The sequence below is a fragment of the Paenirhodobacter sp. YD-8 genome (assembly GCF_056590935.1).
Genome location: NZ_CM152649.1, coordinates 2,817,294 through 2,874,397 on the forward strand (window position 1 = coordinate 2,817,294; position 57,104 = coordinate 2,874,397).

Sequence of the window (57,104 nt, forward strand, 5' to 3'; positions counted from 1 at the left end):
TGCCATTGACGAAGCCGCTCGCCGAGATGAACTCGACCACCGGGCGGGAATGCTTGGTCAGATAGCTCTGGCTCAGCTCGCCCGCCTCGGCGTCATAGCTCCAGATGAAGGGCGCGACCGAATTCACCGCCACCGCCTGCACCGGATCGTGGCGCGCATAGCCGCGCCCGCACCAATAGTCGATCATCCCCGGATCAAGATTGCGCACCACCATCACCGAGGGCGGCATCACCGCCCCGTCCGCCTCGTGCCGCGCGGGGGTGTAATCATAGATCAGCGCCGCCGCACCGAAGCCGCGCGCGACCTCGAAGAAGCGGTCCACCCCGCCCTCGAGCGTCTCCGCCCCGAGCCCGGGCCCGAAGCCTCCGACCAGATGCGAGGCAACCGTCAGCATCGCCGTCCCCCTGAACCGCTCCGGTCGCCGGACCGGGCCACTATCATTTTTGATAGGTTACGCGGGACCGAGCCTTGCCACAATATCGACAGGCAGAGCGCCCGGTGCGCCCGAAACGTGAGAAACGATGCCGACCCGTGGCGAATGGCCTGAAATTCGAGCAGTCTTCTTGTGCGATCCGTCCTGCCCCGCGGACGGTCCGACCTGCTCCGGCCGCCGCCGCGACTCGGGAAAAAACACCGTGCAGCGCAGGGGCCTTCCCCGCCCTGCCCGGACAAAACAATCCAACAAGGAGTTGACCATGATCACGAAGCTCACCCCCGCGCGCCCCGGACGCTGGGCGGCGACGGTCGCGACGATCGCCCTTCTGGCCGGGCTCGCGCCCGGCTTCGCCACGGCTCAGGACGCGCATCGCGGCGGCACGCTCAGGCTGGTGTCGGTGTCCTCGCAGGGCACGCTCGACCCGCATGTGAACTACACCTCGCAGTTCTGGCAGCTGTATGCCTTCCTCTATGACGGGCTCGTCGGTTTCAAGAAGGTCGGCGGCCCGGAAAGCAAGGAGGTCGTCGCCGATCTCGCCGCGGCCCTGCCCGAGGTGTCGAACGATGGCAAGACCTATACCTTCACCCTGCGCAAGGGGGTGAAGTTCTCAAACGGCAAGGAGATGACCACCGACGACGTGGTGGCCTCGTTCCAGCGCATCTTCAAGGTGCTGGGCCCGACCGCGGGCACCTTCTACAACGGCATCGTCGGCGCCGATCAGTGCCTTGCCGCGCCCGCCGACTGCACGCTTGCGGGCGGCATCGTGGCCGACAAGGCCGCCGGCACGGTGACGATCAACCTCGTCGCGCCCGATCCGGAATTCCTGTTCAAGCTGAGCGCGCCGCATGCCTCGATCCTGCCGGCCGAGACGACGGCCAAGGACAACGGCAACGCGCCGATCCCGGGCACCGGCGCCTACATGGTGAAAAGCTACGATCCGAACAACTCGATGGTGATCGTGCGCAACCCGGCCTTCAGCGAATGGAGCAAGGACGCGCAGCCCGAGGGCCATGTCGACGAGATCGACTATACCTTCGGCGGCACCGAGGAAGCCGCGGTGAACGCGATCCTGAACGGCCAGGCCGACTGGATGTTCGACCAGCCGCCGGCCGACCGTCTGGCCGAACTGAGCACCGCCGCCCCCGACCAGATCCACCTCGCGCCGCTGTCGGCGTGGTGGTACGCGCCGATGAACGTGAACCTCGCGCCCTTCAACGACGTGCGCGTGCGCCAGGCGCTGAACTATGCCATCGACCGCGACGCGCTCGTCTCGCTCTTCGGCGGCCCGGCGCTCGCGCAGCCCGTCTGTCAGGTGCTGCCGCCCGAGTTCCCGGGCCATGTCGATCAGTGCCAATACACGCTCGATCCCGGCGACAGCTGGAGCGCGCCCGACATGGACAAGGCGATGCAGCTGGTCGAGGAAAGCGGCACCAAGGGCGAGAAGGTCACCATCGTGACCGAGGACAACGCCGCCTCGCGCGGGATCGGCACCTATCTGCAGTCGGTGCTGAGCGATCTGGGCTACGAGGCCGCGGTGCAGACGATCTCGGGTGACATCCAGTTCACCTATATCCAGAACACCAACAACAAGGTGCAGCTGTCGATCAGCCAGTGGTATGCCGACTATCCGGCCGCCTCGAACTTCCTCAACGTGCTCTTCGGCTGTGACTCGTTCCACCCCGGTTCGGATGCCTCGATCAACATCGCGGGCTTCTGCGACAAGGGCATCGACGACCGGATGAAGGCTGCGATCGCGCTTGGCGCGACCGATCAGGCCGCCGCCGATGCGGAATGGGCGAAGATCGACGGCGCGGTGATGGAGGCCGCGCCGGCGCTGCCGCTCTTCACCCCGAAGCAGGTCGACCTGCTCAGCACCCGGGTCGGCAACTATGCCTTCTCGAACCAGTATCACTGGCTGATCGCGAACGCCTGGGTGCAGTGAGCCGCGACAAGAACAGGGGCCCGAGATGACGACCGACCAACCCGAAACGGGCTCCATGCCTCCGGCCGATGCGGCCGGGGGCGCGCTGCCGCCGCCCGCCGGCCCCTGGCGCCGTGCGCTTCAGGGCCTTGCCTCGAGCCGCACCGCGGTGCTCTCGGGGCTCGGTCTTGTGCTCATCGTGCTGGCGACGGTGCTGGCGCCGGTCTATGCGAAACATGTCGCGCAGACCGATCCCTTCCGCTCGGGGCTAAGCGCCAAGATCATGATCGACGGCAAGCGCAGCCCGGTGATGGAGCGCTCGACCGAGGGGCTTGGCCTTGGCGTCACGCCGATCGGGCCGACCTGGGGGCCGCAATACTTCCTCGGCGCCGACAACCAGGGCCGCGACGTCGCGGCGCGGCTGCTCTATGGCGGGCAGAATTCGCTGATCATCGCCGGGGCGGCAACGCTGCTGTGCCTGGTCTGCGCCGCGGTGATCGGCATCGTCGCGGGCTATGCCGGCGGCAGGGTCGATACCGTGCTGTCGAACCTGATCGACATGATCTGGGCCTTTCCGGTCTATCTGCTGGCGATCTCGCTCTCGATCGTGATGCTCGGCAAGACCTTCGAGATCGGACCGATCCACATCAGTTCCTCGAGCCTCGTGGTGCCGATCATCATCATCGGGCTGGTCTATGTGCCCTATGTCGCGCGGCCGGTGCGCGGCCGGGTGATCGCCATCACCAACAGCGACTTCGTGCTGGCCGCGCGCGGGCTTGGCATCCGCCCCTCGCGCATCCTGTGGCGCCACATCCTGCCCAATGTCGCGACCACGCTGATCGTCTTTGCGCCGATGCTGATGGCGCTGAACATCGTCACCGAAAGCTCGCTGTCCTTCCTGTCGGTCGGCGTGCAGGCGCCGAATGCCAGCTGGGGCACGATCTTGCAGGACGGTCAGGCGCTGCTCTACTCGCGCCCGGTCGTGTCGATGGCGCCCGGCATCGCGATCATGGTGACGGTGATGCTGCTCAACCTGTTCGGGGACGTGCTGCGCGACATCCTCGACCCGAAATCCGTGCGGGGGCGCTGATGCTGGCCGTGATCCTGTCGCGCCTCGCGCGGATGGTGGTGGTGATGTTCGGCATCAGCGTCATCACCTTCCTGATCTTCTTCGCCACCCCGGGCGCCGACCCGGCGGCGCGCATTGCCGGCCGCAACGCCGCCCCCGAGACGGTGACCGCCGTGCGCCACGACTTCGGCCTCGATCGGCCGATCTGGGTGCAATACGGGGTGATGATGCGCAAGATGTTCGTCACCGGCGACCTGACCTCCTTCGTCAACCGCGGCCAGAAGATCGTGCCGACGCTGACCGCCGCCGCGCCGGTGACGCTGTCGCTCGTCGCGGGGGCCGCGGTGCTGTGGATGGCGCTTGGCGCCGCCACCGGGATCATCGCCGCCGCCTTCAAGGACCGGCTGCCCGACAAGACCCTGATGGGCGTGTCGATGATGGCCGTCGCCATGCCGGTGTTCTGGGTGGGCGAGATGGTGAACCTTGTCACCCAGAGCCGGCTGCATGACACCTGGGCCTTCTCCTGGGTGCCGCCGCTTGGCTATGTGCCGCTGAGCGAAAGCCCGGCGCGCTGGTTCCTCGCCCTCGTCTTCCCGTGGATCACGCTCTCGTTCCTCTACATCGGGCTTTACGGCCGGATGCTGCGCACCGGCATCATCGAGACCTATCAGGAAGATTATATCCGCACCGCCCGCGCCAAGGGGCTGACGGCGCGGCGGGTGCTGCTCAAGCATGCCACCCGCGCCGCGATCATCCCGGTCGTCATCATGTTCGGCATGGATTTCGGCGTGCTCGTCGGCGGCGCCGCGGTGCTGACCGAGGTCGTCTTCGGCCTGAACGGCGTCGGCCGGCTGACCTATCAGGCGCTGAAGGTGCTCGACCTGCCGATGATCATGGCCGCGGTGCTCTACGCCTCCTTCTTCGTCGTGCTCGCGAATGCGGTCGTCGACCTTCTGTGCATCCTGATCGACCCGAGGCTGCGGCGCAAATGACCGAAAGACCGACCTTCCCCCTGCCCGGCGCCGCCACCCCCGGCGCGCCCTCCCCGATCCTGTCGATCCGTGACCTGCGTGTCGCCTTCCAGGGCGCACGCGGCGCCTGGCATGAAGTGGTGCACGGGCTGTCGCTGACCGTCGCGGCGGGCGAGACCGTCGCGCTGGTGGGTGAATCCGGCTCCGGCAAGAGCGTCACCTCGCTTGCGCTGATGCGGCTTCTCGACCCCGCGACCAGCCGCATCACCGGCCAGGTCACGCTGGACGGCGCCGAGGTGCTGTCGCTCTCCGAGGCCGAGATGGTCGCACGGGTGCGCGGCCGCATTGCGGCGATGATCTTCCAGGAGCCGATGACCAGCCTGCACCCGATCTACACGGTCGGCGAGCAGCTGATCGAGGCGCTGTGCTGCCACCGCCCGATGCCGCGCGCCGAGGCGCGCCGCGCCGCCGTCGCGCTGATGGAGCGGGTGCGCATCCCCGATGCCGCGCGCCGGCTCGATGACTATCCGCACGCCTTCTCGGGCGGGATGCGACAGCGGGTGATGATCGCGATGGCGCTGGCCTCGCGGCCGAAGCTGCTGATCGCGGACGAACCGACGACCGCGCTCGATGTCACCGTTCAGGGCGAGATCCTGTCGCTTCTCAAGGAGTTGCAGGAAGACTACGGGATGGCGATGCTGTTCATCACGCATGACATGGGGGTGGTGGCCGAGATGGCCGACCGCACCGTGGTGATGCTGCGCGGCGATGTCGTCGAGGAAGGCCCGACGGCGCAGGTGTTCCACGCGCCGCGCGCGCCCTACACCCGCGCGCTTCTGGCAAGCGTGCCGGCGCTCGGCTCGATGCGGGGCGAACCGGTGCCGCTGCGCTTTCCCGCGATCGATCCGGCGAGCGGGGCCGCGACGCCGGGCCTGCCGCTCGCCCGCCAGCCCGACCTCGGCACGCCGCTTCTCGAGGTGCGCGACCTCGTCACCCGTTTCGACGTGCGCGGCGGGCTGCTGCGGCGCAAGGTGGCGCGGGTGCATGCGGTCGAGAACGTCTCCTTCGCGATCCATCCGGCCGAGACGCTGGCGCTGGTGGGCGAGTCGGGCTGCGGCAAGTCGACCACCGGGCGCTCGATCATCCGGCTTGCGGGGGGCACCTCGTCGGGCTCGGTGCAGCTGGATGCGACCGAACTCTTCACCCTCTCGCCCGGCCGGCTGCGGCTGCAGCGGCGCGAGATCCAGATGATCCCGCAAGACCCGCTCGCCAGTCTCAACCCGCGCATGACGATCGGCGAGGCGCTGGTCGAGCCCTTCCTCGAGCACCGCATGGGCCCCGCCACCGAGGCCCGCGCCAAGGCCGCCCGGCTGATGGATCAGGTCGGGCTGAGCCCCGCCATGCTCGAGCGCTTTCCGCATGAATTCTCGGGCGGGCAGCGGCAGCGGCTGTGCATCGCCCGCGCGCTGATGCTCGACCCGCGGGTGATCATCGCCGACGAAAGCGTCTCGGCGCTCGATGTCTCGGTGAAGGCGCAGGTGGTGAACCTGCTGCTCGACATCCAGGAGCGCACCGGCATCGCCTTCCTCTTCATCTCGCATGACATCGCGGTGGTCGAGCGGATCAGCCATCGCATCGCGGTGATGTATCAGGGCGAGATCGTCGAGATCGGGCCGCGCGCCGCGGTGATGGAGACGCCGCAGCACCCCTATACCCGCCGCCTGATCGAGGCGGTGGCCGTGCCCGACCCGGCCCGGCGTCACCTGCGCCGCACACAGCCGCCGTCCGAGCTGATGAACCCGATCCGCCCGCTCGATTTCGTGCCGCCCGAACGGCGCTACCGCGAGGCCGGCCCCGGCCATTTCGTGCGCGAGGACTGATCCGGGCGGCCCGCCCGGCCGCCCTCCCCCGTTTTTCCCTGAGGTCTTGATCCCATGCCCGTCACCCTGTCCGCCGTTGCCACCACGTCCCGCACGCTTGTCCTGCCGCTCGATGCGACGCTCGCCCTTGGGCCGCGCGCCGCGGCCCTTGATGCCGCGGCGGGCGGCGCGATCACCCGCGCGCTTGCCGCCGCCCGCTTCACTGCCGCCGAGGGCACCTGCCTCGACCTCTTCGCGCTGCCGGGTCTTGATGCCGCGCGAGTCGTGGTGCTGGGCCTCGGCGCGCCCGGCGCCGGGGCGCTGGCCGCCGCGCGCGCGGGGGCCGCGCTTGCCCGCCATCTGGAGACCGCCGGCGAAAGCACCGCGACGCTGATCTTCGACGGCACGGATGCCGCGCAGCTTGCGGCGCTGGTGCATGGCGTCCGGCTGGGGAACTATCGTTTCGGGCTGACCGCGCAGGGAGAAAGCCCCTTCGCGCTGAGCCTGACACTTGCCACCGATCTCGAGCCCGGCGCGGCGCTCTCGCGGATGGAGGCGGTGGCCGAGGGCGTGTGCCTTGCCCGCGACCTGGTGAACTATCCGGCCAGCCACCTGAACCCCGACAGCTTCGCCGATTTCCTTGCCCCGCTTGCCGCCGCCGGCATCGCGATCGAGGTGCTCGATGCCGAGGCGCTGGAGCGGATGGGCATGAACGCCGTGCTCGCCGTCGGCGCGGGCTCGGCCCGCGCGCCGAAGGTGATCGTGCTGCGCTATCGCCCGGCGGGCAGCCCCGCCGCGCCGATCGCGCTGGTCGGCAAGGGGATCTGCTTCGACGCCGGCGGGCTGGCGATCAAGTCAGGGCCGCAGATGTTCGACATGCGCGCCGACATGAGCGGTGCCGCCGCGGTCGCGGGCACCATGCTGGCCCTTGCCCGGCAGGGCAGCCGCGAGCATGTCGTGGGCGTTCTGGGCATCGCCGAGAACCTGCTCTCGGGCAGCTCCTACAAGCCCGGCGACATCGTCACCACCTTCGCCGGCAGGACCGTCGAGGTCTATGACACCGATTGCGAGGGGCGCATGGTCCTGGCCGACATCCTTGCCCTTGCCGCGCGCAGCGAGCCCCGGGTGATCGTCGATCTCGCGACGCTGACCTATTCGGTGATGCAGGGGCTGGGCCATGTCTTCGCCGGGCTCTTCGCCACCGACGACGGGTTGGCCGAGGCACTGCTGCGCGCCGGCGAGACGGTGGGCGAGCGGTTCTGGCGGCTGCCGCTCGATCCGGCCTATCAGGAGGCGCTGCGCTCGCCGGTGGCCGATCTGCGCCAGCACGCCGAGGACCTGCACGACGGCGACGCGCCCCATGCCGCGGCCTTCCTGCACGCGTTCACCGGCGGCTTCCCCTGGGCGCATCTCGACATCGCCGGCAAAGAGCTTGCGGCGAAGGAGATGCCCCTTGCCCGCCGCGGCGGCACCGGCTTCGGCGTGCGCCTGCTCGAGGAATGGATCGCCGGCCTCGCCCCCGCCGAGGGCTGACGCCCCCGACTCCGCCGCGGGCGGGCGCCCCGGACGAGCCCGCCCCGGCACCGAACACGAGACAAATCTCGATTAATTTCTGACCGTTCATCATCCAGAATGATCAGAAATTGCGCCAAAATCCGCGACATCGCCGCGCAGCACCTGTCCATTCGGACCATCGGCCGATTTTACGCTTGTCTCGCGCGGCCGGCCGATGCCAGCTTCAGGGCACATCGGACACTCCCGAACGGCATTCGCGCCTCGCTTCGACACCGCCTCCCGCGGCTCGTCGGCGGGGCGTTTTTGCGTTTCGGACATCGCACAGGCGTCAGGCGGACATGAAGACACAGGTCGAACTCGGATTGCTCTACTCCCGTTCCGGGAGCTATTCGCTGATCTCCGAGGCCTGCCGCACCGGGGCGCTGAGCGCCATCGACCATATCAACGCCGATCCCGCGGTTCCGCTGCGCTTCGTGCCGGTCGAGCGCGACCCGCGCGGCAATATCGACGCCTACGGCCCGCTGTGCGAGGAAATCCTGCGCGACAGCTCGGCGCGGCACGTGATCGGCTGCGTCACCTCCTGGAGCCGCAAGGAGGTGATCCCGACCCTCGAGAAGGCCGGCGGCACGCTGTGGTATCCGGTGCCCTATGAGGGCTTCGAGGCCTCGGACCACGTCGTCTACACCCACGCTTGCCCGAACCAGCACCTGCTGCCGCTGCTGGGCTGGGCCTTCGCCCGGCTCGGCCGGCGCGGCTATTTGACCGGCTCGAACTACATCTGGGGCTGGGAGATGAACCGGCTGGCGCGCGAGGTGATCTCGGGCGCGGGCGGCGAGGTGCTGGGCGAGCGCTATTTGCCGCTCGGCTCGGTCGATATCGGCCGGATGATCGAGGAGATCCGCGCCACCCGTCCCGATTTCATCCTGAACAACCTGATCGGCCCGTCGCAATACGCCTTCCTCGCCGCCTATCGCCGGCTTGGCGAGGAGGTCGCGCATTTCCGCCCCGAGACCTGCCCGATCCTGTCGTGCAACCTCACCGAATGCGAGCTGGCCGCGATCGAGCCCGCCGCGGCCGAGGGGCTGGTCGCCGCCGGCCCCTATTTCCGCGGCGCGACCGGCTGGCCCGGGGCGCAGCGCAGCTTCGGCTCCTCGCACGAGGCGGCGGCCTGGTCGGCGGTGCACCGGCTGGCGCGGCTGCTGTCGGGCCATGCGGGGGCAACGCGCGAAAGCCTCGCGCAGCTGCTCGCCCATGCGCCGGGCGGCACCGAGGGCATCGACCCCGCCACCCATCACACCGAACTGCCGGTGCTGATCGCACAGGTCGAGAACGGCGCCTTCGCGATCCGCGAACGCTTCGCGGCGCGGATGGGCGACCCCTATCTTTCCCATGGGCGCGAGGCGGCGCTGCCCGCCGCGCCGCGGCTGAAGGTGGTGTGATGAAGCGCAAGGTCCGGATCGCGAACCTCGGCGGCGCGCGCGCCTATATCCTGCACCGGCCGCACCCGACGGTGCAGGCGCTCGAGCGCCAGCTGCGCGCCATCGGGCTGACGGTGGTGCAATGCTGGCCCGAGCTGCCGGCCGAGGCGATCGCCGCCGATTTCCTGTTCTTCGACGTCGACCAGGGCTTCGACGAGCAATTCCCCTGGCGCCCGGGCGAAAGCCCGATGCCGATGATCGCGCTGATCGGATCGGAGGCGCCGGGCCGGATCGAATGGTCGCTCGAGGCCGGGGCGCATGCGCAGCTGCTCAAGCCCGTGGGCGACGGCGGCGCCTATTCGGCGCTGCTGATCGCGCGGCTCGCCTTCGAGGCACGGCAGTCGCTCTCGGCACAGATCGCCGATTTGCGCCGGCGCCTCGACGAGCGCCAGACCGTGGTGCGCGCCGTCACCCTGCTGGCCGCGCGCGGCAAGGGCGAGGCCGCGGCCTATGACCAGCTGCGGCAGATGGCGATGGCCTGGCAGGTGAGTTTCGAGGATGCGGCGCGGCGCGTCGTGGCCAGTCATGACAGACAGGAGGACGGCAATGACCGACGTGATCTCGGCTGAGGCCGCCCCGCAACCGCAAGGCGCGCTGCGCCGGCTGCTGCAGCGCAAGCTTGCCCTGATCGGGCTGGCGCTGATCGTGGTGGTGACGGCGGGGGCCATCTTCGCCCCCTGGATCGCCCCCTTCGCGCCCGAGGACCAGATGTTCGACGGGCTCACGCTCGAGGGCGCGCCGATGCCGCCCGGCGACAAGTTCTGGCTCGGCACGGACCTGCTCGGCCGCGACCTGTTCTCGCGCATCCTGTTCGGGGCGCGCACCTCGCTGGTGATCGGCGTGGTGGCGAATGGGCTCGCGCTGCTGATCGGCACGCTGATCGGCGTCACCGCGGGCTATTTCCGCGGCTGGATCGGCGCCGTGCTGATGCGCTTCACCGATCTGATGATGGCCTTCCCGGCGCTCTTGCTGGCGATCTGCCTCGCGGCGATCTTCACCCCCTCGCTGTGGATCGTGGCGATGGTGATCGCGCTGGTGAACTGGGTGCAGACCGCCCGCGTCGTCTATACCGAGACCTCGGCGCTGGCCGAGCGCGAATTCGTCGCGGCCGAGCGCACGCTCGGCGCCGGCACCGCGCGGATCCTGTTTCGCCACATCCTGCCGCATCTGGTGCCGATGATCATCGTCTGGGGCACGCTCGGGATCTCGACCACGGTGCTGCTCGAGGCGACGCTCAGCTATCTGGGCGTGGGGGTGCAGCCGCCGACGCCGAGCTGGGGCAACATCATCTTCGAGAACCAGACCTATTTCCAAGCCGCGCCCTGGCTTGTCTTCATCCCCGGCGCCGCGATCCTTGCGCTCGCGCTGGCCTTCAACCTTGTGGGCGACGCGCTGCGTGACGTGCTCGACCCGACCCAGCGGGGGCGTGACTGATGCTGGCCTATGTGTTCCGCCGCCTCGTGCAATCCGCACTGATCCTGCTTGGCGTGTCCTTCATCACCTTCCTGCTGCTCTATGTGCTGCCCGCCGACCCGGTGCGCCAGATCGCCGGCCGCTCGGCCACCCCCGAGACGGTCGAGAACATCCGCCGCCAGCTGGGCCTCGACCAGCCCTTCGTGGTGCAATACGGCCGCTACCTTGCCGGGCTGTTCCAGGGCGACATGGGGCGCAGCTACCTGCAGAAGACCGAGGTCGCGGCGCTGATCATGGCGCGGCTGCCGGCGACGCTGCTGCTGATGCTGGGCGCGATCCTGGCCGAGCTGGCGATCGGGCTCAGCCTCGGCGTTCTGGCCGCGGTGCGCCGCGGCGGCGCGCTTGACCAGTCGCTGATGATCACCTCCTTCGTCGCGGTCTCGGCGCCGCAATTCGTCGTCGGGCTGCTGCTGCTCTACGTCTTCGCGGTCAAGCTCGGCTGGTTCCCGATCGGCGGCTATGGCCATGCCTCGAACCTCGTGCTGCCGGCGATGACGCTCGGGATCATGGGCTCGGGCTGGTACAGCCGGATGATGCGCTCCTCGATGATCGACGTGCTGCGTTCGGACTACATCCGCACCGCCCGCGCCAAGGGGCTCGGGCGGGCGCAGGTGCTGGCACTGCATGCGATGCCGAACGCGATCCTGCCGATCATCGCGATGATCGGCATCGACATCGGCATCTTCATGTCGGGCATCGTCGTCGTCGAGAGCGTCTTCGGCTGGCCCGGCATCGGCCAGCTCGCCTGGCAGGCGATCCAGCGCGTCGACATCCCGATCATCATGGGCGTCACGCTGGTCTCGGCCTGCGCCATCGTGCTCGGCAACCTTCTGGCCGACCTCGTCACCCCCTTCATCGATCCGCGCATCACGCTGCGCTGAGCCTTTCCCGAAGACCCCGCCTTACGGGGCCCCACTCACGACCACCACCGATCCAACAGACGGAGACCAAGATGAGCCTGATGAACAAGCTGCTGGCGACGAGCGCTCTTGCGGTGTCGCTGTCCTTCGCAAGCCTCGCCGCGGCGCAGGACTATACCCCCGATCCGAACGCCAAACCCGGCGGCAACATCGTCATCACCTACAAGGACGACGTCGCCACGCTCGACCCGGCGATCGGCTATGACTGGCAGAACTGGTCGATGATCAAGTCGATCTTCGACGGGCTGATGGATTACGTGCCGGGCACCACCGAGCTGCGCCCGGGCCTTGCCGAGAGCTACGAGATCTCGCCCGACGGCAAGACCTATACCTTCCACCTGCGCAAGGGCGTGAAGTTCCACAACGGCCGCGAGATGACCGCCGAGGACGTGAAATATTCGCTCGACCGCGTCACCACGCCCGCGACGCAATCGCCCGGCGCGGGATTCTTCGGCTCGATCGCCGGCTATGACGCGATGGCCGACGGCTCGGCCACCAGCCTGTCGGGCGTGACCGTCCTCGACCCCGCCACCGTGAAGATCGAGCTGTCGCGCCCTGACGCCACCTTCCTGCACGTGATGGCGCTGAACTTCTCCTCGGTCGTGCCGAAGGAGGAAGTCGAGAAATGGGGCGCCGATTTCGGCAAGCACCCGGTCGGCACCGGCGCCTTCAAGCTGAGCGACTGGACGATCGGGCAGAAGCTCCTGCTGACGAAGAACGCCGACTACTGGCGCGCCGGCCTGCCCTATCTCGACAGCGTGACCTTCGAGGTCGGCCAGGAGCCGATCGTGGCGCTGCTGCGCCTGCAGAAGGGCGAGGTCGACATCCCCGGCGACGGCATCCCGCCGGCGAAATTCACCGAGGTGATGAACAACCCCGACGAGAAGAAGCAGGTCGTCGTCGGCGGCCAGCTGCAGACCGGCTACATCACGCTGAACGTCGAGATGAAGCCCTTCGACAACGTCGAGGTCCGCCGCGCGATCAACATGGCGATCAACAAGGACCGGATCGTGCAGATGATCAACGGCCGCGCCACCCCCGCGACGCAGCCGCTGCCGCCCTCGATGCCGGGCTACACCAAGGATTACGCGGGCTATGCCTTCGATCCGGCGAAGGCCAAGGCGATGCTGGCCGAGGCGGGCTATCCCGACGGCTTCCAGACCCAGCTCTATGTGATGAACACCGACCCGAACCCGCGCATCGCGCAGGCGATCCAGCAGGATCTGGCGGCGATCGGGGTCAAGGCCGAGATCAAGGCGCTGGCCCAGGCGAACGTGATCGAGGCGGGCGGCACGCCGAAGACCGCACCGATGATCTGGTCGGGCGGCATGGCCTGGATCGCCGACTTCCCCGATCCGTCGAACTTCTACGGCCCGATCCTCGGCTGTGCCGGCGCGGTCGAGGGCGGCTGGAACTGGTCGTGGTACTGCAACAAGGATCTCGATGCCGAAGCCGCCAAGGCTGATTCCATCGTCGATCCGGCAAAGCAGGACGAACGGCTGGCGCTGTGGTCGGACGTCTACATGAAGATCATGCAGGACGCCCCCTGGGTGCCGGTGTTCAACGAGAACCGCTACACGATGAAGTCGGCGCGCATGGGCGGCAGCGATGACCTCTATGTCGATCCGGTCTCGATCCCGGTGAACTATGATTATGTCTATGTGACGGAGTGAACGCATATGTGCAAAGCCTGCGGCTACACGATCCACGGCGCGCAGCACCATTTCGGCTGGGACAACTCGCTTGCCCCGGTCGAGACGGTGGCGCCGGGCGCGACCATCCTCTTCCACTGTCTTGACGCCTCGGCGGGCCAGCTTGGCCCGTCCTCGACGGTCGAGGACGTGAAGACGCTCGATTTCGGCAAGATCAACCCGGTCTCCGGCCCCGTCTATATCGACGGGGCGATGCCCGGCGACGTGCTGAAGGTGACGATCGACAGCTTCGCCCCGCGCGAGGAAGAGGGCACCGCCTGGGGCTGGACGGCGAATATCCCGGGCTTCGGCCTGCTGGCCGACCAGTTCACCGAAGCGGCGCTGAACATCTGGAAATATGACGCCGCCGCACCCGGTCAGGCGCTCTGGGGCCGCCATGGCAAGGTGCCGCTGAAGCCCTTCTGCGGCACCATCGGCGTCGCCCCCGCCGCGCCGGGCCCGCAGTCGATCGTGCCGCCGCGCCGGGTCGGCGGCAACCTCGACATCCGCGATCTGGCGGCGGGCACCACGCTCTACCTGCCGGTCGAGGTCGAGGGCGCGCTGTTCTCGGTGGGCGACACCCATGCCGCGCAGGGCGACGGCGAGGTCTGCGGCACCGCGATCGAAAGCCCGATCGACACCGTGCTGACCTTCGACGTGGTGAAGGGCGAAAGCCTGAAGTTCCCCCGCTTCACCACGCCGGGCCCGGTCACCCGCCATCTCGACACCGCGGGCTACGAGGTCACCACCGGCATCGGTCCCGACCTGATGGTCGCGGCGCGCGATGCGGTCGCGGGCATGGTCGACCTGCTTTCGGCACGGCACGGCATGGCGGCGGTCGACGCCTACATGCTGGTCTCGACCTGCGGCGATCTGCGGATTTCCGAGATCGTCGACATGCCGAACTGGGTGGTCAGCTTCTACTTCCCGCGCAGCGTGTTCGAATGAGCGCCACAGCGGAACTCCGGTCCGGGGCCATCACGGCCCCGGATGCCCCGCCCCGCCCGGTGCTGTCGGTCGAGGGGCTGACGATCTCGGTCCGGGCAGAAGGGCGCGAGCGGGCGCTGGTGCGCGACCTCAGCTTCACCCTTGCACCGGGCGAGACCATCGCCATCGCCGGCGAGAGCGGCTCGGGCAAGTCGCTGACCTCGCTCGCGATCATGGGGCTTCTGCCGCCGCCCGCGCTGCGCGTCAGCGCCGGCGCGATCCGCCTTGACGGCGAGGATCTGACCCGCCTGCCCGAGGGCCGGATGCGGGCCATTCGCGGCAACCGCATCGCGATGATCTTCCAGGAGCCGATGACCTCGCTGAACCCGGTGCTGTCGATCGGGCGCCAGCTTTCCGAGGCGATCCGCGCCCATGCGCCGGTCTCGCGCGCCGAGGCCCGTCGCCGCGCCCTCGAGGCGCTGAAGGCGGTGCGGATCTCGGAACCCGAGCGCCGGCTCGACCAGTTCCCGCACGAGCTGTCGGGCGGCATGCGCCAGCGCGTGATGATCGCGATGGCGCTCGCGCTGCGCCCCGACGTGCTGATCGCCGACGAGCCGACCACCGCGCTTGACGTCACCGTGCAGCGCGAGGTGCTCGACCTGCTGCGCGACCTGCAGCGCGAGATGGGCACCGCGATCATCCTCATCACCCATGACATGGGCGTCGTGGCCGAGATGGCCGAGCGGGTGATCGTGATGAAACAGGGCCAGGTGGTCGAGACCGGCCCGGTCGCGCAGATCTTCGACGCGCCGCAACAGCCCTACACCCGCGACCTGCTGGCCGCGGTGCCGCGGATGGGCGACGGCAGCGGCGCCCCTGCCCCCGCGGCCGAGACAGACCCCGTCGCGCGGCTGCGCGATCTCTGCGTGCGCTTCGACATCCGCGGCGGGTTGCTGTCGCGCGTCACCCACCGTGTCCACGCGGTCGAGGGCGTCAGCTTCGACATCCGCGCCGGCGAGACCTTCTCGCTCGTCGGCGAAAGCGGCTGCGGCAAGTCGACGATCGCCAAGGCGCTGACCGGCCTCGTGCCGCATCAGGGCAGCATCGAAGTGGCGGGCCACCGGCTGGGCGGTCTGTCCCCGCGCGAGATGAAGGCGCTGCGCCGCGACGTGCAGATCGTGTTCCAGGACCCGATGGCGGCGCTTGATCCGCGGATGCGGGTGGGCGATCTGGTGGGCGAGCCGCTTCTCATCCACGGCATCGGCACGCCCGAGACCCGGCGCGCCCGCGTCGCCACGCTGTTCGAGCGGGTCGGGCTCGACCGCGATCAGCTCGACCGCTATCCGCACGAGTTCTCGGGTGGCCAGCGCCAGCGGATCTGCATCGCCCGCGCCCTCGCGCTGCAGCCGAAGCTGATCATCGCCGACGAGAGCGTCTCGGCACTCGACGTCTCGGTGCAGGCGCGGGTGCTCGATCTGCTCGCCGCGCTGAAACGTGAGTTCGGCATCGCCTATCTCTTCATCAGCCATGACATGGCGGTGGTCGAGAACATCTCGGACCGGGTGGCGGTGATGTTCATGGGCCAGATGGTCGAGATGGGCACCCGTGCGCAGATCTTCGGCAACCCGCAGCACCCCTATACCCGGCGGCTGATGGCGGCGGTGCCGGTGCCCGACCCGGGGTTCGAACGGCCGCCGCTGCCGCGTCTGGCGGGCGAGGTGCCAAGCCCGGTCCACCCGCTGGGCGAAGCGCCGCGGCGCCAGATCCTGCGCGACATCGGCGGCGGGCATCTGGTGGCCGGGGCCGACACGGAGGGGCGCTGAGGCGCCCCCCTTGCCCGCCCCTGCGGAACTTGCAAGAAACGCGCATCATGCTGCCCTCCGCCCCCTGCGCCTATACGGTCGACACGCTCGTGCGGATGCACGGTTTCCGGGACTGTCTGACCTCGGCGGCCCATGATCTGCTCGAGACCCATCTGGCGCTGCCGCGCGAGGTCCATTACGTCGCCGACCTGCAGCGCTGGATGCTGAGCCAGATCACCATCGCGCTGCATTTCGAACACCGCCACGACCCGGCCGCCCCGCCGATCTCGCCCGCCAATCTGGTGCGGGCGATCGGCGACAGCGGCATCGCCAGCCGCAACACCGTGCACACCTTCCTGATGGAGATGCGCCGCTATCGCTTCGTCACGCCGCTCGCGCGCGCCGATGGCCGGCAGCGCGCCGTCGAGGCGACCGAGATGAGCGAGGGGCTGATCCGGCGCTATTTCGACATCCACCTGCGCGCGCTCGACCGGCTCGACACCGGCGGGCGCGCGGCGCTTTCCCGGGCGCGGCCCGAGCTGCTGCACGCCGCGCAGCCCCGCTTCGCGCGGCTGCTGGCCGCCCGCCGCGACTGGCACAAGCCGCCCGCCAGCATCGCGAAATTCGTCAGTTCCGATTCCGGCAGCAGCATCCTGCACGACCTGATCGCCGATGTGGCGCCGCTGGCCGAGGACGCGACCGCGCCGGTCTGGGTCGGCACTGTCTCGCCCAAGGTGCTGTCGAGCCGCTACCGGATCTCGCGCACCCATGCGGCACGGCTGTTCGCGCAGGCCCGCGAGGCCGGGCTGATCGGCTGGGCGCGGCCCAGCAACCGCGGGGCGTGCTGGATCGCACCGGCGCTCGTGCGCGACTATCTGCGCTGGCAGGCGATCAAGTTCGCCTGCGCCTCGCAGGCCTTTGCCGAGGCCTGTCTCGGTGCCCCCCCGGCCGCAGCCGGATGAGGAACGCGGAAGGCCCGCGCCCCCCGCCGATCCCTCATTCGTGGATCGTGTACTCACCAAGCTCGCACAGGTTCTGCGTGTCGGTCGTGGTGTCGAGCTCGTCGCCCTGGAATTCGAAGCGCATGTCATAGTCGCAGACGCTGCGGCCATCGGCGATGGTGATCTCCATCGAGTCACCCGGTTCGAGCACCTGATCGCCGAAGACGTCGTCCTCCCAGGCATTGACGCCCACCGGGGAGGTGTAGAAGTTGTTCAGCACCGAATGCGTGCCGTTCGTCAGCGTGAACACCAGATCCTCGGCAAGCACGGGGGTCGACATGCACAGGGCAACAGCCGTCGCGACCAGCGCAACGTTGAACTTTTTCATCTTATTCAACCTTTTAGGGGGTATCGAGGCGAAGCTTCGCGACCAACTGTAGCGCAATGCCCCGGCGAAAAGAAGATCGTGCCGGTTCCATATTTGGGTGCATTTTCCACCTCCACCCGCCCCATCCCCCTTGCGCATGGCTTTTCCCATCGCTCCTCCGGGCCGGTCCTTATTTGAGCAATCTCTCATCCGATGCTGAAAATCATGCAGTCCGGCCCGGCAAAGGCAATCCATTCTTTGCTTGATCCACAATTTTTTTGTTTTTTATGCAAATCGCCTGTAGCGCTCGATGCGGGTGGCGCACCGCCCACCCCAACGACAATTCCACTCGACAGGGATTTTGGACATGGAACAGGACCTTGCAACATTGGCGGCAACCGTCGCCGAGCTGAAGGAGAAGGCCGGCGGCACCGGCACGACCTTCTCCGAAACCTTCTACTTTCTGACGATCCCGCTCATGGTTCTGATCCATGCGGGATTCCTGGCCTATGAAATGGGCGCCTCGCGCTCGAAGAACGCGCTCGCCTCGGGGATCAAGAACATCCTCGCCTTCGCACTGATCGTGCCGTTCTTCTACTTCATCGGCTGGTGGATCTACTGGGCCTTCCCGACCGGGATCGACCTGTCGGCCGGGCCCGCCGGGATCTCGGGCCTCGATTATGCGACTTCGGTCGCCGCGCCCTGGTCGCCGAACATGGGTCCGAACCTCGATGACCGCGCCTCGGGCGTGTTCTGGGGCGCCTTCGTGCTTTTCGCCGCCACCACCGCCTCGATCCTGTCGGGCGCGCTGATCGAGCGGGTGCGGCTGACCGGCTTCGTCGTTCTGGCGACCGTGCTCGGCGCCTTCGTCTGGATCCTTGCCGCCGCCTGGGGCTGGCATGCGGACGGCTGGCTGGTGACGAAATTCGGCTATCACGATTTCGGCGCCGCGGGTGTGGTGCACATGATCGCGGGGTTCTTCACGCTCGGCGTGGTGATCAACCTCGGGCCGCGGATCGGCAAGTTCAACCCGGACGGCACCGCGAACGCCATCCCCGGCCATTCGATGCCGATGACGCTGATCGGGCTGATGCTGATCATCGCCGGGTTCTGGGGCTTCCTGATGGGCTGCGTGATCGTGCCGGGCGAGGCCTGGAGCTGGTCGGGCACGCAGGCGGCCTCGATCTACGGCACGCCGATGACGCTGTCGGGGATGACCTTCAACACGCTGATGGGGATGTCGGGCGGCATCATCGGCGCCTGGATGATCACCCGCGATCCGTTCTGGATGATGTCGGGCGCGCTTGGCGGCATTATCTCCTGCGCCGCGGGGATCGACCTGTGGTATCCGCCGATGGCCTTCGTGATCGGCTTTGCCGGCGCCTCGGTGATGCCCTTCATCTCGTCCTTCCTCGAGCGGCGCGGCATCGACGACGCGGTCGGCGCCTTCGCGCTGCACGGCTGCCTCGGCATGTGGGGGCTTCTGGCCGTCGGGCTTGCCGCGCAGGGCTATCCGGCGCTCTCGGGCGCCAACGTGATCGAGACCTCCTTCACCGGCCAGCTCGTCGGCGCGGTGGTGATGGGGCTTCTGGGCTTCGTGCCGGGCTATGGCATCTCCTGGCTGCTCAAGGTCACCGGCCAGCTGCGCGTGCCCGCCGAGGCCGAGATCCTCGGCCTCGACAAGACCAAGGTGCCGGTCGAGGCCTATCCCGAGGCGCTGCACGCCACCGCCACCCCCGCCGAGTGACCCCGAAACCGAAAGGACATCTGCCATGGAAGCACCGTTCATCGCCAAATCCTGGGACGGCATCACCGGCCCGATCTTCGCCGGCTACGGCAATGCCGAATGGCTCTGGCTTGCCGCCGCCTATGGCTGCGTGCTGGTCGCGGTCGTGCTGGGCTGGCGCCACGAGCGCCACGCCTACGAGGCCGCCCGGAACGCCAAGCTCTGAGTGACACCGCCGCGGGCGATCGCCGCCCGCGGCCCATTCTTGCGACAACGTCTTTCCATTCCCGCGCCATGGCGCCACAATCGTGCATTCGACGAAACAGGAATTCCCGATGCCGAAAGCCGCCAAACCGCGCGCACCCTCCCCCAGCGATCCCGCACCCGAACGCCGCACCGAGCAGGCGCATGTGCCGATCGACCTGCGCATCGGCACCGCGATCCGGCGCAAGCGGCTTTCGCTCAAGCTGACGCTGGCCGATGTCGCGGCGGGGGCGGAGATGTCGGCCGCGATGCTCAGCCGGATCGAGAACGGTCAGGCGAGCGCCAGCCTCGAGGTGCTGGAACGGATCTGCGGCGCGCTTGGCCAGTCGATCTCGGCGCTCTTCTCCGAGGTCGAAAGCAAGAAGGGCGAGGCGCAGCTGATCCGCGCCGAGGACCAGCTCGAGGTGGTGCGCACCGGCACCAAGCACGGTCACACCTACAAGCTGCTGTCCTATCACCGCGGCCCGCAGAAGATCTTCGAGCCGTTCCTGATCGAGATGGACAAGGACAGCGAAAGCTATCCGCGCTTCGCCCATCCGGGCACCGAGTTCATCTTCATGCTCGAGGGTGAGATGGAGTATCAGTTCGGCGAGAAGCGCTTCACGCTGAAGCCAGGCGATGCCTTCACCTTCTCGGGCGAGGTCGAGCATGGCCCGGCCGAGCTGCATTGCGAGAAGGTGAAGTTCATCTCGATGATCATCTACGCCGAGTAACCCCGGCGCAGCCTGTTTCAGCCGCGCCGCTGCGCGGTGAGCTCGATCTCCACCTTCTGCCAGGGCCGCATCATCGCGCTCACCTGCACCAGCGTCGAGGCCGGGCGCACCGTGCCGAAGGTCTCGGCATGGGCGCGGGCGACCTCCTCGGCGTCGAAGATGTCGCGCAGGAAGACGGTGGTGCGCACGGTGTCGCCAAAGCTGCTGCCGGCTTCCGCAAGCGCCCGGCCGATGATCTCGAGCGCGGCCTTCGCCTGGGTGTAGGTGTCGCTTCTCTCGTGCCCCGCGGGCGCGCAGGTGCCCGAGACATGCACCCAGTCCCCCTGGGCGACGGCGCGCGAATAGCCATAGACGGCTTCGAAGGCGCCGCCCGAGGAAATCAGCTGGCGGTCGGTTTGGTCGGTCATCCGGAACTCCCTTGGATGGTCAGAAATCGAAACGGTCGCGCAGGCCATACCAGCGCTCGAAGACCGGCACGGTCAGCGGCGCGACGGCGGCGAAGGGGTGCGAGGGGAAGCGCATCTCGCTGAATTCCGAGGCGCCGGCCGGGTCGCCGATCAGCTGCAACGCGATCTTGCGGCCGAACCAGCTCGCCCGCGACACGCCGGTGCCGCAATAGCCCATGGCGTAATGGATGCCGGCGGGCGTGCGGCCCAGATGCGGGAATTCGTCGAAGGTATAGCCGATCCGGCCCGACCAGGCGTGGCTGACCGGCGCGTCGGCCATCTGCGGGAAGGTTTCCAGCAGGTCGCGCGCGAGGTGGGCATAGGCGCGCGGATCGGTCTGCGCCGCGTTGTGCCCGATCCGCCCGCCCCAGATCAGCCGCGGCGCATCGGGGGCGGCGCGGAAATAGGAAAACACCCGCGCGGTGTTGCCATACATCCGCCCGCCCGGCAGCAGCGCCGCAAGCCGCCCGGGCGGCAGCGCCCCGGTCGCGATCAGCGCCGAGCCGACCGGCACGATGCGGCGCTGCGTGTAGCGGTCGAAATGCTGGGTATAGCCGTTCGTCGCCACGATCACCTCGCGCGCCGCGACCCGCCCGCGCGGTGTGACCAGCGTGAAGCCCGGATGTTCCGAATTGATCGCCACCACCTCGGCCGCCCCCGCGACCACGCCCCCCGCCGCGCGCACCCGCGCCAGCAGCCCGGCGTGATAGAGCCCGGGATGAAGCGCGGCATCGTCAGGCAGGACGGAGCCGCCGAAGAAGCGGTCAGAGGCGATCTCGCGGTGCTGCTCGGCGCGCGGCACCATGAACGAGGCGACGCCCGCATGGCGCTGCAGATCCTCCATGTCGCGCGCCATCGCCTCGTAATGCGCGGGCCGCATCGCGCCGCGGAACCGGCCGCAGCGGGTGAAATGACAGGCGATCCCCTCGTCGCGGATCAGCGCCTCGATATGGTCGAGCATCGCGACGCCCTCGCGCAGCAGCGCCTCGGCCTTCGCCTGCCCCTTCATCGCGATCAGCGTCTTCACCCGGAACTTCTGGTTGCCCGAGCCGATCTGGCCGCCGTTGCGGGTCGAGGCGCCAAAGCCCGGCCGACCGGCCTCGAGCACCACGACCGAGCGCCCGGCCCGCACCAGCGTCAGCGCCGCGACCAGCCCGGTGAAGCCAGACCCCACGATCGCGACATCGACCGGGCCCGCGGGCAGTGCCACCGCCGGCTCGGGCGCGAAGCCCTCCCACCACCACGGGCGCATCGTCAGACCGGCGCGCACCGCGCCCGTCGCAAGATCGGAAAGCGTGGGCGCAGGAACGGCGGGGGGCGCCTCGGGCATGGTGTCGTCTCCATCGGAAATCGCGCGCCGGCCTTGCGGCCTCGCGCTGTTGATTTGCACATAATACAAATTTCTTGCACCATACGCAATCATGATTTATCCCTTGCCGCCATGCGCTGCACTGCGGCGCCAAGAAAAACCCAACCCAGCAAGGAGAGAATCATGGCGGCAATCGCCGAAGGAACGCAGGCGCCCGGGCCCGGGGCGCTGGCCACGCCGGCGGGGCTGACCCCCGCCACGGCCGAGGCCTGGCTGAAGGCACAGGGCGTGCAGCAGGTGCTGGCGCAATTCGTCGACATCCACGGCGTGGCGAAGGCGAAGGCGGTGCCGGTGGGCCATCTGCACGACGTGCTCGAAGACGGCGCGGGCTTTGCCGGGGCGGGCTTCTGGGGCTCGGGGATGAAGCCGCATCATTCCGAATACATGATGCGCGCCGACCTCTCGACGCTGCGGCTGACGCCCTGGATCGCGGGCTATGCCTCGCTGTTCGGCACCGGGCTGGTCGATGATGCCGAGCATGTCTTCGACACCCGCAACGTGCTGGCCGCACAGGTGGCGCGGCTTGCGGAAATGGGGCTGACCCTGAACACCGGGCTCGAACCCGAATTCATGCTGCTCAAGCGCGACGAGACCGGCGCGATCCGGCCCTTCGACGGCACCGACACGCTCGAGAAGGCCGCCTATGACTACCGCGGGCTGATGCGGGCGCGCGGCGTGCTGAACGAGCTGGTCGCCAGCCTCGAGGCGGTGGGGATCGACGTCTACCAGATCGACCACGAGGACGCGAACGGGCAATACGAGATCAACTTCCGCTATGCCGACGCGCTGACCACCGCCGATCAGGTCACCTTCTTCAAGATGGCGGCGAGCGAGATCGCGCATCAGGCCGGGGCGATCTGTTCCTTCATGCCGAAACCCTTCGCCCGCGCCACCGGCAACGGCATGCACATCCATTTCTCGATCGCCGATGCCACGGGGCGCAACCTCTTCGAGGACAAGGCCGATCCCTCGGGCCTCGATCTGAGCGAGATGGCCTATCACTTCCTCGGCGGGGTGCTGGCCCATGCGCCGGCGCTGACCGCGCTCTTGTGCCCGACGGTGAACAGCTACAAGCGGCTGGTGATCGGCAACGACGCCTCGGGCACGAACTGGGCGCCGGTCTTCACCACCTATGGCGACAACAACCGCACCGCGATGGTGCGGGTGCCGGGCGGTCGGCTCGAGCTGCGGGTGGGCGACAGCGCGATGAACCCCTATCTCGCCACCGCCGCGCTGATCGCCGCGGGTCTCGACGGCATCGCGCGCAGGCTCGACCCCGGCGCGCCGCACAACGTCAACTTCTACGAGCTGAGCGCGGAGGAGGTGGCGGCGATGGGGATCGACATCCTGCCGCAATCGCTCGCCGCCGCGCTGCGCGCCCTGCGCGCCGACAGCCTGTTCGCCGAAACCCTCGGCGAGCCGCTGATCGCCGAATTCACCCGGATCAAGCAGGCCGAGTGGGACGCCTACCACCGCCACGTCTCGGACTGGGAACTGAACCGCTATCTGAGCTTCTTCTGAAAGGACTTCCCATGTGTGGAATTGCTGGACTCTTCCTCAAGGACAAGGCGCTTGAGCCGCAATTGGGCGCGCTGCTGGCCAAGATGACCTCGACGCTGTGCGGCCGCGGCCCGGATTCGGCGGGCTTCGCGATCTATGGCGCCGAACGCCCCGGCGCGATCAAGATCACCGTGCAGGGCACCGAGGCCACCGACTTCGCCGCGCTGGCGGCCGAGCTGGGCGCCGCGATCGGCAACGAAGTGCCCGTCGAGCGGCACTGGACCCATGCGGTGCTGTTCGTGCCGCGCGAGAAGGTCGAGATCGCCGAAAGCTGGATCGAGGCGCATCCGGGCGTGGCGCTGGTGTCGAAGGGCGCCCGCCTCGAGATCTTCAAGGAAGTCGGCTATCCCGATGATGTCGCGGAAAAATTCGGCATCCCGGCGATGGCGGGCACGCATGGCATCGCGCATACCCGGATGGCGACCGAAAGCGCGGTGACGACCGACGGCGCGCATCCGTTCTCGACCGGCGCGGATCAGTGCCTCGTGCACAACGGCTCGCTGTCGAACCACGCCTCGCTGCGGCGCGAGTTGCTGGCTGACGGCATCCGCATCCGCACGCAAAACGACAGCGAGGTCGCGGCGGGCTACATCAGCCGGGAATTGCGCGCCGGCAAGTCACTTGGCCAGGCGCTCGAGGACAGCCTCGGCGATCTCGACGGCTTCTTCACCTTCGTGATCGGCACCGAGGACGGGTTCGGCGTGCTGCGCGACCCGATCGCGTGCAAGCCCGCGGTGATGGCCGAGACCGAGCGCTATGTCGCCTTCGCCTCGGAATACAAGAGCCTGACCTGTCTTCCGGGCATCAAGACCGCCCGGGTCTGGGAACCGAAACCTGCCCAATCCTACTTCTGGGAGCATGCCTGATGACCTCTTTCGACCTTGAAACCACACCGCTGCGCGATCTGAACGCGGCGCTGCACCGGCTGCCGCTTGCCGGCACGAACGAGGCCTTCCGCGTGCTGAACCCGAATGGCGAGCATTCGATCGCCGTCGGCGTCGATGCCGATGTCGAGATCACCATCGACGGGCCGGTGGGCTATTTCTGCGGCGGCATGTGCCGGCAGGCGCGCATCACCATCGAGGGCAATGCCGGACAAGGCGTCGGTGAGAACATGGAATCTGGCCTGATCCATGTGAAGGGCGACGCGAGCCAGTCGGCCGGCGCCACCGGCCGCGGCGGGCTTCTTCTGATTGAGGGCAATGCCTCGGCGCGCTGCGGGATCTCGATGAAGGGCATCGACATCGTCGTGAAGGGCGATATCGGGCACCTGTCGGGCTTCATGGCCCAGACCGGGCGCATGGTGGTGTTCGGCGAGGCGGGCGAAAGCCTGGGCGACAGCCTCTACGAGGCGCATCTTTACGTGCGCGGCCCGGTCGCCAGCCTTGGCGCCGACTGCATCGCCAAGGAGATGCGCGACGAGCACCGCGCCGAGCTTTACGACCTGCTCAAGGCCGCGGGCGAGGCCGGCCGGATCGATGTGGGCGAGTTCACCCGCTACGGCTCGGCCCGCTCGCTTTACAACTTCCACGTCGACAACGCCGGAGCCTACTGATGACCGAGCAATCGCCCTTCCACACCCTGCCGCGCAAATCGGCGACCTTCGACGATTACACCTTGTCGGAAATCCGCCGCGCGGCGGCCACCGGCATCTATGACATCCGCGGCGGCGGCACCAAGCGCAAGGTGCCGCATTTCGACGATCTGCTGTTCCTCGGCGCCTCGATGAGCCGCTATCCGCTCGAGGGCTATCGCGAGAAATGCGGCACCGATGTCGTGCTCGGCACGCGTTTCGCGAAGAAGCCCATTGAGCTGAAGATCCCGATCACCATCGCCGGCATGTCCTTCGGCGCGCTCTCGGGCCCGGCGAAGGAGGCCTTGGGTCGCGGCGCCTCGATCGCCGGCACCTCGACCACGACGGGCGACGGGGGCATGACGCCCGAGGAACGCGGCCAGTCGAAGACGCTCGTCTATCAATACCTTCCGAGCCGCTACGGGATGAACCTGCAGGACCTGAAGAAGGCCGATGCGATCGAGATCGTGGTCGGTCAGGGCGCCAAGCCCGGCGGCGGAGGCATGCTGCTTGGCCAGAAGATCTCGGACCGGGTGGCCGAGATGCGCTCGCTGCCGAAGGGGATCGACCAGCGCTCGGCCTGCCGGCATCCGGACTGGACCGGGGCCGATGACCTTGAGCTGAAGATCCTCGAGCTGCGCGAGATCACCGATTGGGAGAAGCCGATCTATCTGAAGATCGGCGCGAGCCGGCCCTATTACGACACCGCGCTGGCGGTGAAGACCGGCGCCGATGTGATCGTGCTCGACGGCATGCAGGGCGGCACCGCGGCGACGCAGGACGTGTTCATCGAACATGTCGGCATCCCGATCCTGTCGGCCATTCGCCCCGCGGTGCAGGCGCTGCAGGATCTGGGCATGCACCGCAAGGTGCAGCTGATCGTCTCGGGCGGCATCCGCAATGGCGCCGATGTGGCCAAGGCCCTCGCCCTTGGTGCCGATGCGGTCTCGATCGGCACCGCGGCAATGGTGGCGCTTGGCGACAACGACCCGCAGTGGGAGGCCGAGTATCAGGCGCTCGGCGCGACTGCCGGCGCCTATGACGACTGGCACGAGGGCCGCGACCCGGCGGGCATCACCACGCAGGATCCGGCGCTTGCGGCGCGGCTCGACCCGGTCGCGGCGGGGCGGCGGCTGGCGAATTACCTCTCGGTGCTGACCCTCGAGGCGCAGACGATCGCGCGCGCCTGCGGCAAGAGCCATGTGCACAACCTCGAGCCCGAGGATCTGTGCGCGCTGACCCTCGAGGCGGCGGCGATGGCGCAGGTGCCGCTGGCCGGCACCGGCTGGATCCCGGGGCGCACAGGCTTCTGAAACCGGCGGGGCGCGGGGGTCATCCCCCGCCCCGTCCGCAATCTCACTTCAGCGCGACGTAGGTCTCGGGATCGAGGCTGGCAAAGCGCACGGCGACCGAAGCGCCCCCCGCCACCGGCCCGATCAGGGCGCGCAACTCGCCGCCAAGGGCGCGCAGCTTCTCGGCCGTGCGCTCGGGCCGCGGCAGGATCATCAGCTCGATGTTCACCGCCGCCTGATCGGCCAGCCCCCAGACCGGCACGATCACCACCTGACAGGCGGCCGGCGGCACGGCAAGATCGCGGCACAGCAGCGCGCGCAGCTCGGGCAGCGCCGCGATCAGCGCCGGCTTGTGCGCGGGCCAGAGCGCCTCGTCGACATAGAGTTTCACATTCGGCATGGGCGTCTCCTGAAAATGCGCCGGGGCCCCGGCCCGCGGTCCGGCCCGGATATCAGACCGGGAACCGCGCGAAGTCAAATGGCGCGCGCCAGAACCTCGGCGCAGAGCGCAAGCTGGCTGCGGGCGATCGACTCGTCGGGCTGGTGGCCGTCGTCCATCGTGCCCGGGCCGCACACGACGGTGGGCAGGCCGAGCGCCGCGAAGAAGCCCGCCTCGGTGCCGTAGGAGACCTTGACCGGCGCGGCCTCGGGCAGAAGCGCGGCAAACCGCGCGATCGCCGGCACGGCCGGGTCGGTGTCGAGCCCGGGATAGGCGCCGGTCTGCGCGATCTCGATGCCCGCGGGCAGGCCCGCGGCGATCCGCGACAGGATCTCTTCGGCGCTTTCGGCGGCCAAGTGACGGATCTCGAACTCGACCTCGGCATGGTCGGGCACGATGTTCAGCGCGACGCCGCCGCGCAGGATACCGGCGTGAACGGTCGAGCTGGCCACGTCATAGGCCGCGTCCTGCGCCCCCTCGCGCGTCAGCCGCGCCTGTTCCGCCCTGATCGCACCGATCAGGTCCGCCGCCAGATGCAGCGCATTGGTGAAGCGCGGCGCCATCGCGGAATGGCCGGCCTCGCCGTGGCAGGTGGCGCGGTAGCTCGCCTTGCCCTTGTGGCCAAGGCCGAGCCGCATCAGGGTCGGCTCGCCCACCACGCACAGATCGGGCCGGCCGAGGGTGGGGATCACCCGGTCGATCATCTGCGGAATGCCGCGACAGCCGAGTTCCTCGTCCCAGCTCAGCGCGATGCGCACCGGGCGCGCGGGCGGCGCGGCGCGCAGGGTCTCGGCCAGCGCCAGCACGCAGGCGATGAAGCCCTTCATGTCGGTCGTGCCGCGGCCGTGCAGGCGATCGCCGCGCTCGGTCAGCGCGAAGGGCTCGACGCTCCAGCGCTGCCCCTCGACCGGGACGACATCGGTATGGGCCGAGAACAGCGTGCCGCCCTCGCCCGCGCCGAAACGGGCGAGCAACCCGGCCTTCGGTTCGTCCCGGGCGGCGATGCGGGTGACGGCGAAACCCGCCCCGGTCAGGAAGGCCTCGACCCAGTCGATCAGCGCAAGGTTCGAGCGCGCCGAGACGGTCGGGAAGGCGACGAGTGTGGCGAGGATTTCCTCGATCCGGGTCAGCATGACGGTTTCTCCTCGTGCACGATCTCGCCCGCGCAGATCGTCAGCGCGGCGCGGCAGGCACCGGCATCCTCGCGCAACGCACGCGGATCGCCCTCGAGAAGGACAAGATCGGCCGCCATCCCGGGCGCGAGCCGGCCGCGGCCCGCCTCGGCGAACAGCGCCTGCGCCCCGCCCGCGGTATAGGCGGCCATCACCGCCTCGAACGACAGGCGCTGATCGGGCACATCCGCGGCCCAGGGCGCGCGCGACAGCGCCGCATGGATCGCGTTGAAGGGCGAGAGCGGCGCCGTCGGCCAGTCGGTGCCGAAGGCAAGCGGCACGCCCGCCCCGGCAATCGCCGCCCAGGGAAAGGTGTCCTTCCACCGCGCACGCCCCATGATCGAGATCGTGGGTTCCAGCGGCAACCCGCTCGAGCCCGGCGGGTGCACCGGCTGCATCGAGGCGATCACGCCGAGGTCGCGCAGCCGCGCCAAGTCGTCGGGGTGCAGCATGTCGATATGCTCGATCCGGTGGCGGGCGTCGCGCGGCCCGTTCGCGGCCCGTGCCGCGGCATAGCCGTCAAGCGCCATGCGCACGGCGCCGTCACCCACGCAATGCACCTGGATCTGCAGGCCGCGCGCATCGGCCGCGATGCAGAGCGCGTTGAAGCGTTCCGGGCTGAACAACGGTTCGCTGCGAAAGCCGGGCCGGCCCGGGTAATCGTCGGTGCGATAGGCGGTCCAGGTGTCGAAGACGCCATCGAGGAACATCTTGATCCGGCCAAAGCCGAGCTTGCCCTGCGCCGGCCGCGCCGCAGCCGCGATCAGTGCGGCGATGCGGGCCTCGTCATGGGCGGGCGAGAGCCGCATCGCGGTCGAGACGCGGATCGGCAGCGCGCCCTCGCCCTCCATCTCGGCCAGCAGATCGGCAAGGTAGAGGTTGCCGTCCATGTTCACCGCGGTGGTGATGCCATGGGCGGCGCAGGCGGCAAGCGCCGCCGCCAGCGTCGCCTTGTCGGCGGCGCGCTCCTCGGGCGTCACCCTGTCGGGTTCGTCGCCCGCCATCGCCAGCCCGTCACGCCCGCCATTCACGGACATCCGCAGCACCAGCGCCATCGCCGCGCCTTCGCGCAGCTCGCCATTCGGCCGGCCATCGGCGCCGCGCACGACCTCGGCCCCCTCGAGCGCGGGCACATCGGTCATCAGCCCGGCGGCCGCGAGCGCCGCGGTGTTCGCCCAGGCGGCATGACCGTCGACGGCCAGCACCAGAAGCGGCCGCGCGGGGCACAGCGCATCGAGCGCATGCCGGTCGGGGCGCGTGCCGGGGCCCAGAAGCTCGTAATTCGCCGAATAGGCGACAAGCAGCGGCACCGCGGGGTTTGCCGCCGCAAAGCCGGCAATCGCCTGCCCCACGGCCGCGGCCCCCTCGATGCCGAGCAGGTTCAGCTGCGACAGCGTCGCGCCGCCCCAGAAAAGATGCAGGTGGCTTTCGCAGAACCCCGGCGCGATCCGCCGCCCGCCGGCCGCGATCCGCCGCGTGGGCGGCGGCCCCCCGGGCACTGTGCCGGGCGCGCCGATCCAGGCGATGCGGCCCCCTTCAAGGCGCAGGGAAAGGGGCGCATCGGTGAAGATGTCGCGCACGTCGTCGATCTCGATCGTCGGGGTCATCGGGTCTGTCCTGAGGGAACCCCCGGCCGGCACGGCGCCGGCCGGGGGGCATGCGTCACTTCAGCAGGTCGCTCCAGACCTTGGTCACCAGATCCTGCGCTGCGGGCGAGCAGGCCTGCGAGAAGGTCACCGGCACCGTCGGGAACAGCTCGGGCGCGTTCTCGGGGGTGTAATCGGCCTTCGCGAGATCGATCTTCACCGGCGAGGAATGGGCGTAGTAGTTATACTGCACCGTCGCGTTCTCCTCTTCCGACATGAAGTCGATGAACGCCTTCGCCGCGTCGACATTGGCCGCGCCCTTCGGCACGACGAAGCTGTCGAGCCAGCCGACAAGCCCTTCCTTCGGCATCGCGTATTCGATGTTCGCACCGTCGCGGCGGGTCTTCAGCGAATTGCCGTCCCACCAGAAATGCGCCGCGACCTCGCCCGAGCCGATGCGGTTCTCGATATTGTCCGAGGAATAGGCGGCGACGTCGGGCTTTTGCGCCTTCAGCAGCTCGTAGACCTTCTTCATCTCGGCCTTGTCCTCCGAGCAGAAGGGCACGCCCAGGAACAGCTCGGCCGCGCCCACCACCTCGTCGGGCGCGGCGAGATCGGCGATCTTGCCCTTCAGCTCGGCGCCCGGGGTGAAGAACACCGACCAGCTGTCGACCGGCCCCTTGTAGAGGTCGCGGTTCACGGTGAAGCCCGCGGTGCCATAGGCGAGCGGGATCGAGTATTCGCTCGTCGGGTCCCACCACTGGTTCTTCCACTTATCGTCGACCTGGGCGAAGGCCGGCATGTCCTTGGCGTCGATGTCCTCGAGCAGCCCCTGCTCGATCATGATCTTCACGAAGTGCTGCGAGGGGGTGACGACGTCATAGCCCGACGAGCCCGCCTGCAGCTTGGTCAGCGCGTCCTCGTTCGAGTTGAAGCCGTCGACATTCACGGTGATGCCGGTCTTTTCCTCGAACTTCTTGATCAGGTCGGGCGAGATCGAGTCGGACCAGGTGTAGAGGTTGAGCGTGCCGCCCGCGAAGGCCGGAGCCGCCAGCACAAGGCCAAGCGCGGCGCCGAGGATCAGTTTCGTTTTCATGAGTGGTCTCTCCTGTTGGGTCTTTTCTTCTGACGATCAGCCGCGCCGCATCGCCCGGGCCGAAAGGGCCAGGGCCAGCGTCGCGATGATGAGGGAGGCGAGGATCAGAAGGGTCGAGATCGCGTTCAGTTCGGGCGTCGTGCCCTTCTTGATCAGGCTGAAGATATAGACGGGCAGCGTCGTGGTGCCGCCGGTGTTGAGCATGTTCGAGGTGATGAAATCATCCATCGAGATCACGAAGGCGAGCATCGCGCCGGCAAAGACGCCGGGAAGGATGAGCGGGAACGTGACCCGGCGAAAGGCGGTGAAGGGCGCGGCGTAGAGGTCCTGCGCCGCCTCCTCGTAATCCGCGCTCATGCCGGCAAGGCGCGCCCGGATCGGCAGGAAGGCGAAGGGCGTGCAGAAGGCCGAATGCGCCACGATCAGCCGCGCCAGCCCGTTGGTGAAGCCGATCTGCGAGAACAGGATCAGCGAGGCGACGGCGATGACAATCTCGGGCAGCAGCAGCGGCAGGTTCACCACCGTCTCGGACAGCCGGCGGAACTTGAGATCCGCATGGCGGGTCAGCACCATCGCAGCCGAGAGCGCGACCAGCGTCGCCACCACCGTCGCGGTGACGGCCACGGTGAGCGAGGTGCGCAGCGCGCCAAGCAGCGCATCGTTTTCCAGCGCCGCGGCATACCATTTCGTCGAGAAGCCGCTCCAGACCGAGACGAGGCGGTTCTCGTTGAAGGAAAACCAGATCACCACCGCGATCGGCGCGTAAAGCCACAGGAAGAAGGCCCAGGTGACGAGCCCCGCCCCGGGGTAATGGCGGACGTCATGCTGCGTGCTCATGCCCGGGCCTCCTTGCGCATCGCGCGCCGTGCATTCGCGATCAGCACCAGCACCACCATCGCCATCAGGACAAGCGCCACCGCCGCGCCGAAGGGCCAGTTGCGCGCGCCGCCGAATTGCGACTGGATCAGCGTGCCCATCATCATCTGCTTGCCACCGCCCAGCAGCATCGGCTCGAGCACGGTGCCAAGTGCCGGCACGAAGACGAGGATCGCCCCCGCGGCAAGTCCGGGCCAGGTCAGCGGCAGGATCACCCGCCGCGCCGTGGTCCAGCGGCTGGCGTAGAGGTCGGCGCCGGCTTCGAGCAGCGCCGGGTCCAGTTTCTCGATCGCGGCAAAGACCGGCAGCACCATCAGCGGGATATAGCTGTAGACCATGCCCACCAGCATCGCGCCCGAGGTGAAGAGCAGCGTCCCCTCCCCGCCAAGCGCCGCCCAGGCCCGGCCGACGACACCGTCATTGCCGAGGATGATGAGCCAGGCATAGACCCGCACGATCATCGACACCCAGAACGGCAGGGTCACCAGATAGATCAGCGCCGCCTTCATCCGCGGCGTGCGGGTGGCGATGACATAGGCGACGGGCAGCGCCAACGTCATGCAGATCACCGTGGTCGCGGCGGCAAGCGCCAGCGTGCGGCCGATAATCGCCAGATATTTCGGATCGAAGACGAGGTTGCCGTCCCAGTCCTCGGAGAACAGGATCTCCTTGTAGGGCTCGAGCGTGAAGGCCCAGGCGAACCCGCCATAGGCGCCGCGCTCGGCCACCGAGACGAGGGCGACGATGACGAGCGGCACCATCAGCGTCGCCACCATCAGCCCCCAGGCGGGGACAAGGCCCCAGAAGCGGAACCCCCTCATTGCGCCAGCACCCGCGCGCTGTCGTCGCGAAAGCCAAGGCGGACCTCGCGACCGATCTCGTAGCTCTGCGCCTGGCTCACCGCGTTGCGCCGCGACACCCGCAGCACGCCCGCCGGCGTGTCGACGGTGTAATGGGTATAGCCGCCCATGTAGTTCTTCGCCGAGACGGTGCCGGTCAGCAGATTGCCCGCCGCCTGGTCCTCCATTCCGATCTTCTCGGGGCGCAGCGACAGCGTCGCCCTGCCCGGCCCGGTCAGCCCCTTCTGGAAGGTGGTGATCTCGAAGCCGAAGGCGGTGCGCACGCGCGCCGTCGCGCCCTCGACCGCGATCACCTCGGCCTCGAGGAAATTCGTCTCGCCGATGAAATCCGCGACGAAGCGGTTTTCGGGTTCCTCGTAGATCTCGGACGGCGTGCCGATCTGCTGGATCTGGCCCTTGCCCAGCACGCAGATCCGGTCGGACATGTCGAGCGCCTCGTCCTGATCATGGGTGACGAAGATGAAGGTGATGCCGGTCATGCGCTGCAACTCGCGCAGCTCGTCGCGCATCGCCTGGCGCAGCTTGAGATCGAGCGCCGAAAGCGGCTCGTCGAGCAGCAGAACCTTGGGTTCGGGCGCGAGCGCACGGGCGAGCGCGATGCGCTGACGCTGCCCCCCCGAAAGCTGCGCCGGGCGGCGGCGCGCGAAGGGCGTCATGTGCACCATCTCGAGCATCTCGGCCACCCGCGCCTGCCGCCGCGCCGTGTCCCAGCCGAGGTTCTCGAGCCCGAAGGCGATGTTCTGCTCGAGCGTCATGTGCGGAAACAGCGCATAGCTCTGGAATACCGTGTTCACATGGCGCTTGTGCGGCGGCAGCGTCGCGATTTCGGTGCCGAACAGGCTGATCGCCCCCTCGCTCGGGGTCTCGAAGCCCGCGATCATCCGCAACAGCGTGGTCTTGCCGCAGCCCGAGGGGCCAAGGAGCGTGAAGAACTCGTTCTCGTGGATCGTGAAGCTGACCTGATCGAGGGCCAGATAATCGCCGAAGCGCTTGGTGACGTTGAAGACTTCGACCGCTTTTCCGCGTGTCATGGCTGAGCTCCCTGTTGCTCTTCGGGGCCGGCGCCGCCCTCCCCCTCGGCGCCGGACGCATTCATGCGAGTTGCGTGACCTCGCGGCGGAACGGCAGCGCATCGCCGATGTCGGGCTGGTCAAGCTCGCGCGCATAGCGGTGCCCGGCATAGGTCGCCCAGGCGATCGGCCCCGGCGCGCAGGCGTCGCCGATCACCTTGACCGAGCGGATGCCGGCATCGGCCCAGTCGCCCTGCCGCGCCAGAAGGTCGTGATAGAGCGCGTCGTCCGAGATCCGCGAGGCGACCATGACGACCGCGTCGCAGCCAAGCCGCGCCGTCGCGCCGGTGTAGACGCATTCGGTCTCGACGCCCTCCGCATGCAGCGCCGCGATGCCGGTGTTCAGCGTGATCTTCACGCCGTTCTCCACCAGCCGGCGATGGATCGCCCCCTGTTCGAGCGTGTTCAGCGTCCAGTCCGAGACATAGGCCGAGGGGGTGACAAGGGTGACGGTGCAGCCGGCCTTCGCCAGCAGCTCGGCCATCACCCCGCCCATGTAGTAGTGGTCATCGTCGAAGACCACGACCGCGCCCTTCGGCAGGCGCCCGGCCATGATGTCATCCGGCGTGAAGACCGGCATCGCCGGATCGGCGGGCATCGGCACGACATGCTGGCGCGCGACGCCATCGGCGCGCCAATGCGCCCCGGCCGCGATGCAGACATTCTCGAAGCCGAAATCGAGGATCTCCTGCGCGCTCAGACGGCTGTCGAAATAGGTCTCGACGTTCGGGCGCTGGCTCAGCTGATAGGCGCGATAATCCGCGACCCGGCCCCAGGCCGAGAGGCCGGGCAGCTTGCGTTCACGCGCGACGCGGCCGCCGAGTTCCGTGCCGGCCTCGGCCAAGGCCACGTCATAGCCGCGCAAGGAAAGCGCGCGGGCCGCCTCGAGCCCCGCCGGCCCGGCGCCGACGATCAGAACGTTCGAGCTTTCGCCCTTGGCGTTCATCTTTTCCGGGTGCCAGCCCTTGCGCCATTCTTCCATGAAGGTCGGGTTCTGCGTGCAGCGGCTGATGCTCATCGTCATGTCGCCGGTGATGCAGATGTTGCAGCCGATGCATTCGCGGATGTCCTCGATCCGGCCTTCCTCGATCTTCTTCGGCAGGAAGGGATCGGCAATCGAGGGCCGCGCGCAGCCGATGAAATCGAGCACGCCCTGCCGCACCAGCCGCGCCATCACGTCGGGCGAGGTGAAACGGCCGACGCCGACGACGGGGCGCGAGGTGAGCTCGCGGATGCCGGTCACCAGCACCTCCTGCGCCGCCTCTTCCTTGAAGCGGGAGGGACCCGAGCAATCCTCCCAGGTGCCCTGCGCCAGATCCCACAGGTCGGGCAGATCGGCGTTCATCTCGATGAATTCGCGCAGCTCGGCGTTCGAGAAGCCGAGCGCGCCGATATGCTCGTCGAGGCTCACCCGCAGGGTGATCCCCATCGTGTCGCCGACCGCGTCGCGCATGTCGGCGATCACCTCGTTGACGAACCGCGCCCGGTTCTCGAGGCTGCCACCGTATTCGTCAGACCGCTGGTTCGTCGCACGCGACAGGAAATGCTGGAAGATGCCGAAGCCATGCGCACCGTAAAGGCAGATCAGATCGAAGCCCGCGAGTTTCGAGCGCTTGGCCGCATTCACGAACCAGCGGCGGAGGTTCCTGATGTCGGTCTTGTCCATCGCGCGCGCCTGCACCGGGTCGTTGGTGAAGGTGCGAATGGGCAGCGCCGAGGGAGCGAGCGGCACTTCCTTGGTATAGAGGTTCGGGCCGTTGATGCCGGAATAGGCAAGCTGGATGCCGGCGAGCGCGCCGCGCGTCTTCATCGCGTCCGACATCCGGTTCAGCGCCGGAATGTCGGCATCGTCCCACAGCCGCAGCTCGATGAAGGGGGTGATTTCCGAGGTGTGGTGCATCTCGGTCTGCTCGGTGAAGATCACGCCCCAGCCGCCCTCGGCCTTGATCCCGCGCATCGCGGCGGCGGCAGAGGGGTCGCGATAGCCGCCGCCATTGCAATGCGGAACCTGATAGAAGCGGTTCTTCGCGGTCAGGGGCCCGATCTTCGCGGGCTCGAACAGGATGTCATAGGCTGGGTTTCGCACGTCGTCTCCTTGCCGGCCGCAGGTCTGGCCGGGCTGAGGCGACGATCCGGCGCCGGGGCGCCCAAGTAAATTACACCTTCCGGAAGCCTGACTTAGGCTGCGCCTAATCACTTAATTCCGTGGCGAAGTGCACGCATAATGTGCAGTTGGCGAAAGCGTCAGAAGTCGCGCCGCACGCCCTTTGCCTGGACCTGCAGCCCCGGCGCGCGCAAGGGCGTGATCTCGGCCCGGGCATGGTCGATGAAGGCGCGCACGGTGCGCGAATTCTGCGCCCCCTCGCTCATCATCAGACCCAGCTTGAGCGTGCGCACGGGCCCCGTCAGCGGGATGAACCGCAGCCGCCGCCCGTCCGGGGCAAGTTCGGTGATCGGGCGCACATTCGCCAGACCGTAGCCGAAGCCGTTCGCCACCATCGAGCGCATCACCGCGATGTCGCGGGTGCGTTCCGCAATCATCGGCGTGATGCCGAGCGCGGTGAAGAAGGACAGGAAGTAATCCGAGCTCATCGGCAGGTCGAGCAGCACCATCGGATAGTCGGACAGCTCGGCCGGCGACACCGCCTCGAGATGGGCAAGCTCGTGCGTCTCGTGCAGAAGCGCGAAGGGCGGCAAGCCGATCAGCGGCACGAAATCGAGGTCCGGAGGCACGTTCAGGTCATAGGTCAGCGCGATATCGAGCTTGGCCGAGCGCAAGGCGTCGAACAGCTCCTGCTGGTCGCGCTCGAACTGGTGGAACTCGACCTCCGGGTAGGTGTCGACGAAGCTGCGGCGCAGTTGCGGCAGCACGATCTGCGCGAAGGACACAAGGCAGCCGATGTTCAGCGGCCCGCGCACCTTGCCGGTGATGTCATTCGCGAGATCGTTGAGAGCGCCAGCCTTTTCAAGCACTTCGCGCGCCAGATCCATGAAGCGCGCACCGCCCTGCGTGAGCGACAGCCCATGTGCATGGCGGCGGATGAACAGCTGCAGCCCGAATTCCGCCTCGAGCTGCGAGATCGCCGAGGAGATCGAGGGCGAAGAGACATTCACCTTCTCGGCGGCGAGCGCGATCGAGCCGCACTCGCCCACGGCGACGAAATATTCGAGCTGTCGCAGCGTGATGCGTAAGGGCACGGCTTATCCCCGGTTGTCTTGCGTCAGGTTTTTCCTAACGCAAGCTGATCCGCCGCGCCCTTGCCGTCAATAGCTGATCCAGACCGTCTTCAGCGCCGAATACTTGTCGAAGGAATGGATCGACAGGTCGCGGCCGAATCCCGACTGCTTCATGCCGCCGAAGGGTGTCATCGCGGAAAGCGCATCGACGGTGTTGACCGAGATGGTGCCCGCGACCAGCGCATCGGAAACCGCCATCGCCCGGCTCAGATCGCGCGTCCAGACCGAGGCGGCCAGCCCATAGACCGTGTCGTTCGCGATCGCGATCGCCTCGGCGTCGTCGCGGAAGGTCTGCACCGCAAGCACCGGGCCGAAGATCTCCTCGCGCGCGATACGGGCGTCGCGCGGCACATCGGCGAAGATCGTCGGCGCGATGAAGGCGTCCGAACCGCCGATCGTCAGCCGCTCCCCGCCGGTCACCAGACGCGCGGATTGCTTGCCCGAGGCCAGGAACCCCGCCACCCGCTCGGCATGGCGCGCATCGACCATTGCGCCCATCGTGGTTTCGGGGTCGAGCGGGTTGCCCGGCCGGATCGCCTCGGCCCGCACCTTCATCCGGTCGATCATCTCCTCGGCGATGCTCTCATGCACCAGCATCCGCGAATTGGCCGAACAGACCTCGCCCTGGTTGAAGAAGATGCCGAAGGCGGCCTTGTCGGCGGCGGCATCCAGATCGGCATCGGCAAAGATCAGGTTCGGGCTCTTGCCGCCGGTCTCGAGCCAGACCTGTTTCATGTTGCTCTCGCCGGCGTAGCGCTGGAACATCTTGCCGACCTCGGTCGAGCCGGTGAAGACGAGGCAGTCGACGTCGGGGTGCCGGCCAAGCGCCTGCCCCGCATCCTCGCCAAACCCCGGCACGACGTTCAGCACGCCACCGGGCAGCCCCGCCTCGGCGGCGAGTTCGGCCAGACGCAACGCCGAAAGCGGCGATTGCTCGGCCGGTTTCAGCACCACCGAATTGCCTGCGGCCAAGGCCGGCGCGAGCTTCCAGGTTGCCATGTCGAGCGGGAAGTTCCACGGCACCACCGCGCCGATCACCCCAAGCGGCACGCGGCGGATGAGCGCGATGTCCCGCCCGCCGGTCGGCGCGACCTCGTCATAGAGCTTGTCGATCGCCTCGGCATGCCACTGGAAGAAATGCGCCGAACCGGGCACATCGACGTTCACCGTCTCGGCAATCGGCTTGCCCATGTCGAGCGTGTCGAGAAGCGCGAATTCCTCGAGGTTCTCGCGCAGCAGGTTCGCCAGACGCAGCAGCACCTCCTTGCGCGCGCCGGGCGTCTGCTTCGACCAGCGGCCATCCTCGAAGGCGCGGCGCGCGGCGCGCACGGCGCGGTCGATATCCTCGGCGCCACCGCGCGCGACATCGGTGAGCACAAGGCCGGTCGCCGGGTTCACGCTCTCGACCCGCGCGCCCGAGGCGGCGGGCACGAAGCGCCCGTCGATCCAGCACTGGTTGCGCATCATCAGCGCGCCCGCGCGGGCGGTGTAATGGGCGAGGCTCTGCATCATTCGTCTCCGGGAACGCCGTAGGAAGGGGCCGCGACCGGGTTCAGCGCGCGGGTCACATAGTCATTCGCCTGCGGCGCATAGACATCCCAGGCGCGGGCGAGCGCCGCAATCGGGCAGCCGTCATCCAGCCAGTCGATGCGCAGCTCGGCCCAGGGCCAGGCCTGGCGGTCGACGATCAGAAGGCCTGCCGAATGCACCGGCCCCGCCTCGCCGCCAAGCGCAAGCCCCGCCTGCATCGCGGCAATCAGCCGGTCGCCAAGGCCCCCGGTCGCGGCCTCGAACCCCGCGACCATCGCCGCGGGCACACCGGCGTCCGCCAGCAGGTTACCACCCGCGGCACAGTCAACGCCCGTGGCCGAGGACCAGAGCCCGAGCGCATGCGGACCGGAATGGATCGCCGGCACCCCGGTTGCCCCGATGGCGAGCAATTGCCGATAGGCGGCAAAGCCGTCCGCCGCCACCGCCGCCGAAACCGCCGCTTCGGCGCTCTCGCCCGCCGCCAGCCGCTCGAGCATCAGCGGCCCGAGCCCCGGGTTCGTCACGTTCTGCGTCGCCACCGCGCCCACGCCCGCCCGGGCAAAGGCACAGCGCGCCGCCACCGCCGGCGAGGAGGACGAAATCGCCATCCCGAATTGCCCGCTCTCGGCGCAGCGCGCCACGATCGAAAAGGTCATCGCAACCCCATCCCTTTCATCTTGCCCGAAATACCTCGGGGGGTCCGGGGGGCGGCGCCCCCCGGCGCTCTCAGTCCGGGATCACCGCCGTCGCGTCGATCTCGACCAGCCACGAGGGCCGCGCGAGGCAGGTCACCACCACCCCGGTCGAGACCGGATGCACGCCCTTGATGTATTCGCCCATCGTCCGATAGACCGCCTCGCGGTGGCGCACGTCGGTCAGATAGACGGTGACCTTGCACAGATGCTCCATCTTGCCGCCGGCCTCCTCGATCAGCTGGCGGATGTTCTGCATCACCTTGTGGGTCTGCTCGACCGGATCCATCGAGCCGATGTCCTCGGCGGTGTCGAGATCCTGCGGGCACTGGCCGCGCAGGAACACCGTCGCGCCGCGCGCGACCACGGCCTGGCACAGGTCGTTGTCGAGCTTCTGCTCGGGATAGGTGTCCTTGGTGTTGAATTTGCGGATGCGGATATGGGCCATGTCGGGTCTCCGGAAATCAGGCGGTCTTGGTGACGGGTTCGGCGGCGGGCGCATAGGCGAGATAGCCGCGCTGCTTGGCGATGTGATCGGCGACGAATTTCGCGTCGTGCCAGCACCCCCAGATGAAGGAGGAGCCGCGGCGCGTCTGCCACGGCAGGCCGAGGAAATAGATCCCCGCCTCGCTCGAGACGCCCCGCGAATGGCGCGGCTTGCCGGCGGCGTCGAGCGCGCCCTCGGGCAGCCAGGAATAATCCGAGCTGAAGCCGGTGGCCCAGAGGATCGTGGTGATCCCGGCCTCGGCCAGATCGAGCGCGAGGATCGGATCGGTCATGCAGGCGGGATCGGCACCGATCACGCGGGCCTGCGGCTCCTCGGGCAGATCGAGGCCGTTGCGCGCGACATAGGCGTCGGCGGCATCGAGCAGCGACAGATAATTCGCGTCCCCGCCCGCGACGTTCTTCGCGAGATCCGGGGCGAAACGCATCGTGCCCGCGTCAAACCCTTCGGTCCGGCCAAGCAGCACCATCCCGCGCGCCGCAAGCTTGCGGAAATCGACGGTCTGGCCGCCATGCGCGCCGCTCACCGCAATCGTCGTGTGCTCGGAGGACGGGTTCGCATCGGCATCCCAGAGGTTCAGCACACCGAGCCACCAGACGAAATCGCGGCCGCGATAGCTGCGCGGCGGGCGGTCATGCGGCCCGACCGACAGATAGACCTTGCGCCCCGCGGCGAGCAGCTCGTCGGCGATCTGCACGCCCGAGGAGCCGGCGCCGACGACCAGAACCGCGCCCGGCGCGATCTGGGCGGGGTTGCGGTAGTCGCTCGAATGGATCTGGGTGATGCCGGTGCTTGCGGGCACCAGCGGCGGGATCGAGGGCGTCTGGAAGGCGCCGGTCGCGGCGATCACGTATTCCGCCTCGATCACGCCGGTCGAGGTCTCGACGCGGAACCCGGGGCGGCCTTCGAGGCGGGCGACCTGCTTCACCTCGACGCCGCAGCGCACCGGCGCGCCGATCTGGCTTGCATAGGCCTCCATGTAATCGGCGACCGCGTCCTTCGCCACGAAGGCATCGGGATCGGCGTCGAACTCAAGCGTCGGGAAGCGGTCGTGCCAGGCGGGGCCATTGGCGACGAGCGAATCCCAGCGTGCGGTGCGCCAGCGCTCGGCGATCCGGCTGCGCTCGAGCACGAGATGCGGAATGCCGGCGCGGCCGAGATGCTCGCTCGCGGCAAGGCCGGCCTGTCCGGCGCCGACGACGAGGGCTTCGATCTTTTCAACTGACATCGTTCAGTCCTTCTGTGAAATTCGGGGGCGCCCGGGGGCGCAGGAAACAAGGGGGGCTCAGGGGCCCGCGCGTTCGGTGGCGAACCAGCGGCTGGCCGGGCTGTCGGCGCAGTTCCGCGTCGCCGCGCCCATGACGCGCTCGCTCAGCCCCGCAGCCTGGCGCACGCAGTCGAGCGGGCCGTCCCAGTCGAAGTTGCGATAGACCGCGGCGAGATGGGCGAAGGGCGGCGATTGCGCGAAAAGCTCGAAGGTCAGCCGGTGGCCGGCATAGTCGGAATTGAGCAGGTCGCGCGCGAAGGCCAGCAGCTTGCGGCGGTCCTCGGCCTGCCATTCGTCATTGATGCCGTAGAATTTCTCGAGCCAGGGCGCGGTTTCGGGCGCGCGGAAGGCGGCCACGTCGGGGGTGAGCCCGATCTGCCCGCCGCAAAGCTCGCGCGCCAGATGCATCATCGCTGCCATCTGCCCCGCCGCAAAGACGCGGCCGGCATAGATCAGCGACTGGTTCGGCATCATCAGCCCGGCCGGGCTCCGTTCGGCCATCGCGATCGCCGAGGTCAGATGCGCGTCGATCCCCTCGCGCCAGCAGGCAAGCTGCGCAAGCTTCTCCTGCACGCCCTGCAACCGGTCGAGCCCGGTCTGGCGCAGGTTGAACAGTGCCGCGCCGATCATCATGTCGGCGAATTTCAGGCTGCGCTGCACGAAGGCGAAGGCGGAATAGCGGTGCAGCGTGGCGCGCATCGCCATCGCCGAGGCCACGTGGCGATGGAAGAGCACGTTCTCCCAGGGGATCAGCACGTCGTCGAAGATCACCAGCGCCTCGATCTCGTCGAAGCGGTTCGAGAGCGGGTAATCCTCGGCGGGCGCGCGGGTCGCGAAACCGGTGCGGCAGATGAACTTCAGCCCCGGCGCGCCCAGATCGCAGATGAAGCCCACGGCATAGGGCGACAGCGCCCCCTCGCCCCAGGTCGCGATCGTCGGCTTGGTGAAGGCCTGGTTCGCATAGGCCGCCGCGGTCTCGAACTTCGCGCCGCGCACAATGAGGCCGGCATCGGTCTCGCGCACGACATGCAGGAGCATGTCCGGGTCCTGCTCGCCGGGCGTCTTCGAGCGGTCGCCCTTCGGGTCGGTATTGGCCGAAACGTGGAACGGGTCGGCGCGCACCACGCGCGCGATATGGGCGGCGATGTTCGGCGCGAATTGCGGGTCGATCTCGTTCAGCGTCGCGGCGCAGTCATGGAGCGACCACATCTCGCCCACGGTCTCGTCGCCCACGCGCGTCACCACGCCGCCGACGGCATCGAGCACCGCCTCGGTCGCGCGCCGCTTCGCCCACCAGTCGGCCTGACTGAAGGGCAGCGCGTTGGCCTGCGCGTTCACCTCGCCCTCGCCGCGCACGGTCATCAGGGCCGCGGTCTCGGGCGCATGCGCCATGTCGAAGATCCGCGCGCGGATGTCGACCAGGGGCTTGAACATCGGGTGGGCGGTCACGTCGGCGACACGCTCGCCGTTGACGTGGATCTCGCGCCCGTCCCGGATCGACTCCCTGTAGTCAGTGCCTGTGCGGATCATCGCGGAAAACTCTGGTTCATCGCCTTGCAGGAAGAGGGTGACGCAGGATTGGCTGAGGAAAAAGAAATTCCTGCGTCACCACGGCTTAGGATCAGCCTAAGCAGAGAGCACCATCCGGGCGCAGCGCTCGCCGATCATCATCGAGGGCACGTTGGTGTTGCCGCCAATCAGCGTCGGCATCACCGAGGCGTCGGCCACACGCAGCCCCTCGATCCCGCGCACCTTCAGCGTCGCCGGATCGGTGACGGCGAGGGCATCGCTGCCCATCTTGCAGGTGCCGACGGGGTGATAGACAGTCAGCGCCTCGGCCCGCAGATAGGCCAGGATCTCGGCGTCGCTTTGCACCTTCGGGCCGGGCAGCATCTCGGGGCCGCGGACCTCGTCAAAGGCGCTGTCGGCAAAGATCGCACGGGCGATCTTGATCCCTTCGACCAGCGTCTTCGCATCCTGCGGATCGGTGAAGAAGCGATGGTCGATCTCGGCGCCGCCATCCTTCGCGAGCCGGATTTCCCCCACCGATTTCGGCCGCAGCACGCAGGTATGGACCGCATAGCCGTGACCGTATTCGACGAGCCGCCCGCGGTGGCTGCGGTAGCCCGGCACGAAGTGGAACTGGATGTCGGGTTCGTCGCCCGCGAATTTCGTGCGCGCGAACCCGCCTGCCTCGACGTAATTCGTGGTCAGCATCCCCTTGCGCGCAAAGAGATATCTGAAGGGCGCCGCGATCATCGCCGGCAGGTTGGCGAGCGACAGGCCCAGCGTCTTCGTCGAGCGCGAGCGCACGGTGATCATGCCGTCGATATGGTCGCGCAGGTTCTGCCCCACCCCCGGCAGGTCATGGGCGACGGCGACGCCCGCCGCCTTCAACATCGCCGCCGGCCCGATGCCCGAGCGCATCAGGATCGCGGGCGAGCCGATCGCGCCCGCGCTGAGGATCACCTCGCGGCGCGCGGTGAGCACCCGCCGCCCGCTGGCGTCGCTGACCTCGACCCCGGTCGCGCGGGTGCCATCCAGCACCACGCGATGCGTCTCGGTGCCGGTCAGAACGGTGAGGTTCTTGCGCTCCCGCACCGGTTTCAGAAAGGCGCGATAGGAAGACCAGCGCGTGCCGTTCTTCTGCGTGACGTTGTAGACGCCCAGCCCCTCCTGCGTGCCGGCGTTGAAATCGGTGTTCTCGCGCAAGCCCACCGCGCGGCCCGCGGCGATGAACATCCGGTCGAGCACGTTCGGATCGCGTGCGGCGCTGACGTAAAGCTCGCCCTCGGTGCCGTGCCACTCGGGCGACTGCCCGATCTGGTTCGCCTCGAGTGACTTGAATACCGGCAGCACGTCGTCCCAGCCCCAGCCCGCGCAGCCAAGATCGCGCCATTCGTCGTAATCGGAACAGGCGCCGCGGATGAACACCATCGAGTTGATGGTGGAGGAGCCGCCAAGCGCCTTGCCGCGGTTCACCGGGATGCGGCGGTTGTTCAGCTCGGGCTGCGGCGTGCCGGTGAAGGCATAATCGTATTTCGGATTGCCGTAGAGCGACAGGATCCCCGCCGGCACGGTGACGTTCGGCGCGCTTTCCGTGCCGCCCCCCTCGATCACGCAGACCGTCGCTCGGCCCCCGGCCGAGAGCCGGTTCGCCAGCACGCAGCCCGCCGATCCTGCGCCCACGATGATGTAATCGAACTCGGTTGCGGTCATGTCCCGGCCTCCTGCTTGCGTCCCGGCGACCATGACCGGCGATCGGCTGAGGCTGCAGAAGCATTTTCCTAGGCTTGGCTTAGGAGAAACCGAAGCTTGGCCCCCTGCCCCGCAAGCCACTGATTTTGCTTGAGACGCCATCCGGCGGGGTTTTCGTCCGCGGCGGGAAGCAGCGCGGGGCGGCGCCGGAATGGGCAAGGCGGCGCGCGAACGGGCGCCGCGCGAACCCGCGTGTCCTACGACCAAGGTCGCAGATCCCGGCCCGCGGAGTTTGCCCACGGCCCGCCCTGGCCGTGCTAGCATGTCCCTCACAGCAGAGCGCGGGGAGGGCGTCATGTTGGAGGAGGCCTTGCTGGTCGATGCGTCCGGCGCAGCGATCCGCCATGACCGGCGGACGCGCTCGACCGACTGGGAGGAGGTGCAGGCGTTCTGCAAGACGGCCTACATGCCCTATCGGGTGCGGCCGCTCGACCGCCTTGCGTTGCCCGATGCGACGATGATCTCGGCGCCCGCCGGCCGCGTGCTGCTGACCCGGTTTTCCTATGGCACCGGGATCCACCTCGACCGGTTCGACCCCGAGGCAGGCAATATCCTCGTGCTGACCACCCTGCGCGGCGCGCTGCGTCACCAGACCGGGTCCACGCCCGCCACCACCGGCGCGGGCGAAAGCTTCGTCGCCGATTGCGCGCGCACCGACTACTGGCTCGATGGCGATGACGACCACATGCAGCTGAACCTGACGCTGCCGCACCGGCTGATGGAGGAGACCGCCGCGCGCTGGTTCGGCTTCGTGCCCGACGACGCGCTCTGGACGCGCCGGGTGAAGATCGGCGGACGGGACTCGGCCTGGCTGCGGCTGCTCGATTACGCCGCGCGCACGCTCGGCGGCACGCTGCCCGGCACCGAGGTGATCGGGCGCCACCTCGAGGAGATGCTCTGCCTCGAGCTGCTGCGCGAATGGGCAGGGCAAACCGGCCTGCGCCTCGAGGACGGCGCCCGCGCCGCCGCCCCCTTCTACGTGCGCCGCGCCGAGGAGATGCTGACCGCCGAGGCCCGCGACCCGCCGACGATCGGCACCGTGGCGGCGCGGCTCGGGGTCTCGGCGCGCACGCTTTCGGAAGGGTTCCGCCGCTTTCGCGGGATCTCGCCGCGCGCGTTTCTGGCCGCGCGCCGGCTGGAAGGACTGCATGCCGAGCTGGCCTCGGCGCCGCCCGAGCGCTCGATCGGCGAGATCGCGAGCGGCTGGGGCTTCGTCAATTTCGGCGCGCTGGCCGGGCAGTATCGCCGCCGCTTCGGCGAGTTGCCATCGCAGACGCGGGCGCGCCGGCGGCTTTGACCGGGCGCCGCATTTGCCTTCCGAAACCGGACAGCGCCTGCGCAAACCGGACAGACCGCGCCCCGGCCTCATGGCAGGCTGAGGGGAGCGAAAGCTCAGGGAGGACGACATGAAGGATCTGAAGACGGCCTGCGATGCGGTGCTGCACGGCGTCACCGCGGGTGCGGCGCGGGTGCCGGGCGTGGTGGCGATGGTCACCGACCGCGACGGCACCCTCTATTCCGGGGCGGCGGGGGAGCGCCGGCTCGGTGGCACGCCGATGGACGAGGAGACGGTCTTCGCCATCTTCTCGACGACCAAGGCGATCACCGGCACCGCGGCGCTGCAATGCGTCGAGGACGGGCTTCTCGACCTGGATGCGCCGGCAAAGACCTATGCCCCGGCGCTTGGCCGGCTGCAGGTGATCGAGGGCTTCGACGCCGACGGCACGCCGCGGCTGCGCGCGCCGAAGACCGATGTCACCACGCGCCAGCTGCTGCTGCACACCGGCGGTTTCGGCTATGACTTCTTCAACGCGACCTATCGGCGGCTCGCCGAGGAGCACGGTCAGCCCTCGGTGGTCACCGCCTCGCGCGGCTGCATCGAGACGCCGCTGCTGTTCGATCCGGGCACGCGGTGGGAATATGGCACCAACATCGACTGGGCGGGCCAGGTGGTCGAGGGAATCCGGGGCAAGAGCCTTGGCGCGGTGATGCGCGAGCGCATCTTCGACCGGCTCGGCATGGAGGAGATCGCCTTCACCCGCACCCCGGCGATGAAGACCCGCACCGCGATCATCCATGCCCGCGGCGCCGATGGCGCGCTGACGCCGATGGACGAGTTCTTCCTGCCCGACGACCCCGAGGTCGAGATGGGCGGGCACGGGCTGTATGCCACGATCCCGGAATACATGAAGTTCATCCGGATGTGGCTGAACGACGGCGACGGCCCGAACGGCCGCGTGCTGCGCCCCGAGACCGTCGGCTGGGCGGTGCAGAACGGGCTGCAGGCGCATCAGAAGGTGGGGATGCTGCCCGGCGTGATCCCCGAGCTGTCGAATGACGCCGAATTCTTCCCGGGGCTGAAGAAGGGGTGGTCCTACACCTTCATGACCAACGAGGAAGAGGCGCCGACGGGCCGGCCCGCGGGGTCGATCGGCTGGGCGGGGCTGGCCAACAGCTTCTACTGGATCGACCGCAAGACCGGCGTCGGCGGCTATTGGGCGACGCAGATCCTGCCCTTCGGCGACCCCGTCTCCTTCACCGGCTACCTCGATTTCGAGAGCGCGGTCTATCGCGCGATGGCCGCCGCCCGCGCCGCCTGAGGCCCGAACGGGCACCGAAGATCGCGGGGAGCGGACACCGCTCCCCGCCCGTTCGCCGTTTGGGAGGAGGGCATGAACGGGCTGATCCCTTTCGAGGAGCTGCCGGACTGGGTGCCGGGGCGGCTGCTGCTGGCAAGCGACACGCTCGGCTGGCGGCATGTGCAGCTGCGCGCCTATCACTACGAGGGACAGGAGGTCATCGTGCCGGCGATGCGCGACTTCCTGCTGGTGGGTTACAGCGCCGGCACCACGCCGATGCGGCGCCGCTTCGACGGGCGCTGGACGAATGACACGCTCGGCCCCGGGGCGGCCTCGCTGCTGACCCGGGCGCAGCGCGCGAACTGGAGCTGGCACGCGCCGATCGACGTCACCCATCTCTATCTCGACGGGAAATTCGTTGCCGAGGTGGCAAGCGAGGTGATGGATTGCTGCGTGAACGAGGTGGCGCTGGCCGATGTGCTGCGTACCGAGGACCCGGTGGTCACCCATGCGATGGCGGCGATCGCGGCCGAGGCGCGCGAGCGCGGCATGGGCGGCGCGCTTTACGTGGAATCGCTTGCCCGCGCGCTCGTCGTGCATCTGCTGCGCCGCTATGCCTCGGTGCAGTCGCGCGACACGGCGGTGCCCGGCGCGCTCGGGCCGCGGCAGCAGCGGGTGATTGCCGATTACGTCGAGACGCATCTGGCCGAGGCGCTGGACCTGAAGGGGATGGCGGCGGTGCTGGGCCTGCCGCCCTGCCTCTTCGCGCGGCAATTCCGCAAGAGCTTCGGCCGGCCGCCCTATGCCTGGGTGATGGCGCGGCGGATCGAGCGCGCGCGCGAGATGCTGGCCCGCTCGGCGCTGCCGATCAAGGCGGTGGCGGCGGAATGCGGCTTTTCCGATCAGGCGCATCTGACGCGGGTGTTCGCGGCCACCACCGGCGAAACGCCCGCCGCCTTCCGGCGACGGGCGGAGTGACCGGGGCCAGCCGGAACGGTGCCACATTCCGCCCCGCCCGTCCGGGTCAGCTCATCGCGAAGCCCTGATAGCCCGCCTCGGCCGCCTCCCGGCATTTCTGCCGATAGGTGCCGACGCCGCCGGTATAGGACAGCACCCGGCGCGGCTTGCCCGGCACGTTCGAGCCCGTGTACCACGAGTTCGTCCGTGCGATCAGCGTCGCGTTCGCCACCTCGTCATGGTGCCGCACCCAGGCCTCCTCGCCCTCGGCGGTGGGTTCGATCACCGTCTTGTTCGAACCGCGCAGCGAGCGGATGCAGTCGGTGATCCATTCCGTCTGCTGCTGCAGGCAGGTGGTCATGTTGCACAGCGCGGCCGAGGGGGCGAGCGGTGCGCCGGTCATGAACAGGTTCGGGAAGCCGTGCTTCTGCATGCCGAGCGTGGTGCGGATCTCGCGGCCCCATTCCTCGGCAAGCTTCATCCCGTCGCGGCCGGTGATGTCGATGCGCGACAGCGCCCCCGAGCCCGCGTCGAAGCCCACCGCCATGATGATGACATCGAGCGGATAGACCGTGCCGTCGGCAAGCTTCACCCCCTCGGGCACGATCTCGGCGATCGGGTTGTCGCGCACCCTCACCGCCTCGACATTGTCGCGCAGATAGACCTCGAGATAATTCATCTCGAGCGGCACCCGATGCGTGCCGAAGCCATAGTCGCCGGGCTTCGGCACCAGGATGTCGATGAGCTTCGGGTCCTTCAGCCGCGCCGTCATCTTCTCGCGCACGAAATCCGAGACCTCGGCACTCACCGCCTCGTCGAAGAAGATCTCGGCGAAGGAGGCCAGCCACAGCTTCAGCGAGCCGTCGGCATGGATCTCCTCGAGCACCGCGCGGCGCTCCTCGGGGCTCAGATCGGCCCATTTGTGCTGGAAGTCGTATTCGAAGCCGGTGAAGCTGTGCGGCAGGTTCTGCTTCAGCTCGCCGAAGCGGCCCTTGTACCAGTGTTCCTCGTCCGGGCCGTATTTCGGGTTCTTCATCGGCAGCACGTATTGCGGCGTGCGCACGAAGACCTTGAGATCGCCGACCTCGTTCGCAATCGTCTGGATCACCTGGATCCCGGTCGCGCCGATGCCGATCACGCCGACCCGCTTGCCGGCAAGGTCGAGCCCGCCCTTCGGATAGCGCGCGGTGTGCAGGATCGTGCCGTTGAAGCTCTCCTGCCCCGGAAACCGGTTCTCGAGCGGCGCCGAGAGCATGCCGGTGCAGCCGATCAGGAATTGCGTGTCCCAGCTTTCGCCGGTGTCGGTCTCGACGCGCCAGCGCCCGGTCGCGGCGTCGAACTCGGCCTTCGTCACCCGCGCACCGAAGGTGTAGTCCTTGCGCAGGTCGAGCCGGTCGGCGATGTAGTTCATCCAGCGCTCGATCTCGGGCTGGGCCGGGAAGCGCTCGCTCCAGGTCCAGTCCTTGTAGAGCTCCTCGTCGAAGAGATACTGGTAGATATAGCTTTCGGAGTCGAATTTCGCGCCCGGGTAGCGGTTCCAGTACCAGGTGCCGCCGACATTGGTGCCGGCCTCGACGCCGTGCACGCTCATGCCTTCCTGGCGCAGCTGGTAAAGCTGGTACAGCCCCGCGACCCCGGCCCCGATGATGAGCGCGTCGATTTTCTGTGTCACGTCGATCCTCCCTTGATCTGCATGTGGTCCTGCATCGGCCCGGCCGCCTCCCAACGGTCGGGCTGTGACAAGGCTAGGCGAGGGCCGTAGCGCGGGTCTTGAAGGTTTCGCGGCGATCTTTGAACGAAACGGGAGGGCGCGGTGCGGCCATCCGCACGCGCAGCGCGCCCGGTCTCGGGGCCGGGACGACCGGCATGATCGCCCCGGCGCGGAACGCAGTCGCCGCCGGCCCGCGGAAAAGCGGATTTTCAGCCCCTCCCCGCTCGCCGTTCTTGACAGAAAGCCGCGCAGGCCCGCTTATAGAACGAACGTTCGAACCATGATTCGGACGGAGGGAGGAACATTCTGATGGCAACACCCGGCAACAGTCGCGGCACTGTGGTCGATCAGGCGGACATGCGTGAAAGCCTGCTTGAAACCGCAGTCGAGATGTTTTCCGAGAAGGGGTTCAGCGGGACCTCCATTCGCGACATCGCGCGCGAACATGGCGTCAGCCTGTCGAACATCTATTACTACTTCAGCAACAAGGAAGGCCTGTGGCGCGAGATCATGAACCGCTCGGTGCGCAGCCTGCCGGGCCGGTTGCGGGCCGCCATCGCCCAGGCCGACACCCCGCGCGCCCAGCTTGACGCGCTGATCCGCGAACATCTGCGCGCCGGGGTGGAGCATCAGCGCGAGCTTCTGATGCTGCTGACCGAACAGGGCCAGCTCGGCGAGGACAGCTCGCGCGAGACGCTCGAGATCCAGCGCGAGATCCTCGAGATCTACACCGCTGTCCTCGAGGCGCTCTCGGCCGAGGGCGCGCTGCACGAAGGCCACATCCGCGTCGCGGTCTTCAACATCCTCGGCGTCGTCAACTGGCACCTGCGCTGGTACCGCGCCGACGGCCCGCTGCCCGCCGACACGCTGCATCAGGAAATCATCAACTTCATCAGCCGCGCCGTCTGCCGCGACTGAGGTCGGCTGAACCGGACCCGTCATCACGGACGAAAAAAGAACGGAGCGGCCCTGCCGCGCCGAAGGGAGGAGACATGGCTTTTACAATCGACATCGACACCGGCGGCACCTTCACCGACGGTTTCGTTTCCGGGCCGGGCGTGGCACGCGCGGTCAAGACCCCCACCACCCCGCACGACCTGACCGAGTGCTTCCTGGCCTGCATCACGGCCGGCGCCGGGGCGGTCGGTCTGAGCGTCGAGGCATTCCTCGAACAGACCGACGTGGTGCGCTTCGCCTCGACCGTCGGCACCAATGCGCTGATCGAGCGCAACGGCGCGAAGATCGGGCTGATCCTGTCGGAGGGCGGGCGGGCGCTGGCGCCGCTCGAAGCCGAAGGCAAACCCGGCATCGTCAGCCCCGACATGGCGATCGAGATCGGCGCCGGGCTCAGCCCCTCGCAGGTGCTCGACCGCGCGCAGGCGCTGATCGATGCGGGCGCGCAATGCCTGGTCGTGGCGCTCGACGGCAGCGAGACCGACCCGACCCGCGAACGGGCGGTGCGGCAGGTGATCAAGGCGGAATATCCGCGCGATTTCCTCGGCTCGATCCCGGTCTTCCTGTCGTCGGACATCACTGTGCGCAGCGGCTATGGCGAGCGGATCAACAGCGCCGTCGTCTCGGCCTATTCGCACAGCCGTCTGGCGCGGCTGCTCTACAAGGCCGAGCAGGAGCTGCGGGCGCGGCGCTATCGCGGCCCGTTCCTGATCGGCCACAATGACGGCGCGGTCGCCCGCGTGGCCAAGACCCGCGCCATCAGCACCTACAACTCGGGCCCCGCCGCGGGGCTGGTCGGCGCCCGCGCGATCGGCCGGCTCTATGGCGAAAGCGACGTGATCTCGGCCGACATGGGGGGCACCTCCTTCGACATCGGGCTGGTGAGCGACGGCCAGCTGAATGTCGCGCTGCGCCCGGGCATCGAGGGCTATCGCACCAACGTGCCGATGAACGAGGTCGAGGCGCTTGGCGCCGGCGGCGGCTCGATCGCCGCGGTGGTCGACGGGGTGCTTGTCGTCGGGCCGCGCTCGGCCGGGGCGATGCCGGGGCCGGCGTGCTTCGGGCTGGGCGGCAGCGAGCCGACGGTGACCGATTGCAACCTGGTCCTCGGCCGGATCGATCCCGACAACTTCCTCGGCGGTGCGCGCCGGCTGGATGCCGGCAAGGCCCGCGAGGCGGTGCGCCAGCATCTGGCAGAGCCGCTCGGGATCAGCCTCGAAGAGGCGGCGCTGAGCGTCGTCAACCAGGTCGACAGCAGCGTGGGCACGGCCATCGCGGCGCTGCGACACACCGCCAAGAGCGACCCGCTGCTCACGGTCTATGGCGGGGCCGGTCCGCTCCACGCCTGCCGCGTGGCCGAGATGGCGGGGCTGAGCCGGATCGCGATCACCCCCTTCTCGGCGGTGTTCTCGGCCTTTTCCTCCTCGCTGATGGATGTCGGGCACGGCTACATGTGCGCGGTCGAGGCCGAGGGCGGCACGCCCGGGCTGCGCGAGAAGGTGGCGGGGCTCGTCGCCGGCATGCAGGCGACCGCGCTGCGCGACATGCGCGGCGAGGGCTTCGACCCCGACAGCCTGTCGTGGCACCTGAACGCGATCCTGCGCCGCAAGGACGGGTCCGAGGCGCAGGTCTCGGTCGAGGTGGCCGACCCGCTCGCCCCGGCGGCCCTTGCCGCCCTGCACGAGGCGATCGCGGCGCGCGTTCCCGATGCGGCGCAATTCGCCACCGTCGGCCTTTTCGCCTCGGCCCCGGTGCCGCATTTCAGCTTTGCCGAGCGCGCCCTCGGCGCGCCTGCCGCCGATGCGGCGCAGACCGGCCGGCGCGCGGTGATCTGCGGCCCGGGCCCGGCCGCCGATGTGCCGGTCTTCGACCTCGAGCGGCTCTGCCCCGGCCATGCCCTGACCGGCCCGGCCCTGCTCGAAAGCGACAAGACCACGATCTGGGTCGCGCCCGGCTGGCAGGCCCGCATCGACCGTTTCGCCAACCTGCTGCTGACGAAAGGCTGAGGACATGACCATTCGCATCACGGAAAACCTGGCCATCGACCTTGCCACCGAGGAATGGTGCTGCGTCGCCTGCGGCCACCGCCTTGCCCCGGCGCGGGCGAATTACAAGACCGGCTGCCTCGTCGCCGAGGTGCCGCTGGCCGAGGCGCATCCGCCGCTGGTCCAGGGCGCGGCCTACAGCTTCACCCCCGACCCGGACTTCTGCCGGCTGGTGGAGTTCTACTGCCCGTCCTGCGCCACGGTGCTGGAAAACGAATACCTGCCGCCGGGCCATCCGCTGACCCATGACATCGAGCTCGACATCGATGCGCTGAAGGCGAAGCACGGGGGCGCGGCATGAGCGGCCTCGGCGCCATCGAGGCCCTGCGCGGCGGGCTGCACTGGACCGCCCCGATCCTGATGCCCTCGGCCGCCGCCTTCGGCGCAAGGCTCGAGGCAAGGCCGCTCGCCGATCTCGCCGAACCGCAGGCGCTGGCCGGCGCCACGGTGGCGGCGGCGCGGTTCCTCGGCGCGGATGCGGTCTGGGTCAGCGCGGCCCCCGCCGCCGGCATCACCCTGTCAGCCGCCGCGCATCGCGATGCGGTGACCCGGGCCGCGGCCGCGGCGGGGCGACTGAAACTCGCAGTGCTGGCCGAGATCCCCGGCCCGATCGCCCGCGCCCGGGCCCTTGGCGGCGATCTGGACGCGGCGCTGCGCGAGATCAAGCCGGGGCTGATCGAGGAGTTCGAGGCGCTGTCGCGGCTGCGTCCCGACATCATCGTGCTGCGCGAACCTGCGGCAAGCGGCGAGGAGGCCGCAAACCGCAGCCTGCCACGCCTCTATGGCGCGCTGAAACGCCTGGCCGAGCATTTCGATATCCTGAAGGGCATGTGGCCCGCCCTGCCCGAGATGACCGGCCCGGCCCGTCCGGACCTGTCCTTCGCCCCCGCTCCGGACGCGCCGGAGGCCGGACCGGTGACGGGCGAGCGGGCGCTGGCCATCGCGCCGGACTGGTCGGACGCGCCAGGCTTCGGCGCCGCCCTGCAACGTGGCCGCGGCGCCGCGGCCGCAGCCGGCCTGCCGCTGATCGTCAGCGGCTGTGCGGGCCTTGCCCATGACACCGAACCGCAGCTGGCCCGCGCGGCCATCGCAACCATAACGGAGCGCGCCTGAGGCGCCGCTTCGATCAGGGAGGAACCCATGACTTACGATGTTGGCATCGACATCGGCGGCACCTTTACCGATCTGTGCGCCATCGCCGAAGATGGCACGCTGATCACCGCCAAATCGCCCACCACCCATTACGACCTGTCGGTCGGTCTGATCCGCGGCCTGCGCGAGCTGGGCAAGCGCGCCGGCCTGGCCCAGGACAGCTTCCTCGGCCAGGTCGAGGCGCTGCGCTACTCCACCACGATCGGCACCAACGCGCTGATCGAGCGCAAGGGGCCGCGCCTCGGGCTGATCACCACCGCGGGCTTCGAGGACACGATCTTCATCGGCCGCTCGCGCAGCTGGGCCGACGGCATGGCCTTCCACGAGATCCGCGACATGGCGGTGATCCGCAAGCCCGAGCCGCTGGTCGCCCCCGACATGGTGATGGGCCTGTCCGAGCGGCTCGATTGCAACGGCCGGGTGATCCGCGCCCTCGACCCCGACGAGCTGCGCGAGAAGCTGCAGATGCTGGTCGACCGCGGCGTGCAGGGGATCGTGGTCAGCCTGCTGTGGTCGTTCATGAACCCCGCGCATGAGCGCGAGATCCGCCGCATCATCGAGGAGGAATATCCCGAGGAATTCCTCGGCTCGATGCCGGTCACGCTGGCCTCCGAGGTCTCGCCCAAGGCGGGCGAATACACCCGCACGATGACGGCGCTGGTCAACGCCTACATCCACGGCGTGATGATGCAGGAACTGGGCGATCTGACCCACAACCTGCGCCGGGCGAACTATCGCCGGCCGCTGATCCTCGTGCACAACACCGGCGGATCGAAGAAGGTCTCGCGCACCCGGGCGGTGCTGACCCACAACGCAGGGCCGGTGGCAGGGATGTACGGCGCCGCGCTGATCGGCGCACAGGAGGGCGTGAAGGACATCGTCTTCGCCGACATGGGGGGCACCTCCTTCGACATCGGCGTGCTCGCCGGGGGGGTGCTGCGGGCGCAGGACTTCATTCCGGTCATCGACCGCTGGCGCACCAATATCCCGGCGATCGAGGTGCGCTCGATCGGCGCGGGCGGCGGTTCGATCGCCTGGATCAACCAGGCCATGGGCGGCCAGCTCGAGGTCGGGCCGCAGTCGGCGGGCTCGGTGCCGGGCCCGGCGTGCTACGACCAGGGCGGGCAGGAACCGACCGTGACCGATGCCGATCTGGTGCTCGGCTATGTCAACCCGGACAACTACCTCGGCGGCGCCATGCTGCTTGATCCCGATGCCGCGCACGAGGCGATCCGCAGCCGCATCGCCGAGCCGCTGGGGATCTCGGTGCTCGAGGCCGCCTGGCGCATCCGCCGCCTGATCGACGCCCGCATGGGGCAGGAGATGTTCAACGAGGTCGCGCTCAAGGGCCATAACCCGCGCAGGTTCGCGGTCTATGCCTGCGGCGGCGCGGGGGCGGGCCATGCCTGCGGCTTCGCGCGCCATGTCGGCGCCACCACGATCATCGTGCCGGCGATGTCCTCGGTCTCGGGGGCCTTCGGCGCCTCGTCGATGGAGATCCGCCAGGTCTGGGAGCAGTCGCGCAGCCTGCGGCTGTTCGACTTCAGGACCCAGACCTATCTGGCCGATCCCGAAGCGCTGAACGCGGTGATCGCCGATCTGACCGACCGCGCCACCCGCGATCTCAAGCTCGAGGGGTTCGACGCCGACCGCATCGCCTTCACGCTTGAATTCGACATGCGCTATGGCTCGCAATACCACCTGACGCGGGTGACCTCGCCGACGCTGAGCTTTGCCGGTGCCGATGACTTCCGTGCCCTGTGCGACCGGTTCGAGGCGCAATATGCCACGGTCTATTCGCCCGAGGCGGCCTTCCCCTCGGGCGGGATCGCGATCGAGGCGATCTTCGTCACCGCCGCCATCCGCCAGGAGCCGCGCCGGCTGAACGGCAGCGACGAGACCCCGCATCACCCCGAGCCCGGCGCGATCCGCCCGGCCTGCTTCGACGCGGCCGAGGGCATGGTCGACACCCCGGTCCACGACTGGACCGCGCTGCGCCCCGGCGCCGAGATCCCCGGTCCCGCGATCATCGAGGCGCCCGACACGACCTATGTGATCGAACCGGGCTGGATCTACCGCATGAACCGCCTGCGCAACGGCATCATCACCGCGCAGGGCTGAAACGGCACAACAGGGCGGCGGTCCCGGCACGGGACTGCCCGTCCAAGGGAGGACAGAATGAACGCACCGATGACCATCCGCTACAGCCGCGACACCGAGGTCGTGCAACGGCTGCGCCCGGAACCGCCCTCCGACCGCGAGGCGCGGGCGATGGAGGGGCTGAACGATCTGGAATACGAGATCTTCACCCACAAGCTGCACATGATCGCGCTCGAGGGCAAGGAAACCACGATGAAGCTGGGCGCTTCGACCGCGATGCGGTGGGGCGACGTGGCCTTCGGAATCTATACCGCACAGGGCGATCTGGCGGTCTGTGCCACCGGCATCTATCACCACGCGGTGCTGAGCCAGCTGCCGGTGAAATACCTTGTCAAGCATCTGGCCCATGACCCGACCGTGGGCCTGAAGGAGGGCGACGCCTTCTTCTACAACGACCCCTTCTATGGCGGCGTGCACAATGCCGACATGGGCCTGTGCATCCCGGTCTTCTCCGGCGGCGAGCTGGTGTGCTTCATCGGCGCGGCGGTCCACACCGGCGAATGCGGCGGCTCGGAGCCGGGCGGCATGGTGAACGGGGCGAAGTCGCGCTACGACGAGGGGCTGATGTGCCCGCCGATCAAGATCGGCGAGAACTTCGCGCTGAAGGAGGATCTTCTGGGTCTTCTGGCCACCGCGACCCGCGATCCGCGCACCATGGTGCTCGACATCAAGGCGCGCCTTGCCGCCGCGCGCATCGCCGAGCGGCGCCTGCACGACTATCTGGCCGAGATCGGCCCGGATTTCCTCGTCGGCGGGCTGCGCCGGATCCTGAAGCAGACCGGCGAGGCGGCGCGCGCGCGCATCGCCACGCTCAATGACGGCATCTATCGCCAGCCGCGCTTCATGGACACGACCGGGCCGGAATCGGCGCTGCTGAAGATCAACCTGACGATCGAGAAGAAGGGCGACCGGATCAAGCTGATCCTGAACGGCTCCTCGCCGATGCTGCACGACCGGCCGGTGAACACCTATTTCCAGGGCCTGCTGGGGATGGCGATGGTCTATGTCTGCGGCTGGCTGATGCCCGACCTGCCCGCCAACAACGGCCTGCTCGAGGCGGTGGACTGGGAGTTCCCGGAAAACAGCTTCATCAATCCCAACGGCGACGTGCCGGTGTCCTATGCCCCCGCGACGATGGTGGCCTTCAGCCAGGGCATGTTCATGGCCGGTGCGAAGCTCGCCTATGCCACCGATCCCTCGCGCGCGGCCGGGGCCTGGTACACCGGCTTTGCGGTGACGGTCTTCGGCGGCTTCAACCAGTGGGGCGAGCCGATGGCCGACATCACCCCCGAGATCAACGCCACCGGTGCGGGCGGCCGCCCGGGCATGGATGGCGTCGATGTCGCCGGCGCCTTCTTCGCCACGATGAGCGATTGCGGCGATGTCGAGACCACCGAGGCCGAGCGCCCCTTCCTCTATACCTTTCGGAATTTCTTCGACAATTCCTATGGTCACGGGAAATACCGCGGCGGTTCCGGCGTCGGCATGGGGATCAAGGTGCACGGCGTGCCGATGGTGGCGCTCGGCTCGATGGGGTTTGGCTCGCATTTCCCGGCCACGCTCGGCATCTTCGGCGGGCGGGCGGCGCCGCCGGCCTTCGTGCAGACGGTGCGCGGATCGAACCTCGAGGCGCTGATGGCGGAAG

49 protein-coding genes (2 of these 49 cut by a window edge) are annotated in these 57,104 nt (G+C 68.5%); 29 read left to right on the forward strand and 20 right to left on the reverse strand.

The window, feature by feature from the left end:
- Positions 1-394, reverse strand: partial view of a helix-turn-helix transcriptional regulator gene (locus AC0QTQ_RS13685; RefSeq protein ID WP_480257031.1) — the 5' portion only. Its footprint begins 368 nt before the window's first position; only the first 394 of its 762 coding nucleotides appear in the window; the start codon lies at positions 392-394; its stop codon lies off the left edge, out of view.
- Positions 395-695: 301 nt separating this feature from the next.
- Between AC0QTQ_RS13685 and AC0QTQ_RS13690 the strand changes: the two genes are divergently transcribed.
- The 13 genes from AC0QTQ_RS13690 (at position 696) to AC0QTQ_RS13750 (ending at position 17,024) form a co-directional block, all read left to right on the forward strand.
- Complete coding sequence (locus AC0QTQ_RS13690) at positions 696-2,378, forward strand: ABC transporter substrate-binding protein (protein WP_480257032.1); 1,683 nt, start codon at positions 696-698, stop codon at positions 2,376-2,378.
- 25 nt (positions 2,379-2,403) lie between these two features.
- Positions 2,404-3,447, forward strand: coding sequence for an ABC transporter permease (locus tag AC0QTQ_RS13695; protein WP_480257033.1), 1,044 nt, complete (start codon positions 2,404-2,406; stop codon positions 3,445-3,447).
- Entirely contained in the window at positions 3,447-4,418 is a 972-nt protein-coding gene (locus AC0QTQ_RS13700) for an ABC transporter permease (protein ID WP_480257034.1), read from the forward strand. Before AC0QTQ_RS13695 ends, AC0QTQ_RS13700 begins: the two co-directional genes overlap by 1 nt.
- Positions 4,415-6,277 (forward strand): ABC transporter ATP-binding protein, encoded by a 1,863-nt coding sequence (locus AC0QTQ_RS13705; RefSeq protein WP_480257035.1) that lies wholly within the window; start codon positions 4,415-4,417, stop codon positions 6,275-6,277. Before AC0QTQ_RS13700 ends, AC0QTQ_RS13705 begins: the two co-directional genes overlap by 4 nt.
- A gap of 54 nt (positions 6,278-6,331) precedes the next feature.
- Complete coding sequence (locus AC0QTQ_RS13710) at positions 6,332-7,789, forward strand: leucyl aminopeptidase family protein (RefSeq protein WP_480257036.1); 1,458 nt, start codon at positions 6,332-6,334, stop codon at positions 7,787-7,789.
- Between the two features lie 320 nt (positions 7,790-8,109).
- Positions 8,110-9,210, forward strand: coding sequence for a transporter substrate-binding protein (locus AC0QTQ_RS13715; protein ID WP_121534438.1), 1,101 nt, complete (start codon positions 8,110-8,112; stop codon positions 9,208-9,210).
- Positions 9,210-9,818 (forward strand): ANTAR domain-containing response regulator, encoded by a 609-nt coding sequence (locus tag AC0QTQ_RS13720; RefSeq protein ID WP_121534439.1) that lies wholly within the window; start codon positions 9,210-9,212, stop codon positions 9,816-9,818. The genes AC0QTQ_RS13715 and AC0QTQ_RS13720 overlap by 1 nt, the downstream gene beginning before the upstream one ends.
- Positions 9,796-10,683, forward strand: a complete 888-nt coding sequence (locus AC0QTQ_RS13725) for an ABC transporter permease (protein WP_480257037.1) — start codon at positions 9,796-9,798, stop codon at positions 10,681-10,683. The genes AC0QTQ_RS13720 and AC0QTQ_RS13725 overlap by 23 nt, the downstream gene beginning before the upstream one ends.
- Complete coding sequence (locus tag AC0QTQ_RS13730; protein WP_480257038.1) at positions 10,683-11,603, forward strand: ABC transporter permease; 921 nt, start codon at positions 10,683-10,685, stop codon at positions 11,601-11,603. The genes AC0QTQ_RS13725 and AC0QTQ_RS13730 overlap by 1 nt, the downstream gene beginning before the upstream one ends.
- 80 nt (positions 11,604-11,683) lie before the next feature.
- Positions 11,684-13,315 carry an ABC transporter substrate-binding protein gene (locus AC0QTQ_RS13735; RefSeq protein ID WP_480259236.1) on the forward strand — a complete coding sequence of 544 codons (1,632 nt, stop codon included), beginning with the start codon at positions 11,684-11,686 and terminating at the stop codon, positions 13,313-13,315.
- A gap of 6 nt (positions 13,316-13,321) precedes the next feature.
- Positions 13,322-14,281 (forward strand): acetamidase/formamidase family protein, encoded by a 960-nt coding sequence (locus AC0QTQ_RS13740; RefSeq protein ID WP_480257039.1) that lies wholly within the window; start codon positions 13,322-13,324, stop codon positions 14,279-14,281.
- Entirely contained in the window at positions 14,278-16,083 is a 1,806-nt protein-coding gene (locus AC0QTQ_RS13745) for an ABC transporter ATP-binding protein (protein WP_480257040.1), read from the forward strand. Before AC0QTQ_RS13740 ends, AC0QTQ_RS13745 begins: the two co-directional genes overlap by 4 nt.
- Positions 16,084-16,130: 47 nt before the next feature.
- Entirely contained in the window at positions 16,131-17,024 is an 894-nt protein-coding gene (locus AC0QTQ_RS13750) for a hypothetical protein (protein ID WP_480257041.1), read from the forward strand.
- A 34-nt stretch (positions 17,025-17,058) separates the two neighbouring features.
- On the opposite strand, the gene AC0QTQ_RS13755 is transcribed toward AC0QTQ_RS13750, so the two are convergent.
- Positions 17,059-17,391 carry a hypothetical protein gene (locus tag AC0QTQ_RS13755; protein ID WP_480257042.1) on the reverse strand — a complete coding sequence of 111 codons (333 nt, stop codon included), beginning with the start codon at positions 17,389-17,391 and terminating at the stop codon, positions 17,059-17,061.
- 346 nt (positions 17,392-17,737) lie between these two features.
- Between AC0QTQ_RS13755 and AC0QTQ_RS13760 the strand changes: the two genes are divergently transcribed.
- From AC0QTQ_RS13760 to AC0QTQ_RS13770, 3 genes are all read left to right on the forward strand, one after another.
- Positions 17,738-19,117 carry an ammonium transporter gene (locus AC0QTQ_RS13760; protein WP_480257043.1) on the forward strand — a complete coding sequence of 460 codons (1,380 nt, stop codon included), beginning with the start codon at positions 17,738-17,740 and terminating at the stop codon, positions 19,115-19,117.
- A gap of 25 nt (positions 19,118-19,142) precedes the next feature.
- Positions 19,143-19,322 (forward strand): hypothetical protein, encoded by a 180-nt coding sequence (locus AC0QTQ_RS13765; protein WP_480257044.1) that lies wholly within the window; start codon positions 19,143-19,145, stop codon positions 19,320-19,322.
- 109 nt (positions 19,323-19,431) lie between these two features.
- Complete coding sequence (locus AC0QTQ_RS13770) at positions 19,432-20,073, forward strand: helix-turn-helix domain-containing protein (protein WP_480257045.1); 642 nt, start codon at positions 19,432-19,434, stop codon at positions 20,071-20,073.
- 17 nt (positions 20,074-20,090) lie between these two features.
- On the opposite strand, the gene AC0QTQ_RS13775 is transcribed toward AC0QTQ_RS13770, so the two are convergent.
- Together AC0QTQ_RS13775 and AC0QTQ_RS13780 are read right to left on the reverse strand one after the other, a co-directional pair.
- Positions 20,091-20,480 carry a RidA family protein gene (locus AC0QTQ_RS13775; protein WP_480257046.1) on the reverse strand — a complete coding sequence of 130 codons (390 nt, stop codon included), beginning with the start codon at positions 20,478-20,480 and terminating at the stop codon, positions 20,091-20,093.
- 19 nt (positions 20,481-20,499) lie between these two features.
- Positions 20,500-21,849 (reverse strand): NAD(P)/FAD-dependent oxidoreductase, encoded by a 1,350-nt coding sequence (locus tag AC0QTQ_RS13780; RefSeq protein WP_480257047.1) that lies wholly within the window; start codon positions 21,847-21,849, stop codon positions 20,500-20,502.
- A gap of 162 nt (positions 21,850-22,011) precedes the next feature.
- On the opposite strand from AC0QTQ_RS13780, the gene glnT reads away from it, so the two are divergent.
- Genes glnT through AC0QTQ_RS13800 form a run of 4 tightly spaced genes read left to right on the forward strand, consistent with a single transcriptional unit; the run spans position 22,012 to position 26,334 of the window.
- Complete coding sequence (glnT, locus tag AC0QTQ_RS13785) at positions 22,012-23,409, forward strand: type III glutamate--ammonia ligase (protein WP_480257048.1); 1,398 nt, start codon at positions 22,012-22,014, stop codon at positions 23,407-23,409.
- 11 nt (positions 23,410-23,420) lie between these two features.
- The gene (locus AC0QTQ_RS13790) at positions 23,421-24,314 is read left to right on the forward strand and encodes a class II glutamine amidotransferase (protein WP_480257049.1); all 894 of its coding nucleotides are present in this window, start codon (positions 23,421-23,423) and stop codon (positions 24,312-24,314) included.
- Positions 24,314-25,003, forward strand: a complete 690-nt coding sequence (locus AC0QTQ_RS13795) for a protein GlxC (RefSeq protein WP_480257050.1) — start codon at positions 24,314-24,316, stop codon at positions 25,001-25,003. Before AC0QTQ_RS13790 ends, AC0QTQ_RS13795 begins: the two co-directional genes overlap by 1 nt.
- Complete coding sequence (locus tag AC0QTQ_RS13800) at positions 25,003-26,334, forward strand: FMN-binding glutamate synthase family protein (RefSeq protein ID WP_480257051.1); 1,332 nt, start codon at positions 25,003-25,005, stop codon at positions 26,332-26,334. The genes AC0QTQ_RS13795 and AC0QTQ_RS13800 overlap by 1 nt, the downstream gene beginning before the upstream one ends.
- A gap of 43 nt (positions 26,335-26,377) precedes the next feature.
- Here the strand turns inward: AC0QTQ_RS13800 and AC0QTQ_RS13805 are convergent, their stop codons facing one another.
- The 15 genes from AC0QTQ_RS13805 to AC0QTQ_RS13875 form a co-directional block, all read right to left on the reverse strand.
- Positions 26,378-26,713 carry a hypothetical protein gene (locus tag AC0QTQ_RS13805; protein ID WP_480257052.1) on the reverse strand — a complete coding sequence of 112 codons (336 nt, stop codon included), beginning with the start codon at positions 26,711-26,713 and terminating at the stop codon, positions 26,378-26,380.
- Positions 26,714-26,787: 74 nt separating this feature from the next.
- On the reverse strand, positions 26,788-27,885 hold the full coding sequence (argE, locus tag AC0QTQ_RS13810) for an acetylornithine deacetylase (protein WP_480257053.1): 1,098 nt from the start codon (positions 27,883-27,885) through the stop codon (positions 26,788-26,790).
- A complete protein-coding gene (locus AC0QTQ_RS13815; RefSeq protein ID WP_480257054.1) occupies positions 27,879-29,531 on the reverse strand; it encodes an amidohydrolase in 1,653 nt (550 codons plus the stop codon). Before AC0QTQ_RS13815 ends, argE begins: the two co-directional genes overlap by 7 nt.
- A 55-nt stretch (positions 29,532-29,586) precedes the next feature.
- Positions 29,587-30,606 (reverse strand): extracellular solute-binding protein, encoded by a 1,020-nt coding sequence (locus AC0QTQ_RS13820; protein WP_480257055.1) that lies wholly within the window; start codon positions 30,604-30,606, stop codon positions 29,587-29,589.
- A 36-nt stretch (positions 30,607-30,642) separates the two neighbouring features.
- Positions 30,643-31,443, reverse strand: coding sequence for an ABC transporter permease (locus tag AC0QTQ_RS13825; protein WP_480257056.1), 801 nt, complete (start codon positions 31,441-31,443; stop codon positions 30,643-30,645).
- Complete coding sequence (locus AC0QTQ_RS13830; RefSeq protein ID WP_480257057.1) at positions 31,440-32,303, reverse strand: ABC transporter permease; 864 nt, start codon at positions 32,301-32,303, stop codon at positions 31,440-31,442. Before AC0QTQ_RS13830 ends, AC0QTQ_RS13825 begins: the two co-directional genes overlap by 4 nt.
- A complete protein-coding gene (locus AC0QTQ_RS13835) occupies positions 32,300-33,373 on the reverse strand; it encodes an ABC transporter ATP-binding protein (RefSeq protein ID WP_480257058.1) in 1,074 nt (357 codons plus the stop codon). Before AC0QTQ_RS13835 ends, AC0QTQ_RS13830 begins: the two co-directional genes overlap by 4 nt.
- Positions 33,374-33,434: 61 nt before the next feature.
- Entirely contained in the window at positions 33,435-35,498 is a 2,064-nt protein-coding gene (locus tag AC0QTQ_RS13840; protein WP_480257059.1) for an oxidoreductase, read from the reverse strand.
- Between the two features lie 158 nt (positions 35,499-35,656).
- The gene (locus AC0QTQ_RS13845) at positions 35,657-36,610 is read right to left on the reverse strand and encodes a LysR family transcriptional regulator (protein ID WP_121534453.1); all 954 of its coding nucleotides are present in this window, start codon (positions 36,608-36,610) and stop codon (positions 35,657-35,659) included.
- 66 nt (positions 36,611-36,676) lie between these two features.
- Positions 36,677-38,161, reverse strand: a complete 1,485-nt coding sequence (locus AC0QTQ_RS13850) for an aldehyde dehydrogenase (protein ID WP_480257060.1) — start codon at positions 38,159-38,161, stop codon at positions 36,677-36,679.
- Entirely contained in the window at positions 38,158-38,835 is a 678-nt protein-coding gene (locus AC0QTQ_RS13855; RefSeq protein ID WP_480257061.1) for a DUF1028 domain-containing protein, read from the reverse strand. The genes AC0QTQ_RS13850 and AC0QTQ_RS13855 overlap by 4 nt, the downstream gene beginning before the upstream one ends.
- A 70-nt stretch (positions 38,836-38,905) precedes the next feature.
- A complete protein-coding gene (locus AC0QTQ_RS13860) occupies positions 38,906-39,319 on the reverse strand; it encodes a RidA family protein (RefSeq protein ID WP_480257062.1) in 414 nt (137 codons plus the stop codon).
- Positions 39,320-39,335: 16 nt separating this feature from the next.
- Positions 39,336-40,604: a flavin-containing monooxygenase gene (locus AC0QTQ_RS13865; protein WP_480257063.1), complete on the reverse strand. Its 1,269-nt coding sequence runs from the start codon at positions 40,602-40,604 to the stop codon at positions 39,336-39,338.
- A 57-nt stretch (positions 40,605-40,661) separates the two neighbouring features.
- Positions 40,662-42,173, reverse strand: coding sequence for a 4-hydroxyphenylacetate 3-hydroxylase family protein (locus tag AC0QTQ_RS13870; protein ID WP_480257064.1), 1,512 nt, complete (start codon positions 42,171-42,173; stop codon positions 40,662-40,664).
- Between the two features lie 96 nt (positions 42,174-42,269).
- Complete coding sequence (locus tag AC0QTQ_RS13875; protein WP_480257065.1) at positions 42,270-43,862, reverse strand: GMC family oxidoreductase; 1,593 nt, start codon at positions 43,860-43,862, stop codon at positions 42,270-42,272.
- A gap of 334 nt (positions 43,863-44,196) precedes the next feature.
- Between AC0QTQ_RS13875 and AC0QTQ_RS13880 the strand changes: the two genes are divergently transcribed.
- The 3 genes from AC0QTQ_RS13880 to AC0QTQ_RS13890 all read left to right on the forward strand — a co-directional run bounded on the left by AC0QTQ_RS13880 (position 44,197) and on the right by AC0QTQ_RS13890 (position 47,458).
- Positions 44,197-45,198 carry an AraC family transcriptional regulator gene (locus AC0QTQ_RS13880; protein ID WP_480257066.1) on the forward strand — a complete coding sequence of 334 codons (1,002 nt, stop codon included), beginning with the start codon at positions 44,197-44,199 and terminating at the stop codon, positions 45,196-45,198.
- Positions 45,199-45,307: 109 nt separating this feature from the next.
- Positions 45,308-46,501, forward strand: a complete 1,194-nt coding sequence (gene acmB / locus AC0QTQ_RS13885; RefSeq protein ID WP_121534461.1) for a methyl acetate hydrolase AcmB — start codon at positions 45,308-45,310, stop codon at positions 46,499-46,501.
- A 72-nt stretch (positions 46,502-46,573) separates the two neighbouring features.
- The gene (locus tag AC0QTQ_RS13890) at positions 46,574-47,458 is read left to right on the forward strand and encodes a helix-turn-helix domain-containing protein (protein WP_480257067.1); all 885 of its coding nucleotides are present in this window, start codon (positions 46,574-46,576) and stop codon (positions 47,456-47,458) included.
- Positions 47,459-47,504: 46 nt separating this feature from the next.
- Here AC0QTQ_RS13890 and AC0QTQ_RS13895 read toward each other — a convergent pair whose 3' ends face one another.
- On the reverse strand, positions 47,505-49,109 hold the full coding sequence (locus tag AC0QTQ_RS13895; protein WP_480257068.1) for a flavin-containing monooxygenase: 1,605 nt from the start codon (positions 49,107-49,109) through the stop codon (positions 47,505-47,507).
- A 348-nt stretch (positions 49,110-49,457) separates the two neighbouring features.
- On the opposite strand from AC0QTQ_RS13895, the gene AC0QTQ_RS13900 reads away from it, so the two are divergent.
- From AC0QTQ_RS13900 to AC0QTQ_RS13925, 6 genes are all read left to right on the forward strand, one after another.
- On the forward strand, positions 49,458-50,066 hold the full coding sequence (locus AC0QTQ_RS13900; protein WP_480257069.1) for a TetR/AcrR family transcriptional regulator: 609 nt from the start codon (positions 49,458-49,460) through the stop codon (positions 50,064-50,066).
- 74 nt (positions 50,067-50,140) lie between these two features.
- The gene (locus tag AC0QTQ_RS13905; protein WP_480257070.1) at positions 50,141-52,108 is read left to right on the forward strand and encodes a hydantoinase/oxoprolinase family protein; all 1,968 of its coding nucleotides are present in this window, start codon (positions 50,141-50,143) and stop codon (positions 52,106-52,108) included.
- Between the two features lie 4 nt (positions 52,109-52,112).
- Positions 52,113-52,448 (forward strand): acetone carboxylase subunit gamma, encoded by a 336-nt coding sequence (locus AC0QTQ_RS13910; protein WP_480257071.1) that lies wholly within the window; start codon positions 52,113-52,115, stop codon positions 52,446-52,448.
- Positions 52,445-53,260, forward strand: a complete 816-nt coding sequence (locus tag AC0QTQ_RS13915; RefSeq protein ID WP_480257072.1) for a hypothetical protein — start codon at positions 52,445-52,447, stop codon at positions 53,258-53,260. The genes AC0QTQ_RS13910 and AC0QTQ_RS13915 overlap by 4 nt, the downstream gene beginning before the upstream one ends.
- 27 nt (positions 53,261-53,287) lie before the next feature.
- Positions 53,288-55,420, forward strand: a complete 2,133-nt coding sequence (locus AC0QTQ_RS13920) for a hydantoinase/oxoprolinase family protein (protein WP_480257073.1) — start codon at positions 53,288-53,290, stop codon at positions 55,418-55,420.
- 57 nt (positions 55,421-55,477) lie between these two features.
- Positions 55,478-57,104: the 5' portion of a hydantoinase B/oxoprolinase family protein gene (locus AC0QTQ_RS13925; RefSeq protein WP_121534469.1), read on the forward strand. 422 nt of this gene lie beyond the right edge of the window; only the first 1,627 of its 2,049 coding nucleotides appear in the window; the start codon lies at positions 55,478-55,480; its stop codon lies beyond the right edge, outside the window.

Excerpts from the sequence above, each read along its gene's own strand:
- AC0QTQ_RS13805 (WP_480257052.1), bottom strand. The coding sequence starts at position 26,713 with ATGCCGAATGTGAAACTCTATGTCGACGAGGCGCTCTGGCCCGCGCAC.
- AC0QTQ_RS13695 (WP_480257033.1), top strand. The coding sequence starts at position 2,404 with ATGACGACCGACCAACCCGAAACGGGCTCCATGCCTCCGGCCGATGCG.
- AC0QTQ_RS13720 (WP_121534439.1), top strand. The coding sequence starts at position 9,210 with ATGAAGCGCAAGGTCCGGATCGCGAACCTCGGCGGCGCGCGCGCCTAT.
- AC0QTQ_RS13800 (WP_480257051.1), top strand. The coding sequence starts at position 25,003 with ATGACCGAGCAATCGCCCTTCCACACCCTGCCGCGCAAATCGGCGACC.
- AC0QTQ_RS13820 (WP_480257055.1), bottom strand. The coding sequence starts at position 30,606 with ATGAAAACGAAACTGATCCTCGGCGCCGCGCTTGGCCTTGTGCTGGCG.
- AC0QTQ_RS13905 (WP_480257070.1), top strand. The coding sequence starts at position 50,141 with ATGGCTTTTACAATCGACATCGACACCGGCGGCACCTTCACCGACGGT.
- AC0QTQ_RS13915 (WP_480257072.1), top strand. The coding sequence starts at position 52,445 with ATGAGCGGCCTCGGCGCCATCGAGGCCCTGCGCGGCGGGCTGCACTGG.
- AC0QTQ_RS13705 (WP_480257035.1), top strand. The coding sequence starts at position 4,415 with ATGACCGAAAGACCGACCTTCCCCCTGCCCGGCGCCGCCACCCCCGGC.
- AC0QTQ_RS13755 (WP_480257042.1), bottom strand. The coding sequence starts at position 17,391 with ATGAAAAAGTTCAACGTTGCGCTGGTCGCGACGGCTGTTGCCCTGTGC.
- AC0QTQ_RS13725 (WP_480257037.1), top strand. The coding sequence starts at position 9,796 with ATGACCGACGTGATCTCGGCTGAGGCCGCCCCGCAACCGCAAGGCGCG.
- glnT (WP_480257048.1), top strand. The coding sequence starts at position 22,012 with ATGGCGGCAATCGCCGAAGGAACGCAGGCGCCCGGGCCCGGGGCGCTG.
- AC0QTQ_RS13745 (WP_480257040.1), top strand. The coding sequence starts at position 14,278 with ATGAGCGCCACAGCGGAACTCCGGTCCGGGGCCATCACGGCCCCGGAT.
- AC0QTQ_RS13770 (WP_480257045.1), top strand. The coding sequence starts at position 19,432 with ATGCCGAAAGCCGCCAAACCGCGCGCACCCTCCCCCAGCGATCCCGCA.
- AC0QTQ_RS13850 (WP_480257060.1), bottom strand. The coding sequence starts at position 38,161 with ATGATGCAGAGCCTCGCCCATTACACCGCCCGCGCGGGCGCGCTGATG.
- AC0QTQ_RS13700 (WP_480257034.1), top strand. The coding sequence starts at position 3,447 with ATGCTGGCCGTGATCCTGTCGCGCCTCGCGCGGATGGTGGTGGTGATG.
- AC0QTQ_RS13690 (WP_480257032.1), top strand. The coding sequence starts at position 696 with ATGATCACGAAGCTCACCCCCGCGCGCCCCGGACGCTGGGCGGCGACG.
- AC0QTQ_RS13740 (WP_480257039.1), top strand. The coding sequence starts at position 13,322 with ATGTGCAAAGCCTGCGGCTACACGATCCACGGCGCGCAGCACCATTTC.
- argE (WP_480257053.1), bottom strand. The coding sequence starts at position 27,885 with ATGCTGACCCGGATCGAGGAAATCCTCGCCACACTCGTCGCCTTCCCG.
- AC0QTQ_RS13710 (WP_480257036.1), top strand. The coding sequence starts at position 6,332 with ATGCCCGTCACCCTGTCCGCCGTTGCCACCACGTCCCGCACGCTTGTC.
- AC0QTQ_RS13825 (WP_480257056.1), bottom strand. The coding sequence starts at position 31,443 with ATGAGCACGCAGCATGACGTCCGCCATTACCCCGGGGCGGGGCTCGTC.
- AC0QTQ_RS13760 (WP_480257043.1), top strand. The coding sequence starts at position 17,738 with ATGGAACAGGACCTTGCAACATTGGCGGCAACCGTCGCCGAGCTGAAG.
- AC0QTQ_RS13830 (WP_480257057.1), bottom strand. The coding sequence starts at position 32,303 with ATGAGGGGGTTCCGCTTCTGGGGCCTTGTCCCCGCCTGGGGGCTGATG.
- AC0QTQ_RS13735 (WP_480259236.1), top strand. The coding sequence starts at position 11,684 with ATGAACAAGCTGCTGGCGACGAGCGCTCTTGCGGTGTCGCTGTCCTTC.
- AC0QTQ_RS13900 (WP_480257069.1), top strand. The coding sequence starts at position 49,458 with ATGGCAACACCCGGCAACAGTCGCGGCACTGTGGTCGATCAGGCGGAC.
- AC0QTQ_RS13920 (WP_480257073.1), top strand. The coding sequence starts at position 53,288 with ATGACTTACGATGTTGGCATCGACATCGGCGGCACCTTTACCGATCTG.
- AC0QTQ_RS13730 (WP_480257038.1), top strand. The coding sequence starts at position 10,683 with ATGCTGGCCTATGTGTTCCGCCGCCTCGTGCAATCCGCACTGATCCTG.
- AC0QTQ_RS13860 (WP_480257062.1), bottom strand. The coding sequence starts at position 39,319 with ATGGCCCATATCCGCATCCGCAAATTCAACACCAAGGACACCTATCCC.
- AC0QTQ_RS13835 (WP_480257058.1), bottom strand. The coding sequence starts at position 33,373 with ATGACACGCGGAAAAGCGGTCGAAGTCTTCAACGTCACCAAGCGCTTC.
- AC0QTQ_RS13815 (WP_480257054.1), bottom strand. The coding sequence starts at position 29,531 with ATGACCCCGACGATCGAGATCGACGACGTGCGCGACATCTTCACCGAT.
- AC0QTQ_RS13855 (WP_480257061.1), bottom strand. The coding sequence starts at position 38,835 with ATGACCTTTTCGATCGTGGCGCGCTGCGCCGAGAGCGGGCAATTCGGG.
- AC0QTQ_RS13865 (WP_480257063.1), bottom strand. The coding sequence starts at position 40,604 with ATGTCAGTTGAAAAGATCGAAGCCCTCGTCGTCGGCGCCGGACAGGCC.
- AC0QTQ_RS13750 (WP_480257041.1), top strand. The coding sequence starts at position 16,131 with ATGCTGCCCTCCGCCCCCTGCGCCTATACGGTCGACACGCTCGTGCGG.
- AC0QTQ_RS13875 (WP_480257065.1), bottom strand. The coding sequence starts at position 43,862 with ATGACCGCAACCGAGTTCGATTACATCATCGTGGGCGCAGGATCGGCG.
- AC0QTQ_RS13765 (WP_480257044.1), top strand. The coding sequence starts at position 19,143 with ATGGAAGCACCGTTCATCGCCAAATCCTGGGACGGCATCACCGGCCCG.
- AC0QTQ_RS13870 (WP_480257064.1), bottom strand. The coding sequence starts at position 42,173 with ATGATCCGCACAGGCACTGACTACAGGGAGTCGATCCGGGACGGGCGC.
- AC0QTQ_RS13715 (WP_121534438.1), top strand. The coding sequence starts at position 8,110 with ATGAAGACACAGGTCGAACTCGGATTGCTCTACTCCCGTTCCGGGAGC.
- AC0QTQ_RS13790 (WP_480257049.1), top strand. The coding sequence starts at position 23,421 with ATGTGTGGAATTGCTGGACTCTTCCTCAAGGACAAGGCGCTTGAGCCG.
- AC0QTQ_RS13795 (WP_480257050.1), top strand. The coding sequence starts at position 24,314 with ATGACCTCTTTCGACCTTGAAACCACACCGCTGCGCGATCTGAACGCG.
- AC0QTQ_RS13890 (WP_480257067.1), top strand. The coding sequence starts at position 46,574 with ATGAACGGGCTGATCCCTTTCGAGGAGCTGCCGGACTGGGTGCCGGGG.
- AC0QTQ_RS13880 (WP_480257066.1), top strand. The coding sequence starts at position 44,197 with ATGTTGGAGGAGGCCTTGCTGGTCGATGCGTCCGGCGCAGCGATCCGC.
- AC0QTQ_RS13775 (WP_480257046.1), bottom strand. The coding sequence starts at position 20,480 with ATGACCGACCAAACCGACCGCCAGCTGATTTCCTCGGGCGGCGCCTTC.
- AC0QTQ_RS13910 (WP_480257071.1), top strand. The coding sequence starts at position 52,113 with ATGACCATTCGCATCACGGAAAACCTGGCCATCGACCTTGCCACCGAG.
- acmB (WP_121534461.1), top strand. The coding sequence starts at position 45,308 with ATGAAGGATCTGAAGACGGCCTGCGATGCGGTGCTGCACGGCGTCACC.
- AC0QTQ_RS13780 (WP_480257047.1), bottom strand. The coding sequence starts at position 21,849 with ATGCCCGAGGCGCCCCCCGCCGTTCCTGCGCCCACGCTTTCCGATCTT.